This window comes from Paenibacillus sp. LX16 (genome assembly GCF_036252815.1).
In the GTDB taxonomy this organism is placed as follows: Bacteria; Bacillota; Bacilli; order Paenibacillales; family Paenibacillaceae; genus Paenibacillus; species Paenibacillus polymyxa_B.
Genome location: NZ_CP141152.1, coordinates 646373 through 704043 on the forward strand (window position 1 = coordinate 646373; position 57671 = coordinate 704043).

At 43.3% G+C, this 57671-nt stretch carries 42 protein-coding genes and 2 pseudogenes (1 of these 44 cut by a window edge); 30 read left to right on the forward strand and 14 right to left on the reverse strand.

The window, feature by feature from the left end; genetic code table 11:
• The 3 genes in view from T3H97_RS02920 to aiiA are tightly spaced (at most 45 nt apart) and all read right to left on the reverse strand, a layout consistent with a single transcriptional unit that may run on beyond the window.
• On the reverse strand, window positions 1–142 hold the beginning of the coding sequence (locus tag T3H97_RS02920) for an amidase (RefSeq protein WP_328801631.1). The gene continues 1247 nt to the left of window position 1, outside the view; the window shows 142 of its 1389 coding nt (coding positions 1–142); it begins with the start codon at window positions 140–142; the stop codon falls past the left edge of the window.
• A 45-nt stretch (window positions 143–187) separates the two neighbouring features.
• On the reverse strand, window positions 188–1510 hold the full coding sequence (locus T3H97_RS02925; RefSeq protein WP_029515915.1) for an MFS transporter: 1323 nt from the start codon (window positions 1508–1510) through the stop codon (window positions 188–190).
• Window positions 1511–1524: 14 nt separating this feature from the next.
• Entirely contained in the window at window positions 1525–2283 is a 759-nt protein-coding gene (gene aiiA, locus T3H97_RS02930; protein ID WP_165179822.1) for a quorum-quenching N-acyl homoserine lactonase AiiA, read from the reverse strand.
• A 1096-nt stretch (window positions 2284–3379) separates the two neighbouring features.
• Between aiiA and T3H97_RS02935 the strand changes: the two genes are divergently transcribed.
• The 3 genes from T3H97_RS02935 to T3H97_RS26370 all read left to right on the forward strand — a co-directional run bounded on the left by T3H97_RS02935 (window position 3380) and on the right by T3H97_RS26370 (window position 6875).
• Window positions 3380–4537, forward strand: coding sequence for a serine hydrolase domain-containing protein (locus tag T3H97_RS02935; RefSeq protein WP_328801632.1), 1158 nt, complete (start codon window positions 3380–3382; stop codon window positions 4535–4537).
• An 82-nt stretch (window positions 4538–4619) separates the two neighbouring features.
• Window positions 4620–5954: an erythromycin esterase family protein gene (locus T3H97_RS02940; RefSeq protein WP_328801633.1), complete on the forward strand. Its 1335-nt coding sequence runs from the start codon at window positions 4620–4622 to the stop codon at window positions 5952–5954.
• Window positions 5955–6701: 747 nt separating this feature from the next.
• On the forward strand, window positions 6702–6875 hold the full coding sequence (locus tag T3H97_RS26370) for a DUF3970 family protein (protein ID WP_080658577.1): 174 nt from the start codon (window positions 6702–6704) through the stop codon (window positions 6873–6875).
• 239 nt (window positions 6876–7114) lie between these two features.
• Here the strand turns inward: T3H97_RS26370 and T3H97_RS02945 are convergent, their stop codons facing one another.
• A complete protein-coding gene (locus T3H97_RS02945; protein ID WP_328801634.1) occupies window positions 7115–7687 on the reverse strand; it encodes a DinB family protein in 573 nt (190 codons plus the stop codon).
• 813 nt (window positions 7688–8500) lie between these two features.
• Here T3H97_RS02945 and T3H97_RS02950 point away from each other — a divergent pair.
• The 5 genes and pseudogenes from T3H97_RS02950 (at window position 8501) to T3H97_RS02975 (ending at window position 12555) form a co-directional block, all read left to right on the forward strand.
• The gene (locus tag T3H97_RS02950) at window positions 8501–9319 is read left to right on the forward strand and encodes an alpha/beta fold hydrolase (RefSeq protein ID WP_328801635.1); all 819 of its coding nucleotides are present in this window, start codon (window positions 8501–8503) and stop codon (window positions 9317–9319) included.
• Window positions 9320–9672: 353 nt separating this feature from the next.
• Window positions 9673–10719, forward strand: a complete 1047-nt coding sequence (locus T3H97_RS02955) for a hypothetical protein (protein WP_328801636.1) — start codon at window positions 9673–9675, stop codon at window positions 10717–10719.
• A 222-nt stretch (window positions 10720–10941) separates the two neighbouring features.
• Window positions 10942–11184 (forward strand): hypothetical protein, encoded by a 243-nt coding sequence (locus T3H97_RS02960; RefSeq protein ID WP_250243046.1) that lies wholly within the window; start codon window positions 10942–10944, stop codon window positions 11182–11184.
• Window positions 11180–11832: pseudogene (locus T3H97_RS26375) on the forward strand (DUF418 domain-containing protein); the annotation flags it as partial. The gene T3H97_RS02960 and the pseudogene T3H97_RS26375, both read left to right, overlap by 5 nt.
• Before the next feature lie 297 nt (window positions 11833–12129).
• Complete coding sequence (locus T3H97_RS02975) at window positions 12130–12555, forward strand: MarR family winged helix-turn-helix transcriptional regulator (protein WP_328801639.1); 426 nt, start codon at window positions 12130–12132, stop codon at window positions 12553–12555.
• Window positions 12556–12821: 266 nt separating this feature from the next.
• Here T3H97_RS02975 and T3H97_RS02980 read toward each other — a convergent pair whose 3' ends face one another.
• Window positions 12822–13796, reverse strand: coding sequence for a bile acid:sodium symporter family protein (locus tag T3H97_RS02980; protein WP_328801640.1), 975 nt, complete (start codon window positions 13794–13796; stop codon window positions 12822–12824).
• A gap of 115 nt (window positions 13797–13911) precedes the next feature.
• Window positions 13912–14793 (reverse strand): AraC family transcriptional regulator, encoded by an 882-nt coding sequence (locus T3H97_RS02985; RefSeq protein ID WP_328801641.1) that lies wholly within the window; start codon window positions 14791–14793, stop codon window positions 13912–13914.
• A gap of 136 nt (window positions 14794–14929) precedes the next feature.
• Between T3H97_RS02985 and T3H97_RS02990 the strand changes: the two genes are divergently transcribed.
• Genes T3H97_RS02990 through T3H97_RS03000 form a run of 3 tightly spaced genes read left to right on the forward strand, consistent with a single transcriptional unit; the run spans window position 14930 to window position 21944 of the window.
• Window positions 14930–18286, forward strand: a complete 3357-nt coding sequence (locus T3H97_RS02990; protein ID WP_328801642.1) for a DUF5107 domain-containing protein — start codon at window positions 14930–14932, stop codon at window positions 18284–18286.
• A complete protein-coding gene (locus T3H97_RS02995; RefSeq protein ID WP_328801643.1) occupies window positions 18279–19565 on the forward strand; it encodes a cellulase-like family protein in 1287 nt (428 codons plus the stop codon). The genes T3H97_RS02990 and T3H97_RS02995 overlap by 8 nt, the downstream gene beginning before the upstream one ends.
• 21 nt (window positions 19566–19586) lie before the next feature.
• Window positions 19587–21944, forward strand: coding sequence for a beta-galactosidase (locus T3H97_RS03000; protein ID WP_328801644.1), 2358 nt, complete (start codon window positions 19587–19589; stop codon window positions 21942–21944).
• A 13-nt stretch (window positions 21945–21957) separates the two neighbouring features.
• Here the strand turns inward: T3H97_RS03000 and T3H97_RS03005 are convergent.
• Window positions 21958–22122: pseudogene (locus tag T3H97_RS03005) on the reverse strand (glycoside hydrolase family 5 protein); the annotation flags it as partial.
• A gap of 255 nt (window positions 22123–22377) precedes the next feature.
• On the opposite strand from T3H97_RS03005, the gene T3H97_RS03010 reads away from it, so the two are divergent.
• The 5 genes from T3H97_RS03010 (at window position 22378) to T3H97_RS03030 (ending at window position 28276) form a co-directional block, all read left to right on the forward strand.
• A complete protein-coding gene (locus T3H97_RS03010; RefSeq protein ID WP_250243054.1) occupies window positions 22378–22947 on the forward strand; it encodes a 5' nucleotidase, NT5C type in 570 nt (189 codons plus the stop codon).
• A 63-nt stretch (window positions 22948–23010) separates the two neighbouring features.
• On the forward strand, window positions 23011–23805 hold the full coding sequence (locus T3H97_RS03015; RefSeq protein ID WP_328801645.1) for a Nif3-like dinuclear metal center hexameric protein: 795 nt from the start codon (window positions 23011–23013) through the stop codon (window positions 23803–23805).
• Window positions 23806–23884: 79 nt separating this feature from the next.
• Window positions 23885–26239 (forward strand): glycoside hydrolase family 2 TIM barrel-domain containing protein, encoded by a 2355-nt coding sequence (locus tag T3H97_RS03020; RefSeq protein WP_328802768.1) that lies wholly within the window; start codon window positions 23885–23887, stop codon window positions 26237–26239.
• 238 nt (window positions 26240–26477) lie between these two features.
• Window positions 26478–27686, forward strand: a complete 1209-nt coding sequence (locus T3H97_RS03025; RefSeq protein ID WP_442955630.1) for an MFS transporter — start codon at window positions 26478–26480, stop codon at window positions 27684–27686.
• A 20-nt stretch (window positions 27687–27706) separates the two neighbouring features.
• Complete coding sequence (locus T3H97_RS03030; protein WP_274483922.1) at window positions 27707–28276, forward strand: sugar O-acetyltransferase; 570 nt, start codon at window positions 27707–27709, stop codon at window positions 28274–28276.
• A 116-nt stretch (window positions 28277–28392) separates the two neighbouring features.
• Here the strand turns inward: T3H97_RS03030 and T3H97_RS03035 are convergent, their stop codons facing one another.
• Window positions 28393–28944 (reverse strand): helix-turn-helix domain-containing protein, encoded by a 552-nt coding sequence (locus tag T3H97_RS03035; RefSeq protein WP_328801646.1) that lies wholly within the window; start codon window positions 28942–28944, stop codon window positions 28393–28395.
• 114 nt (window positions 28945–29058) lie between these two features.
• Here T3H97_RS03035 and T3H97_RS03040 point away from each other — a divergent pair, with 114 nt between their 5' ends.
• The 9 genes from T3H97_RS03040 (at window position 29059) to T3H97_RS03080 (ending at window position 40229) form a co-directional block, all read left to right on the forward strand.
• On the forward strand, window positions 29059–29640 hold the full coding sequence (locus T3H97_RS03040; protein ID WP_328801647.1) for a LysE family transporter: 582 nt from the start codon (window positions 29059–29061) through the stop codon (window positions 29638–29640).
• 275 nt (window positions 29641–29915) lie between these two features.
• Entirely contained in the window at window positions 29916–31643 is a 1728-nt protein-coding gene (gene treC / locus T3H97_RS03045) for an alpha,alpha-phosphotrehalase (protein WP_328801648.1), read from the forward strand.
• 106 nt (window positions 31644–31749) lie between these two features.
• Window positions 31750–33714, forward strand: coding sequence for a PTS system trehalose-specific EIIBC component (treP, locus tag T3H97_RS03050; RefSeq protein WP_328801649.1), 1965 nt, complete (start codon window positions 31750–31752; stop codon window positions 33712–33714).
• Between the two features lie 75 nt (window positions 33715–33789).
• Window positions 33790–34548 carry a trehalose operon repressor gene (gene treR / locus T3H97_RS03055; RefSeq protein ID WP_328801650.1) on the forward strand — a complete coding sequence of 253 codons (759 nt, stop codon included), beginning with the start codon at window positions 33790–33792 and terminating at the stop codon, window positions 34546–34548.
• A gap of 101 nt (window positions 34549–34649) precedes the next feature.
• Window positions 34650–34964 (forward strand): helix-turn-helix domain-containing protein, encoded by a 315-nt coding sequence (locus T3H97_RS03060; RefSeq protein WP_025722639.1) that lies wholly within the window; start codon window positions 34650–34652, stop codon window positions 34962–34964.
• A complete protein-coding gene (locus tag T3H97_RS03065; RefSeq protein WP_134902449.1) occupies window positions 34919–35803 on the forward strand; it encodes an IS3 family transposase in 885 nt (294 codons plus the stop codon). The genes T3H97_RS03060 and T3H97_RS03065 overlap by 46 nt, the downstream gene beginning before the upstream one ends.
• Window positions 35804–36019: 216 nt before the next feature.
• Window positions 36020–36760, forward strand: a complete 741-nt coding sequence (locus T3H97_RS03070; protein WP_250243066.1) for a LytR/AlgR family response regulator transcription factor — start codon at window positions 36020–36022, stop codon at window positions 36758–36760.
• 1 nt (window position 36761) lies between these two features.
• A complete protein-coding gene (locus tag T3H97_RS03075; RefSeq protein ID WP_328801651.1) occupies window positions 36762–38063 on the forward strand; it encodes an ATP-binding protein in 1302 nt (433 codons plus the stop codon).
• 123 nt (window positions 38064–38186) lie between these two features.
• Entirely contained in the window at window positions 38187–40229 is a 2043-nt protein-coding gene (locus tag T3H97_RS03080; protein ID WP_328801652.1) for a serine hydrolase domain-containing protein, read from the forward strand.
• Window positions 40230–40342: 113 nt separating this feature from the next.
• Here T3H97_RS03080 and T3H97_RS03085 read toward each other — a convergent pair whose 3' ends face one another.
• The 3 genes from T3H97_RS03085 to T3H97_RS03095 are packed head-to-tail and all read right to left on the reverse strand — an operon-like array spanning window position 40343 to window position 44351.
• Window positions 40343–41542 (reverse strand): Ger(x)C family spore germination protein, encoded by a 1200-nt coding sequence (locus T3H97_RS03085; protein ID WP_328801653.1) that lies wholly within the window; start codon window positions 41540–41542, stop codon window positions 40343–40345.
• Window positions 41535–42638, reverse strand: coding sequence for a GerAB/ArcD/ProY family transporter (locus T3H97_RS03090; RefSeq protein ID WP_328801654.1), 1104 nt, complete (start codon window positions 42636–42638; stop codon window positions 41535–41537). Before T3H97_RS03090 ends, T3H97_RS03085 begins: the two co-directional genes overlap by 8 nt.
• Before the next feature lie 24 nt (window positions 42639–42662).
• Window positions 42663–44351 carry a spore germination protein gene (locus T3H97_RS03095; protein ID WP_328801655.1) on the reverse strand — a complete coding sequence of 563 codons (1689 nt, stop codon included), beginning with the start codon at window positions 44349–44351 and terminating at the stop codon, window positions 42663–42665.
• Window positions 44352–44694: 343 nt separating this feature from the next.
• On the opposite strand from T3H97_RS03095, the gene nirB reads away from it, so the two are divergent.
• Complete coding sequence (gene nirB, locus T3H97_RS03100; protein WP_328801656.1) at window positions 44695–47124, forward strand: nitrite reductase large subunit NirB; 2430 nt, start codon at window positions 44695–44697, stop codon at window positions 47122–47124.
• A 39-nt stretch (window positions 47125–47163) separates the two neighbouring features.
• The gene (gene nirD / locus T3H97_RS03105) at window positions 47164–47493 is read left to right on the forward strand and encodes a nitrite reductase small subunit NirD (RefSeq protein WP_328801657.1); all 330 of its coding nucleotides are present in this window, start codon (window positions 47164–47166) and stop codon (window positions 47491–47493) included.
• A gap of 72 nt (window positions 47494–47565) precedes the next feature.
• On the opposite strand, the gene T3H97_RS03110 is transcribed toward nirD, so the two are convergent.
• From T3H97_RS03110 to T3H97_RS03120, 3 genes are all read right to left on the reverse strand, one after another.
• Window positions 47566–48858: an exosporium glycoprotein BclB-related protein gene (locus tag T3H97_RS03110; RefSeq protein WP_328801658.1), complete on the reverse strand. Its 1293-nt coding sequence runs from the start codon at window positions 48856–48858 to the stop codon at window positions 47566–47568.
• A gap of 233 nt (window positions 48859–49091) precedes the next feature.
• A complete protein-coding gene (locus tag T3H97_RS03115) occupies window positions 49092–52982 on the reverse strand; it encodes an immunoglobulin-like domain-containing protein (RefSeq protein ID WP_328801659.1) in 3891 nt (1296 codons plus the stop codon).
• 48 nt (window positions 52983–53030) lie between these two features.
• Window positions 53031–53372 (reverse strand): phage tail protein, encoded by a 342-nt coding sequence (locus T3H97_RS03120; protein ID WP_328801660.1) that lies wholly within the window; start codon window positions 53370–53372, stop codon window positions 53031–53033.
• A gap of 246 nt (window positions 53373–53618) precedes the next feature.
• Here T3H97_RS03120 and T3H97_RS03125 point away from each other — a divergent pair, with 246 nt between their 5' ends.
• Genes T3H97_RS03125 through T3H97_RS03135 form a run of 3 tightly spaced genes read left to right on the forward strand, consistent with a single transcriptional unit; the run spans window position 53619 to window position 57632 of the window.
• A complete protein-coding gene (locus tag T3H97_RS03125) occupies window positions 53619–55319 on the forward strand; it encodes a spore germination protein (RefSeq protein ID WP_328801661.1) in 1701 nt (566 codons plus the stop codon).
• Window positions 55320–55341: 22 nt separating this feature from the next.
• Window positions 55342–56436, forward strand: coding sequence for a GerAB/ArcD/ProY family transporter (locus tag T3H97_RS03130; RefSeq protein WP_328801662.1), 1095 nt, complete (start codon window positions 55342–55344; stop codon window positions 56434–56436).
• Window positions 56433–57632 (forward strand): Ger(x)C family spore germination protein, encoded by a 1200-nt coding sequence (locus T3H97_RS03135; protein ID WP_328801663.1) that lies wholly within the window; start codon window positions 56433–56435, stop codon window positions 57630–57632. The genes T3H97_RS03130 and T3H97_RS03135 overlap by 4 nt, the downstream gene beginning before the upstream one ends.
• Window positions 57633–57671 lie beyond the last annotated feature (39 nt).

Sequence of the window (57671 nt, forward strand, 5' to 3'; positions counted from 1 at the left end):
AAACGTTCAGTTTCGGATTCAAACGTTCGATGCGGTGAAGCGCATGTTCTGTAATCTCTACCGGGGATATTTCCCTTGTTCGGATCCCCTCGGCCAGCTCATGAATAGCAGCAAAGGACAGTTGGGAATTTAATTTACTCATCTATTCATCCTCCGTATCTTTCGGACATGTCGTAAGTCTACCAAACTAATTACCATAGCTTCCGCTAGGATTTGCTTTTCTTGCGAATAAGTATGTCAGGATTGCCAACAGGGAAATGGTAAAATAAACAACAGAAAAAGGCATCTTTAGATCAATCAGTCGGCCGACCAGCGCAGGGCCGAATGCTCCGCCTAGGAGATAGGCCAGTGTGAAAATACCCATCCCCACACCCAGCTCAGCCGAACGGAGTGTCGTCGAAACTAAATTGCTGCTAGAGGTGAGGACACCGTTGAATCCAATCATAAGGATAATGATCAATAAAGCGTCGATCCATGGCGGCAAATGTACGGATACCCCCAGTAGTATAAATCCGCTGATGACGAGACTTTGCGATATGACAAGCACGCGGGAGCTTCCGAAACGATCTGTCCAACCTCCGATCCGGGATCCGAGCAAGGCTGCACAGGCGGCACCGGGAAGCATCAGCAGACCGATTTTACTAGTTGGTAAATGAAAGGAATTTTTCATCATGACAGGAAGAGTAAAGGTTAACCCCGTGTTGCATACGAAGGTAAGGAATCCAATCCCTAAAATTCGTCGGTAAGGAGCATTTTTCATGAAAGATGCATCGATAAATGGATGTTCTTTTTTCTGAATATGAGTACCGAACCATAGAAGAACTGCTGCTCCTGCAATGAGCATAAACCAATAGTTCGTAACCCCTAGCAATACCAACGCCAGTCCCGCGGAGAACAAAACAGCTCCGAGAAAATCGAATGAACCGCGGTCGTGTTTCTTGTCAGGAACATACTTGAATATCAAAGGGATAACAAATAGGCTCAGACTGGACACGATGAACAAAGCACGCCAGCCAAAGTATTGCTCCACGAAACCGCCGAACACAGGCCCGAAGCCGGAAGCAAAGGCAATTGTGGCGGATAAGGTTCCCAGCACCCGTCCCTTGACTGTAGGCTTAAAATACAGGGTTACTGCCGCATAAGACAGGGGAGAGATGGATGAGGCCCCTGCTGCCTGCAGCAGTCTTCCAATGATGACTTGCAAGTATGAAGCTGCAAAAAAGCCGATCATAGAGCCGAAAGCTAAAAGGATTAAACCAATGACATACAGCTGGCGAAAGGAAAAGGACTCCGTTAACTTGCCGTAAGTACCGGCGCCGATAGCCATCAAAATGCTGTAACCGACCATAACCCAGCTCACCTGCGAGGAGGTCAGGGCAAAGTCAGCGGAAATCGAAGGTATAGACAAATTAAACATAGTCATATTGATGTTTCCGAAAATAATGAGCAAGCAAAGTGTCCCCATTAATTTCCGCTCATTGCCGGATAAAGCCATTGATTGAGTATCCATAGCCTGTCCCTCCATTACAGGAAGTCAGGAAAGGTACGGCATTTTTGCGCCTGATCTCTATCGTGTCCCAAGAAAACATAGGACGGCCGAACATCCTGAATTAACTCCTGCATGCGAGTAATCGATTTGGCAGCCATCTCTTGATCGAATGTCAAGAACGGTACGCTATTCTCGAAGTTCTCTCGAGTATAAGCAACATCAATTGTCAGTAGCACTGGACCCGACTTTTCCGTTGTGACAAGGACTGATTGATGGCCAGGGGAATGACCCGGAGTGAATAAAATTTGAACCCCCGGAATCAATTCATGGTCACCCTCAATGATTTGATATTGTAAATCGGGCAGCCTGCACTCTAATGGAGAGTAATCCTCATTGTTTATGGCCGCATCATACTCTGCCCTTTGAATAAGGATCGGCGTATTGCGGAAATGCCCGTTTCCCCCAGAATGATCCAAGTGTAAATGGGAGCTAATGACCATTTGAATATCGTCAGGTCGATAACCGACACGCTTTAACACATTTACGATCGAGTCGCCGTCAGACATGTTGGGGACGACGCGCCCTTCACGTCTAGTCCCCTTGTAGTAATCGGGATTGTTGATAAAAGCGTCGGGCATTCCCGTATCGATGAGTATCGGCCCGCTGGTCGTTTCCAATAGAAAAGACCACACAGGCATTCCGACTAATTTCCCGGGGGCAAGGGTTCGATTAACTGCCGATTGATCTAGGAAACATTCACCTACAGGTAAAAAATACAACTTTTTGATATTCATCCCAGTTTCACCCTTCATATTATAAATTCGGACAGTTTGTCCGCTTTGTTTTGATTATATCGGACAGATTGTCCGATGTCAATTTGTCATCGGCGGTTGGGCTTCGGCAAAAGCCTTACACCTGCAACAATACGCCAAGCTAAAGAATGTCGCCTAGGTGGAGTGCAAAGAAACAACGGGGCTGCGTTTGTACCAAATGCTAACGAGAGCACGACAGAAGATTACTGTTGTAATCTATAAAAACAAGGATATGCTGAATGCCTGTTTGAAGATAATGGGCTTAAAATGATTGATTGTAGTCAGGAGATAACAATGTTTCGGTTCAGCCATCAATCCAGCGGTAGAGGAGAACATCCGGTTTGAAGTGTTGAGAAATGAATCGGGATTTGAAATTAAGGTTTTTGATCGATTGGTAAAGTTAGATAAAGAACCTTTTTCGACTGTAGATCAAGGGGACTGACCCCATAACGTGAGACAAATCAAAACACCTTCAAGAGAATCAAGCCATGTCGTAAGATATGGAGATAACCTTGGAGGTGTTTTTACGTTGGCAACGAGAGTGAGTTACCCCTTAGAAAAATGCAAGCGATTGAATTGAGATTGGCAAGAGTTCCGGTAAGAGAGGTTATGGAGCAACTGGGAATACGAATAAGACACAGCCAAATCACCAGCTTCACTGACAGCGACATCTGGATTGAGATATTCACTCCGAATAATATTAGGATTTTTAATAGTGTGACATTTTGACACTACCGTATGTGACAGAAAAATACTTAGAATCACAGAGGAAGTTTTAACACATTAACAATAAATGAGGAGGGGAGATTTTCATTGTGTATGATAAAAATTTAACGAGGCGTGAAAGGGGAAACAGGTATGACCTATTTATGAAAAACAAACCAGTAACAAGAGTGTTTTAAGGAAAATAAGTAATTTCTAGGGTTAACATACATGTGGAAAAAAGGAATTTACCGTTTGTTAGGACACAATAGCGTTTGTGAAAATAATAATGAGTAAAGATAATTGCAAATCCACTCTTGCCCTAAAACAGCAAATAACTACCGATACAATATGAATAGAGGAGAGGAATATCTTTATGAAAAAGCATTGTCAAATTGCATCTACAGGTTTAGTCCTTTTAATGGCTGGAAGTTCTCTGTTATACACAACACCAACCTCAATTGTAAAAGCGGAGTCCATTCAAAATGTATCTAGTCCGTTACAAACAAGCACTCAAAGTGAACGTAATTCCGTCAAAGAGGCAATGCGGGATACATTGCAACTTGGATATCCTGGGATACTTGCTAAAACTTCTGAGGGTGGAAAAACATGGAGTTATGCCGCTGGGTTAGCGGACCTGAGCACCAAGAAACCAATGAAAACAGATTTTCGCTTTCGCATTGGTAGTGTAACGAAGACATTCATTGCAACAGTTCTACTTCAATTATCTGAAGAGAACCGCTTGAATTTAGACGACCCCATTGAAAAATGGTTGCCTGGTGTCATTCAAGGAAACGGATATGATGGTAACCAAATTACTATCCGGCAGATATTGAATCATACAAGTGGTATCGCTGACTATGTAAATTCAAAAGACTTTGATTATACGGATACAAAAAAATCGTATACGGCTGAAGAATTCGTAAAGATGGGGATTTCTCTTCCCCCAGACTTTGCCCCAGGAAAGGGTTGGTCTTATTCAAACACAGGATACGTAATACTGGGGATCCTTATTGAAAAAGTAACTGGAAACAGCTATGCGGAAGAGGTTGAAAATCGGATTATTGAACCGCTTGATTTGTCAAATACATTCCTACCTGGCAATTCAAGCGTGATTCCAGGCACCAAGCATGCCCGTGGCTATTTCCAACTAGACGGAGCAAGTGAGCTAAAAGACGTTACTTATATTAACCCAGGTAGCTCGGATGGAGATATGATTTCTACTGCTGACGATTTAAACAAATTCTTCTCTTACTTACTCAGTGGTAAATTACTGAAGGAACAGCAACTAAAACAAATGCTTACTACAGTTCCTACAGATAGAGAAGGAACCGGATATGGTCTTGGGATCTTTGAAACTAAGCTTCCAAACGGTGTCTCGATATGGGGACACAAAGGTAGAGTTCTAGGGTTTACCACTTTTGCTGGTGGCACACTTGGAGGCAAGCATACATTGGTCGTCAATTTGAACAGCTTTAAAGCTGATAGTCCTGATCCATTTAAAAATATTTTACTTGCTGAATTTAGCAAGTAGGAAAAAAGGAAAACAATGGTTTAAACTGGGCTCCTTAGAGCATGTCAAAAAAACTAACAAGTAAGTATTTTAGGAGGGTATTATGAAAAAGAAAATGATTATTGCACTTGGTGTTTTTGCTATAATACTGACTAATTTTGTAGGAAGTACTTATGCAGACTCGAAAACAGGAGTTTCTGTTACAGCTCCCTACAATACAAATCAAATAACGGAATGGTTAGAAATGCATGCAAAGCCTTTAAAAACAACTAATCCAACTGCATCTTTTAATGATTTAAAACCACTTAAGAATATGGTAGGTTCAGCTTCAATTGTAGGTTTAGGTGAAGCTACGCATGGGGCTCATGAAGTTTTTACAATGAAACAACGCATTGTTAATTATTTAGTATCTGAAAAGGGATTCATCAACTTAGTTTTAGAAGAGGGATGGGACAGAGCTTTGGAGCTTGATCGATATGTTCTTACTGGTAAGGGAAACCCAAGCCAACATCTATCACCTGTATTTAACACAAAAGAAATGTTAGATCTACTTAGTTGGATTCGACAATATAATGCTAATCCAGAACATAAATCTAAAGTGCGTATCATTGGGATGGACATTCAATCAGTAAACGAGAATGTTTATAATAATATAATAGAATATATAAAAAGAAACAATTCAGATCTTGTGCCTAGAGTAGAAGAGAAGATAAAAGGTCTCATTCCTGTAACAAAGGATATGACTACTTTTGAGAGCCTTACAAAAGAAGAAAAAGAAAAGTATATTTCAGATGCTAAACAAATCAGTGCTTTATTAGAACAAAATAAAAGTTATCTGAACGGAAAATCCAAAGAGTTCGCATGGATAAAACAAAATGCTCGTATTATTGAACAGTTTACTACAATGTTAGGAGGAACATCCCCTGATAAACCATCGGATTTTTATTTGAAACATGATATTGCAATGTATGAAAATGCGAAGTGGACTGAAGAACATTTAGGGAAAACCATAGTTTGGGGACATAATGGACACGTTTCGAAAACAAATATGATTCCATTTATATACCCTAAAGTAGCTGGGCAGCATTTAGCAGAATATTATGGAAAACGGTATGTATCTATTGGAACATCAGTTTATAAAGGACAATATAATGTTTATAATAATGATGGTGAATTTGGCCCATATGGAATATTAAAATTAGATGATCCAAACAGTTATAATTACATTTTTGGACAGGTCAAAAAAGATCAATTTTTTATTGATTTACGTAAGGCGAACGGAGTGACAAAAACTTGGTTAAACGAACAACATCAAATTTTCGCTGGAATAACTAAAGAAGGCCCTGCTATACCAAAAACTGTTGATATATCATTAGGTAAAACGTTTGATATACTTGTTCAAATTCAAAAAGTGAGTCCATCTCAACTACATCAATAAATTTGTAATAATGTGGTTTAACGAAGTGTTGTATTGATGATAGTGTTAAGTGTCAATAGAGGTGTTTAAAAATGTCAGCTAGGTTATTCCATTAAAAGATCATTAGATGGAATAAATTTTTTCGAATTAGAGACGATGTTGGGTAGAAGCACATTATCATCAAGTTAACAAAATAAATCCGAATTGAAACAGCCTCTATCCTGCAGGTTCAATCTGACTGAGCACAACTTGCACGAGTCTGTTCATTTGTATCGGGTCTGCCCAAGGGCAGACTCTTTTTTGTACAAGAAAAAGTCCATCTTATAATCGTCAGCTTGGTTTTTTTGTGAAAATAAGAGAAACAACTAGCAACAATACAAAAAGCTCGAACTGTTCAGTTGGCCAAGCGAATATGTAAACGATGTGAAGTAACTGTTCCAAAACAGGAATTATTAAGACAAGGTTTATGCGAATTTTGCCGAAAACAGGTGTATCTTGACCAGTGTAGTGATACGGCCTTCACATTGTTCAACAGCTGGATCGAAAGAAAATCAGAATTATCATTTTAGATGTGGAAACCACCGGTTTAGATGGCGACTCTGAGATCGTAGAGATTACAATTATTGATCTTGACGAAAATCCTCTTTTTGAAACGTTAATCAAACCGGTATCCCTCATTCCAGAAGAAGCACCGCCATCCACGGAATCACAAACGAAATGGTTGAAAATGCTCCAAGCTCATCGCTAAAAGAAGAGTTGTAAAAGAGGATGCTAAAAATACGGGTTGAAGGAATACCTGAAGAGATTGATCAGTTTTTGGAGCACTTCGAGGACTACTACAGAGTGCTGAAGCGTTCAAAGGCTTATCAGAACAGAAACAGTGAATATGTTCGTGTTTATGTTGATGTAAGCAGTCCAAACGATCAGCCTCTAAAAGCTTAGAGGAAACAAATTGCGGTTTGTATCAAATTCGCTGGTATTACCCCATTTTAACGTACATATTTTTATATATTGATAAAAGAATCAAAATTACAAATATTGGATTTCAGTCTAAAACTTTATTGCCCGAAGAAAATAAAGTTTTAGACTGATCCGACAAATGCAACAGCGGCAGATAAGGACGCGAAAATAAAATCCTAGACTGGCCGCTGTTGTGGTCAACATTCAACTATCGTGTTCTGTTAGCCTAATAACTCTGCAGTTTGTAAGAAAGCGTCCAGCCGCTCCTTTTGAAGAAGATGATGACGGTAATGCATCTCCACCATCGTGAACCATTCGACCGCGTTTAACGCGCCGAAGGCTACGGCCGGATGAGTCGCCTTTCGCTGCAGCCGCTCTGGGTCTATGTTCTGCAGCGACGCCCCAATCTCATGCATGCGGCGCCTTGCTTCCTCCAGCTTGGCGACAAGCTGCTCCTTGCTCTCTGGCTGAGGAGGCGTATATAGCAAGTCGGCCGGTACCTGAATGCGAACCGGTGGGAAGCTCCCTTGCTCAAACACGGCATGGCCGGCCTCCGTCTTCCCGCCGCCCTCCTCGCTGCCGCCACCGAGCGCCATGCACTGCTCCGCAAGAAGGAGCTGCAAGTTCAGCGTGGAATGAGGCAGATGCAGGTACATTTGCCCAAGCGACCATTCGTTCTCGCTTGGCTTGCGACACAGTTCCGCCAGACTATACTTGTCCAGCTCCCGAACATAATGCTTCGAAATCTCGTCGAACCTTACCAAAATATCCTTAATCCCTATGTTCTTGTTCATCAAGATCATCTCCTCGAATACTGAATTACTCTCATCATATGAGAGGGCTCAAGAAAAAAGCATATTCGTAGTTTATATCTTTAATACTTTATTTTCCAGTCTAAGACTATATTTTCTAATTACACCGGCCGCCGTCGCTAGCGCGCCGATTGCAAAGCTGGACTTCATTCCGGAAGAGCCGGGAGAGCAAGCTGCAGTTGCGCATGCGGGCCACGCGTCGCCAGTCTATAACTTTATTATCTCAGTCTAGTTCTTTATTGTTTAGTCTAAAACAGTATTATTCGCTAACAATTGACAATGAAGAAGTAGTACAACTTCTTACTGATTGTATAAATACGCCTTTTTAGAGTTGCGTATATTCTCATAAAATTTTGAAAAATTAGGGTGGACCGAATAAATTCGAGTCAATGAGTTCTCACTAATTATGAAAATGATCGTTGAATTATCATATATTCAACTTGTTGTTTTCTCATTAATTATGACACCACACATGTGAGTAACCATTATAGTTGAGACAAAGGTAATTAATAGATGAGATTTTTTGCATACATGTTTGAGACAGAGTGAGGACCTTGATTCGTCAGAAACACTGATGAATCAAGGTTTTTCTACTTTATATGGTGATGAATAATAAAACAGGCAGGTTAGTTTGACTCCGGAAATAAGAATGGCGAACAAGTGTTCTTTACATATATTATATATGCGTATATAATCAAAACGAAACGGAAACGGAGATCTGGTGTGCTAGATAAAGCAATGTAGATTTTTTTTTAGTATAAGCACATTATAAATAAATCAATTGGAGGAGTCTGTATGCCATATTGTAAACTCAAGAATGCCAATATATATTACGAGGAAATTGGTAAAGGCAAACCGATTATAATGATCCATGGTTTTACACCAGACCATCGGTTAATGAGTGGGTGTATGGAACCGATATTTGAAGATATCCCCGGTTGGCGTCGTATCTATCTTGATCTACCTGGAATGGGACAAACAAAGGATTACGATCAAATATGTAATTCAGATGATATGCTAGAAGCAGTTATAAATTTTATTGAAACTCTTGTCCCAAACCAAGATTATCTCATAGCAGGCGAATCATACGGTGGTTATATTACAAGAGGAATAATTAATAGACATAAGGATCGTATTGGTGGAGCTGCACTGATTTGTCCATTAATTATTCCTGAACACAAAAGAAGAATACTTCCCGAGCATTTTGTTGTTCATTGTGATCGCGAGTTTATGGACACCTTAAGTGAAGAGCAAATAAGTGATTTTAGCGCAAATCAAGTTGTTCTCAATGAATATAATTGGAAAAGGTATTCTGAAGAGATCGTGGCAGGTTGTAAGATCGCTGACTACGATTTTCTTAGCAAGATTCAAAGAAACTATGGATTTTCCACCAATATAGATGAATTAGTTTTCGATAAACCAACAGTATTTACTCTTGGGCGACAAGATGCAGTTGTTGGTTACATAGATGCTTTTAGAATTTTAGACAATTATCCTAGAGCAACCTTTGCCGTTCTAGATCGAGCAGGCCATAATCTTCAGATTGAACAGGCTCTATTATTTGAGTCACTTATGCGTGAGTGGCTTGAAAGAGTAACAGAGTTTGGATTTTAGTTGTATATGAATCCATTGAACTAACGGGCAGTGTAGTTTAATTCACATGGTTTAAAAGCATAGGGTATTATTGAATAGGTATTAAAAAAAGTACAATTTTCTTCGTATGTTCAAAGGAAGAGTGAATTCATGAGTGATTTAGATAAAATTAAGCTCGTGAAGCCGCCATTTCCCAAGCTACGATGTTTTTCTTCCAACCTATTATGATCTAGGAGAGGATTTCTTTGAAGAAAAACATCGGAAACAAAAAGCCAAGCTTATTATTACTGATTGTTTGAGTAGGCTTCCCACAAATTAGTGAAACGATCTTTAGCCCCTCATTACCTTCTATCGCTGTGACGTTCGGAACTTCAATGAGTAAAGCAGCTGCTGGCAAGACCTACCCTGCAGGTTCATTTATCATAAATATGCACCAGGCAAAACACGGCATTGCAAACATGGTTTTATATGATGGTATTAACGTCTCAGATTATGCTTCCGTAGCTGGCGGGATTGTGCAGGATTTTCCAGTCCTACGAGGATTTGAATGTGATGTGGTTAGAGAAGCTGAAGTGTTTGAGGGCCAAACCTCTCCGGTGACTTCCGTATCGATTCCGGCAACACAAATGCCGAATCATTCTGCCTATGTTTTAATTCGAAACACCAATAACGATGCCATCAAAACCGTTAATGAATTGCTTAAATCCGGCAAAGTGGTCACGATGCTATCAAAAAGCGGAACAGGATATGAAGCGGGTGACTTTGCAGTCGCCTATGACGATCTGCACCCGCTGGCCTCAAAATACGATCTTGATGTAACGGCATTAGGCAATAACCAACCCGTTGGCAAAGTTCTTAAACCTTCTACGGTAGCTGCTCTCGGCGAACCGGCTTATGCGCTCAAAAATCTCGGTTTTAAAGTGACCGATGATCAGCAGCATGCCGATGTGCTTGTGAATACATTCGATTCCGATAAACTTGTCGAGAAAGGGAAGCCTTACACTGCTTATGGAAATATGGGGATGGTTAATGTAAAAAACTGGATTCCTCAATTTGCGTTTGCTGGACCAACATGGAAAAGATACGAAGGGGTCTTCCTGGCGAATGTCAAACAGGATAATGCGATTACAGCCCCTTACGATAACGAAGAGTACTTCTACACCGTTACAGGTTCTTACATTACGAAACTACCTAAAGCCGCAAAAGTTCTTGCAACCATTAGTAATAAAGAAAACTTCTTCAAAGCGGGCTGGTGGTCAGGTCACGATGCTGCAAAAGGAAAGATCATGGCCTTCACCTATAAGGAAAACAAAAAGGATCTTACTGTTTTTTCTAATGATCTAACCAATGGCGCTCATTCGCAGCAGCAATTCCGTTTGCTGGCCAATTCAATTTTTAATACCGTCCCTGGCAAATCGTGAGTGAATTTTAATGATATTGAAAACAACCTTATTCCAGTGATCAACTGCGAATAAGGTTGTTTTTTTGTGATAAACCAGTTTCGTCCGTTGTGACATTTTGTTTGCAACTTGATCAAACTTTAGCGACATCTGCAGGCTATATTGGACTACAGCGTAACATCAATCCTGAACATGCGGGTTGATGAAAAATGCGAGTTCAGGATTTTCAGGGAGGAATGCAAGTTGCTAAGCAGTATTAAACTGATGAGCAGATCCGTCAGAGAGTATGAGGAAGAGACAAAGATTAAAAACCGAGCTTTTTCCGTAAACAGCCAGTTGAATGAAAATCAAGTAAATGAAAAGACGGTTGCTAATAAATTGGATGAAAAAGCAGTAGATACAGCAGGTATATCCAATTCAACCTACGACGGTACACAAACCGATATTCCTTCTCGAAGCTCTGTAGAAGAGTCGAAGAGAAGGTGATATCGCGGGAGGTCCGATGTCTGCTCTCGCCTTGACTCCTGCGTTTGTTGCTGGTATGGCCATTGGCCGATTTGATCTCACCAGATTACGCACAGCTCTCTTACTCGCAGGCAGTGGTATCGTTATGCTTGTTATTGGCAAAGCGCTGGCCGCTTTTGTACTTCCGAATGGAATCTTCACTTTGAACAATGGCTGATAAGTGTGCAAGGAGTTGTTCCTGTACAACCGACGGATGAGTACGCAATTTGGCCTCTTAATACGGAGGCACCGATGTGGCAGCTCCTTTTGGGAACGGCTCCGCACACCGCTTCGACATTCCAGACGATGATAGGATTAGGGGCTTCATTTCTGGTAATGGGAGTTGCGTGCCTCGTATCCAAAAAGGCTTCCGCTGTATTAATGCCTTTCGCAGCAGTCGGACGTGTGGCCTTGACCATGTATGCCTTTCAGTTTGTAGTGGTGTGGATTCTCGATCTGACAAAGATTGGGCATAGTCTGGAGGGAGTGCCGTTCGGCGACGTAATGATCGCAGTTGCAACACTGCTGCTGGGGTTATTGATTGCTCAGCGTCCTGTTGGTCCGCTTGAAGGATTGATGCTCCGCTTTGACCGATTGTTCAGCCCTCCCCAACCAGGCTCACAAAAGTAAACGGACTGATCAAAAAAGATACCAGATAAGAGCTATAAGATGATCATTGAACAGAATTGAAAAAGAGAAACTAATAATGAAAATAATAGAAGAAAATATTAATACTTAATTTCTCCGAAAGGGTGGGTTCGATTGTGAACCCGCCCATTTTCCATTGAACACAGTTATGGTTCTTTCCGTAAACAGAATTACTTTCATATTGTTATTATTGTATGGGTTTTGACCATTCTAATTAAGCTTGATACAATAGGTTAAACTAAGTGGAGATACTTCAATATAGAATGGTGTGGTCTAAACTTGCAACATGAAAACGAACTTTTGGATGTATGGTTGTCTTTGTCTCACATCCATTCCACTTTAAATGATAAATTAGAACAAGCTCTGCTACAAAATTATGATCTATCCTTGAAGGAGTTTTATGTTTTGGGTTTTATATTCAATTCTGAGGAAAAAAAATTACGATTGCAGCAACTTCAAGAATTGGTGGGATTAAGTCAAAGTGCGACATCGAGACTCGTAGTGAGAATGGAAGCCAAAAACTGCGGGGCCTTACAAAGACATACATGCGAAGATGATCGACGAGGTGTGTATACTCGGATTACGGAATTAGGTGAAAATAAATTCCAGCGTGCACTTCAAACCTTTAATCAGGTTTTACAATCAGAACTTCAGAAAGATGGAGTGAAGTCACAATTTCAAAATCTTACGCAAAAGCTGTTTTAGACTTTGCGACCTGTGTATATCGTTCTTAGTTTCCTTAGGGTAATATGTGGCTTGAACGTTGTGCCACGAAAGGCTCTTTACAGGGGCTTAGTTTATTACCCTACACGATTCAATAGAAATGTTATAATTGAAAAGTAACCATTTGCATGATTGCGCATGCATGTTTTCATCAGGCTTCCAACCATGTACGTATAGAAACGCCCTTCCGAAACTCCTCCTCATAAGGAGGAGTTTTATCCTCTGGAACCACCGCGAGCCCTCTTTGCTTAAGAAACAGAGGCCGTATTGCGTTTTTCCTTGGCATTGCCGCGGTCGCGACGACTCAGCAGAAATCCGACCAGAGATGCCGTGGATTGCTGGAAAATCATCCCGAGTACAACAGGCAGTGCTACCGGGGCCGGGAAATAGGTGATGGCAAGCACGGCTCCTGCGCTAATATTGCGCATGCCGCCGTTAAAGACAAGCGCCGTACGATCTGCATTATTCCACCGCATCAGTCCTGATATCAGATAGCCGATCGCATATCCAGTGGAAGCAAGGACGATTATGGATAGGCATACCCCGACAAGCTTAAGATTAAAATCGACCAGATAAGGCGCGATGACAGATCCGTTAATCATTACGACAAGAGCCATAGCCAGCTTGGAGAATGGGCCCAGCCGAGGTCCCCATACCTGCTTGATCTTCCCTTTGGTCCACTCGTTCAACACCATGCCGATTAGCGAAGGGACGACAATCATCCAGAACAGGCTCTGCATCATCGCCCAGGTATCAAGCTGCACATCCGCTCCGATCAGTAGGGACATGATGCCCGGAACGGCAAATGGGGCCAAAATCGTATCAATTAAAATAATCGCCAATGTCAGCGCCGTATTGCCTTTATAGATGTTGACCCACACGAAGCTGGAAATGCCCGTAGGGATAGCTGCACCAAGAATAAGTCCAGTGATCGTATAAGGATCATCATTGAAGGCCAGATGCCCCAGCATCATAGCGAGAAGCGGCATGGCCAGATGAAGAATAAACAGACAGGCGATCAGCGGACCAGGATGCTTTATCACATGGACAAAATCCTTAAACCCCATACTGATGCTGCCCGCGAAGGTCATGAATGCAAACAGCCAGGGAGAGAGTTCGGTATATTCTGACAACGGCGTACCGATTAGGACGCCAATTAGAATGCTGATTGGTGTAATTAGCGGCATAGCTGCATTTAGTCTTCGATTCAACGTGAGGAGCATACAAAACTTCCTTTTTTAACCTTAAGTATAGACCTTGCACCCCCAATTCGTAAATGATCTGTGACCTTGCGGTAGCCCGATAGAAGCAAATTTGAACGCTCCTGATGAACATAGATTAACCCTTCAAATTATTTCGATATTCCAAAGGAGAGCAGCCCATTATTTTTTTGAATAGTCTGGAGAAGTAGTAAGGGTCCCTAAAACCGAGTTGTATGCTAATTTCTTTAATAGAAGCATTCGTCAAATCCAAAAGCTGACTGGCCCTCTGTATCTTCATTCTTAAATAGTAATCGACAGGAGAGTAGCCGGTGGATTGCTTGAATATCAAGTTCAGATGCTGCTTGGATACCTGAACATGCCGACTAAGCTCCTCAAGCGAAAGGGTGGATTCCAATTGTTCACTCATATAGCGTGTTGCCTTATCCACATGACTCTGGTACGTACTGTCTTCCTTGCGAAATGCAACCGATACAACAAAACTCAGCAGATAACGGAAAGTTTGCGATACTTGAACTAAATGTATGATGGAGTATGATTTGTTCAGTAAAAGGTCGTAACACTGATGAAATAGCTCCAGTAGTTTGACTTCATCACTAGCGGCCATCGAAATATACGTTTTAAAAGGCTCAAATAATGCTATAAAATCATCAGCTTGGTCCCCTTTAAGATGAAACCAGTAAATCGTCCAAGGATCTCCATCGTCAGCCCCATAAGCATGCGGCATGTCCCTGGGAATGTACACAAAGCTTCGCTCCGTCATGTCAATCGTTAGGTTATCCTTTGTTCGTATCCAACCTTTTCCGCTGGTACAGTAGATGAATATATGAGAGTCACATCCGTGCATTCTTTCACGAAAATGATGGCGGGCATGGCTGAAGCAGCCTATATCCGTAATATATAGATTTTTCGTAAGCGGATTCATATTTAATTTATCCAGCATATAGGGTGGAAGGACATATAACTTTTCACCCTCAAATCCATCAGCTTTCTTATTCATAATCTATCCATCTCCTAGCCTTAGGCGGCTCTAATGATGAAATACGTATATAGTCCATCATAAACAGTGGATTGTCAATTGTCTGTACTGTCGCTTACTTGTAAGCTCTGAATATAAGAGCGACTATGAGGGAGTGATGGAATTGAGCATCTTCGACGCTAAGGCACGCGTGTGGGAGGAAACCGTGCAGATCCCCACGTATGGAATTGGCAAACCCGACAAAAATCCAATATTTCTGGAGAAACGTGTCTACCAGGGAAGCTCCGGTCGAGTGTACCCGCATCCAATCATTGATAAAATTGAGGATGAGAAGAAACTTGAAAATTACCAGTTGATTTTTCTGGAAAATAAATACTTGCGCATTGAGATCATGCCAGAGCTGGGAGGACGCATTTATCGTGCGGTCGACAAGACCAACGGTTACGATTTTGTTTATTATAACAGGGTCATCAAACCAGCGCTTGTGGGCTTATTGGGGCCGTGGATATCTGGAGGGATTGAGTTCAACTGGCCGCAGCATCACCGTCCCAACACTTACGGACCCGTCGAATACAAGTTGGAAGAACATGAGGACGGAAGTGCAACGGTATGGGTGAGCGAAATTGATCGTATGTTCGGCACGAAAGTAACAGCTGGTTTTACACTTCAACCGGATAAAGCATACCTTAAAGTTGGGGCACAGCTATACAACCGGACTGCCGAGCCTCAAACGTTTCTATGGTGGGCCAATCCAGCCGTAGCGGTACATGAGCACACACAATCTGTTTTTCCTCCAGACGTATCAGCCGTGTTCGACCATGGAAAGCGAGATGTATCCCGTTTCCCGATTGCTACAGGCACTTATTATAAAATGGATTATTCTGAAGGCGTAGATATCTCCCGATATAAAAATATTCCTGTCCCCACTTCATATATGGCCTATAAATCGGATTACAATTTCATAGGTGGTTACGACCATATGAAACAAGCCGGGCTTTTGCATGTGGCTAACCATCACATCTCTCCCGGAAAAAAGCAATGGACATGGGGAAATGGCGAATTCGGCCAAGCATGGGACCGGAATCTAACAGACGAAGACGGCCCCTACATCGAGTTGATGACGGGGGTATATACCGATAACCAACCAGATTTCACTTGGCTTCAGCCGTATGAAGAAAAATCGTTCTCGCAGTATTTTATGCCTTACAAACATATTGGTATGGTCAAAAATGCTTCAATTGACGCAACCGTTAATTTGGAATTAAATCGCAACGAAGGGACAGCACAGATTGGAGTCTATGTAACTTCGTCATTTCGTGAGGCTGTTGTGGAATTAAGTAGTCAGCGGAAAGTTTATATCCAAGAAACCTTAGATCTGACACCTAATAAGGCCTTTATACAGAAGACAGTTATTTTGGCTGAGGATGAGGATTATGAACTATGCTTAACCGTCAAAGACGCGACCGGAAGGGAGCTGATTAGCTACCAGCCGAAAAAAAAGGAAGTTGAACAGATGCCGGCTGCCGCCGCCCCCCTACCGGAACCGGAGGAATTAAGAACGAGCGAAGAATTGTATTTAGCAGGACAACACTTGGAGCAATACCGTCATGCTACCTTTGAACCAGAGGCGTACTATCTTGAGGGCCTGAAAAGAGATAAAAATGATAGCCGCATAAATGTGGCATATGGTACGTTGCTTCTTCGTAGAGGATTGTATTCAGAAAGTGAAGAGTGCTTTCGTAAAGCTATCTCGCGGGTAACCTGGCGTAACTCTAATCCCTATGATGGTGAGGCCTACTACCAGCTTGGTTTGTCGCTAAAACACCAAGAGCGGATGGATGAGGCGTTCGCTGCATTTTATAAATCAGTATGGAGTGCGGCATGGCAAGACAGCGGGTATTTTTCACTGGCACAGATTGCGACAGAACAAGGGAACTATGAAGAAGCATTGGAACTCGTGGAGCGCTCGACAATCCGAAATGCTCGCAACTACAAAGCACGCAACCTGAAGTCGGCTATTCTTCGTAAGCTTGGCAGCTACGAAGCAGCAATAGCCTTTTCCAAGGAAACGATGAAGCTCGATATCGCCGATTTTGGAGCTTACCGTGAGCAGGCATTATCTTTAGAGGCTCTCGGGTTACGAGATGATGCTAAAACGGTCCTCGAAGAGCTGGAAAAATGGATGCGTGGAGATGTGCATAATTATATAGCGGTAGCATCGGACTATGCGGCGGCGGGACTTTATGAGGATGCAGCATGTGTGCTGGAAGAAGCTCCAGAGCAGGCGAAAACATACCCTATGCTGTATTACGTTCAGGCCTTCTGCTATGCTAAAATCGGCAAGCATAAGCAGGTGAATAATGCTCTCGCGCAGGCCGCAGTTGCAGTTCCCGACTACTGCTTTCCTAACAGTCTGTTGGAGTTGGATGTGTTACAATTTGCAATTCGAACAAGACCGGAGGATGACAAGGCGCATTATTACTTAGGTAATTTACTCTATGATAAGAAACGGCATCGGGATGCTATTTCCAGCTGGGAAACGTCTCGTTCCATTGACGATACTTACCCCGTTGTTCACCGTAATCTTGCTCTTGGATATTTTAACAAACAAGGTCAAGTAGAGAAGGCTCGCCATTCGTTAGAGCAGGCCTTTGCGTGCAATACTTCAGACGCACGTGTTCTTTATGAGCTTGACCAGCTGTATAAGAAGCTGAACATCAGGCCCAACGACAGATTGAACCTAATGGAGAGTTATCCGGGAATCATAAAGCTTCGCGATGATTTGTTTTTGGAATATGTAACCGTTCACAATATGATGAAGCAGCATAAGATAGCGTTGACCTTGCTGACAGGAAGAATATTTCATCCATGGGAAGGCGGAGAGGGGAAGGTAACTGGACAGTATAGGCTGGCCAAGGTAGAGCTTGCCAAGTCCGACATGAGGTCTGGACGGATTGAACAGGCTGTAAAAGGGCTGCGGGAGGCATTAGTGTATCCAGAGAATCTTGGCGAAGGCAAACTAGAGGGTTCCCAAGATAACGATATCTATTATTATTTGGGCTGCGCGTATGAGCTATTGAATTTAACAGATGAGGCAAGACAGGCCTTTTCCACGGCCTCTCAAGGATTGGGGGAACCCATTAACGCCATGTATTATAACGATCAACAGCCAGATATGATATTTTACCAAGGATTGGCTTGGCAGAAACTTGGTTATGCGAAGGAAGGCATGCGTCGGTTCAACAAGCTCATTGATTACGCCGAAAGACACTTATTTGAACCCGTGAAAATGGATTATTTCGCGGTCTCGTTACCCGACTTTCTCATCTTTGAAGATGACCTGAATATTCGTAATCAGGTTCATTGTACTTATATGAAAGCACTTGGTTTGCTTGGATTAGGACGACAGGACGAAGCTATCTTACATTTTGAATTGGTGCTTAAGCTGGAAGCTAACCATCAAGGAGCATTGAACCATATGGACTGGAGCTGGGAGGGGAAGTCAAATGAATAAAATTATGAGAAATGTACCGCGCAAATTGACGATCACCATGTGGGACTTTTCTTGGTATACCATGACACAGGAAGGTGAGCCCTACAGCGATCTGGAAGCCCGTTTTAAAGAAGCGGTCGAAAGAGGTTACAATACGATCCGAATATGTGCTATGCCATTCATGTTGTTTACAGCGGATGGCAAACGCCCCGGACCCTTGGAGTTTGCGAACCTTGGGAAAGTAGGCCAGCGTACGCGTTGGTATAACTGTCGTGGCCGCGCAGTGCTGGACGGGCATGCTCATTTACTTGAACTGTTTAAACAAGCAAAGGCTCATAACTGTTACATTATGTTATCCTCTTGGGAATATCAGCAGAGTCCCAGCTTTCTGGCTCATGCTGAGCTTAGAGATGAATTAGCTGCAATTCCTCCTGAGGAGAGATTCATGGCCATTGCAAAATCAATGAATCAGTTGATCCGTTTCGTCACAGCAGAAGGCTATAGGAACCAGATTATCTATACAGAGCTGCATAACGAAGTGGAATTTGGGCAGTTAAACGCCGTCGGAACGTCTGAAGGCATAGCGGAAACGAATGTACCAGCGCTTATTGAAGCCATGCAGCCCTACGTAGAAGAAGCGATAGAATATCTTCGCCAATGTCATCCTGATATGATGATGACGGCCAGTTATACGTTAAATGAAGCCTACCCCAAGGCTTACGTCGCGCGCAATATGCAGGTGGCCCATTTTCACCTCTATATTAAAGGGGTACTCAATGAGCTTATGGAAGCGGCAGGGCTTGATGATGAGTTGTCGTCGTTCCCCAATCCATTCGTCCAATCCCTATTAAGAGAAGACGCTCCTCCATTTGCAGAGTGGACCCTGCCTCCAGAGCAGAATTGGCGGATGGAAGGCAATCCAGTCGGTATGAGGCTTATTTATTTGCACGACTGGGTAGATCCCGATCAATGGGATTTATTTTTGTACGATCGGTATGGTGATCATAAAATGGCCATGTTGCAGAAGGCTGACACCCGATTGGAAGAGATTCATGAATGGACTCGTCATTCCGGTATTCCAATTGTCATAGGAGAAGGTTATGTAGGCTACACGCCGCTGTATGCCCAATTTGAAGAAGGCCCAGTTGGTAAATTTATCGCTGAATATGTGTTGCGAAAAGGAATGGCACTTGGGTTCTGGGGAATGACCCTCTGCTCTAACTGTGCTCCCCATCATCCATTCTGGAATGATATCGCTTGGCAGCGCAAGTGGAATCAATTTATTCTGAATTCAGATTAACGAGTGAGGGGAGTGAACTCCATGAGAAACTATCGAGTTACAGTCAAAGATGATCAAAAGCATATTGTTAAAGGACATATCAAACTTGGCGGCACCAATCCAAAAGGAGAGGAAATCGGATTCACCAACTATTTTATGGAGAAGGACGGAGAGCCCTTTTTCGGTATTTGTGGTGAATTCCATTATGCCCGTTATGATGAACGCTATTGGGAAGACGAAATCATTAAAATAAAAATGGGCGGCGTAAATATCATTTCCACTTATATTTTTTGGAATCTACATGAAGAAGTTGAAGGTATTTTTAATTGGAGTGGGAACAAGGATCTTCGTCGTTTCATCGAGTTGTGCGGCAAACATCAGGTATACTCCATCATTCGGATTGGACCGTTCAATCATGGGGAAATCCGAAACGGCGGTATGCCAGATTGGTTATTTGGTCGACCATTTGAGGTTCGTTCTAATGATGAGGGATATCTGTTCTATACGAGAAGATTATATAACGAGATCGGTGCCCAGGTTAAAGGGCTGCTATATAAGGAGGGAGGGCCGATTATCGGCACCCAAATCGAAAACGAGCATCATCATTCATCTGCCCAGTGGGCATTGACTGTAGGAATTAATGACATGTGGCTAAACAGCGGAAGTGACGGTAACTCGCATATGTTAAAACTTAAAGGAATAGCTCTGGAAGCGGGGATTGATACCCCGATCTATACGTGCACAGGATGGGGAGGAGCAACAACTCCTGTCCCTGATATGCTGCCATTATGGGGCGGGTATGCCTATTGGCCATGGATCTACTACGAAGAGGGACGTTTGGAGGGGATGAACGAGCATCCAGCGACACCGGAATACATTTTCCGAGACAAGCATAATAACAAGATTCCAAAGAGCTACAATTTCGAGCCTCAATACGCCCCTGAAGACTATCCGTACGCTTGCTGTGAAATGGGTGGCGGCATGGTTCAGTTTTATAAATATCGGTTCGCCTTTCCCTACCGCAGTGTTCCAGCGATGACTGTCATGAAGGTTGCAGAGGGCTGTAACCTGATCGGATACTACATGTATCATGGGGGGTCCAATCCTCAAGGTAAGGTTAACCCGTTCACCAATGATCTAGCCACCCCTAAAATCTCCTATGATTTCAACGCCATGATCGGCGAATTCGGTCAAGTAAGGGAATCATACCAAAGAACAAAGCTGCAGCATTACTTTTTTTCAACGTTCCAAAAGCAATTCTCACTAACAAAGACTATTCTGCCAGGGGATACGTCCCAGATGGACCCTTATGATGTGGACACGTTACGATATGCAGTGCGATCCAGTGCCGGATCGGGTTACCTGTTTCTAAATAATTTCCAAGACCATGTCGAAAATGACGACCTGTGCGATTTTAATGTGAGCATTGAGCTGCCTGAGGAAACGATTGTAATCCCTAGTCAAGGTGAACTGACGTTAGGACGTAATAGTTTCGCCATATTGCCATTTAACTTCAATTTAGATGGAATGAAGCTCAAATATGCTACGGCACAGCTGATAACAAGGATAGAAGAAGATGGAGAAGTATATTATTTTTTCTTTGTACCAGAGGGCATGAAAGGAACGTATGCAATGGAGTCACAAGATATGATCAGTGCCACAATCGACAAAGGTTCGATAGAGCAATTCGATGGAAACACGATCATTAAGGTTGCTGAAAAGGAGGATAGTCTCATCCGTCTGGTTTCTGAAAGTGGCCAAAAAGTTGCCATCTACACGATGACTGATGAGCAAAGTCTTACATTTTGGAAGGTAAACATGCAAGGCCGGGACAGAGTCATTTTGACAAATGCCAATCTACTTGTATCTGAGGGCGATCTAAGGCTGGAATCGACGGGCCAAGAAATGGTAACCCTGAGTGTATTCCCGGATTTTGACGCCTCATTCACATTTATTTCCGGTGGAGAGCTGCTTGAAATAACAGAAAGTGAATTATTCAAAACGTATCTTTTAAAGGCTCCTAAGAAAGAAATCCAGTTCAATTTGAAAAGGGTAAATAAAGATAAATTTACTATTGATTTCGAAACAGATGCGTTTCATGGAATCAAGGAAGCTCTGCTGCGTATCGATTATACTGGAGATATCGGTTATGCTTTTATGGATGGCGAACTGATCAATGATAATTTCTGCAACCATACGACCTGGGAAATAGGCTTGAAAGCATTTGAACATCGGCTCATCGAGCAAGAGTTGTACGTATATGTTTCCCCCATTCGAAAAGGTAAGGTTCTCAACAGCAATACAACCATGGCTGGCTGGAAAGAGTCTACGGAGGAACGAATCGCGGATATTGGCGCAGTCAGCATCGTGCCTGTGTATGAAATCCGAATCACCGTATAACCCAGGAAGTGTAACCTGTCTGGGCAATTGCCGGGATAGCTGTATAAAGATCGTTTTTGTACCAAGTGTGAGCATGATTGACGCCTCTCATAACAAACGGCTTGCCTGCAGAATCATACAATTTGGTACCGCTTACATAAAATCCTGAAGCAGCTTGTGCCTTGGAGAAGAATCCCCCAAACATTTTTTGCTTTTGAAATGGAGACACATAGTTTACTTATTTCTGTGTGATTTTTCTATGATTTTATTGTGCTTATTGTTTCTATTAAGGTGTATACCTTCGACATTTAGATGAACCTAACGTTCTACTTGGCTGATTATCTTGAACAAAGGTGAGATCTATCGTACAGCAATACCTAAGCTTCACCGCGATATTAAATTATAGTATGATATTCTTATGAAAAATTTTACCAGAGTGAATAGGGGCAAGCTGATGAGAAAACCAATCATTGCAGTCGATATGGACGATACCATCTGTCATCTCGTCAAACGAGCCATATACCATAACAATAGTGAATTTCCCACTCATCCGCTTCGGTATGAAGAAATGTTAGATTGGAACACCGATCATCTACGTCATCCAAAGAGCACGCTTGATGTATTTTATGGACGACCGGGTTTGTTTGAGGAACTTGAACTATTTGACGAGTATGTTGTAGAAGAAATGGAGAAGCTTTGCAATGCTTTTGATGTCATTATTGTGACAGCGGCAGAACCCAAGACCGTCGTGGAGAAATGGAACTGGCTTCAAAGACATATGCCATTCATTCCGATTGAGAACTTTTTCCCATGTAAACGAAAGAACCTGATTAACTACGATCTCCTGATTGATGATGGTCCTCATAATTTAGTGCCTGCGCTAGAGGAGGGGAAAAAGGTGCTTTGCATTCCTCATCCATGGAATCTGAGAGCAAGAGAGCAATATGAGTTCCCCGTCATGACATCCTGGCAAGGCGCAAAAGAACGAATCGACTCCATTTTAGGAGTTCTGTATAAAGAATAGAACCATTCATAAAACAGCTGACTCCTACAATTGATATGACTTATCCATGAGGAGGGAACGTGTATGACCATGACTATGGGTCAGATTGTGAATTATCTGACCAAGGGAATAAGCATACCCAACACCACCGTAGATCTGCTGGACCCAGGATCTATAGATACTGAGGTACACGGAATTGTAACCGCTTTCTCTGCTTCGCAGTATGTGATAGAACAAGCTATTTCTCTAGGTGCAAATTTTATCATTACGCATGAAGGCATCTTTTATAGTCATCAGAGGATGCATGAATGTTTACTACATGATCCTGTTTTTTTGCAAAAATCTCGCTTAATAGCCGATGCAGGTATAGGCATTTATCGGTTTCATGACGCCATACATCGTTATCAACCGGATGGAGTGATGGTTGGGCTTCTTCAGGCGCTTGACTGGCACAACTACATTGTGAAACAGCAGTCGACGGCCGCCATTTTGGCTATTCCGGCTATGGAAGTTAAGGAGATCGCTGAATATATCAAAGCCAAACTACATATTCGTTATGTACGGGTGGCTGGCGAAGTTTCCATGCCATGTGAACGAGTGGGAATCTCAGTAGGATACAGGGGAGGCGGTGATCTAGCCATTCCATTATTTCTAAATGAAAATGTAGATTTAGTCATTGCCGGTGAAGGCCCAGAATGGGAAACACCAGAATATGTGAAAGATGCTGTCTATCAAGGGCAAAGTAAAGCACTGATCATGCTGGGACATGCTGAAAGTGAAGCACCTGGGATGAAATATCTCGCAGATGTACTTTCCGCCCAATTTCCAATGCTCCCCGTACACTTTATTGAAGATCGCCCGGTGTTTCAAATATTGTAATGAGAACACGTCTTTTGTGATGATCATCCAGCACTGCTGTTATATCCGTTCATCCACTTTATGAAATGGAGGCAAGATGATGGGAAGCAGAGTGATTTTGCCGTTCAAAACGGACTGGAAATTTGTAGAAGGTAATTATGCAGGTGCTGAGAAAATGGACTACAACGATGAGCACTGGCGGCTCCTTCAAGTCCCTCATGATTGGAGCATTGAGAAGTCCTTTGATCCACATATGCTGTATGGTGGCAATCAAGCTTATTTGCCGAGATGGTCTGTCGGATGGTACAGAAAGCATTTTAATGTGAAGCCCTCCTCACCAAAACAGCGCGTATACATACAATTTGATGGCATTCACAGTAACAGTGAGGTTTGGATCAATGGACATTTTGTGGGCAAGCGGCCCTATGGATATGTTAGCTTTCAATATGATTTGACTCCATATATTCAGTGGGATGAGGAGAATGTGATTGCCGTCAAAGTGGATAATACGATTCTTTCACCTGACAGATGGTATTCGGGGGCCGGTATTTATCGTAATGTCTGGCTGATTTGTACGGATTATATTCATATAACCGAATGGGGGACTTACATTACCACACCTGAAATTTCGCCAGATGAAGCCAAGGTCACTGCCAGAATCCAGGTCATTAATCATCACGCGCATGTCGTAGAGTGTACAATTATGACTGAAATGCTCGACCCACAGGGACAGATCAAAGGAAAAGTGGAAAACCGAGTAACTCTTTCGGGCTGTGAAACGGGGGAAATAGAGCAAAAAACGCGAGTTTTAGACCCAGAACTATGGTCACCGGACAACCCAGTGCTCTACGAAGCCCAGACGACGATCTATTGTGACAATACAGAGATGGATCGTTATTGTACCCCTTTTGGCATAAGAGAAGTGAAGCTGGACACTCAAAAAGGTTTATTTCTGAATGGGGACAGCTTAAAGCTAAAGGGAGTGTGCATTCACCATGATTTAGGCTGTCTGGGGGCTGCTTACCATGATACAGCCATGAAAAGAAGACTGCAAAAGCTGAAGGAAATGGGCTGTAACTCCATCCGTTTTGCTCATAACCCGATGGCGCCCGAATTATTAGATCTTTGTGATCAGATGGGGTTCTTGGTGGTTGATGAGGCTTTTGACAAATGGAAATCTCTTTCCTATGAGCATTTATATGATGAGTGGTGGGAAAAGGACTTGGAAGCAATGCTGCTCAGAGACAGGAACCATCCCAGTGTTTTCATGTGGAGCGTTGGGAATGAAGTGGAAAACCAAGGTCAGCCATCCATGCTCAAAATGTTGGAGCAGCTCGTGGGTTTCTGCCACGAAAAAGACCCAACCCGACCGGTTACGTGTGCGCTTGAGCCGCATAATACACCGATCAGCTTGCGTGAGGGTTCAATTGAGGCCAAAGTGGAGCATACCAAACAGCTGGCACAACGAGTGGATGTTCTGGGGTTAAACTATCAGGAGCAGTGGTATGAGCACTATAGAGCGGCCATGCCGGATACGCTTATCCTTGGAACCGAGACGTTCCCGTACTATCGGGGTAAGGATAACCGTGTTAAAGGTTATTTGCCCCTAAATCCCTGGTTTGATGTCGCTAATCATGATTATGTGATCGGTCAATTTGTGTGGAGTGGAATTGACTATTTGGGAGAAACGAGCTATCCCTCCAAAGGGTGGTCTTCGGGCCTGATTGATACTTGCGGATTCCGCAAACCGGTATCTTATCTCCAACAAAGTTTATGGTCTAATCAGCCTGTTGTGCACATAGCCGCATTTAACGAACATATGAAATCGGAATTTAATCCGACATGGACGATGCACTGGAAATCTCCGGCCATGGAAGATCACTGGACATTTCCTGAATACGGTGGAAAATTGATACGGTTGGTTACCTTCACCAATTGTGAGGGCGTGGAATTGATCGTAAATGATGAATCATACGGTGAGAGGAAGTTAGTGGACTATCCTAATCATTTAATCCTATGGGAGCTTCCCTATACACCGGGCAAAATCCGGGCTGTGGGTCGTAATGGAAACGAGAAGGTTTGTGAGCATGAGTTAACCACTGCCGGGCTCCCTTATGCTCTAAAGTTGGAGGCTGATCGGGTAATTCTACCTGCTGATGGGCATGAGATATCACATGTGGAAGTAACCATCATAGACCCAAACGGGATCATTGTACCTAACCAGGATTTTGATTTAACCTTTAAACTACAGGGTGATGGTCGTATCCTTGGAATAGACAATGGGGATCTCACCAGCGATGAATCCTTCAAGGGGAATGAGAGACGAACACACAGAGGAAGGTGTCTCGTTGTTGTACAATCCGGTTATGTGGCTGGTGAGTTGTTGCTTCAAGCGTCAGGAGATGGAGGGTTGCTGGGAGAAACCAGACTGAAAATAGAACAAGAACACAAATGACAATTCAGGGTTGATTGAGTATAGAGCTTGTAGGGTTTAATTAAAAAGGTCTGAATAGGTGGTGAATGCTTATGCTCTACCTGCTCAGGCCTTTTTTAATATGTTGACAACTGACGGTCAATAACGGTCTATGACTATAATTCTCTTTTTGACAAATAGTTTGGATACGAATAGAATGACTAATTATAATATAACTTATTAAAAGGTTGATAAAAAGTGATGATGAGGAGATAAGTAAATGCTATTAGAACCCTCCATGAATCCTCGGGTAATTCGTAATATTTTGTTTTTGTTATTCGCTTTACCAGGTGTAGCTTTTGCTTCCTGGGTGTCTCGAACGCCTATTATACGGGATATTTTGCATGTCTCGACTGCCGAAATGGGAATCATTATTTTTGGATTAGCTGCAGGTTCTTTAGTGGGACTACTCAGTGCAGGCAATATGATTTCTCGTATAGGTGGACGGGCGGTCATTCTGGGAAGTGCGATTTTGATTGTAAGCGGTTTTGTCATTGTAGGGTTGGGAACTGCATCTTCGCTCGCGAGCATCGTGTTTGCTGGTTTGATCATCTTTGGAGGTGGCTATGGGACAGCAGAAGTAGCTCTTAATGTCGAAGGTTCTGCGGTAGAAAATCAATTGCAAAAAACGCTTTTGCCGGCTTTCCACGGTTCATTTAGTATGGGGACACTTGTAGGTGCAGTCATCGGTTCTGGAGCAGCAGCACTACATATACCTGTTGTGGTCCATTTTGGAGCTATGGCTGCCATGATTGCAGGGGTAACTTTCTATTTTTATCGTTTTCTGCCCCACGATACAGGTATAGAGAAAGAAGTTCCTACTCAAAAGGTTGGATCTAATCTCAGGGCGCAGCTTGCTGTATGGAAAGAAAGACGAATTTTATTGATCGGTATCATCGTGTTAGGTATGGCGTTTGCAGAAGGGTCTGCGAATGACTGGCTACCGCTAACGATGGTAGATGGTTATGGCGTGGATTCTTTAACAGGTTCCTATATGTATGGACTATTTGTGGCAGCGATGACCATTGGACGTTTTACTGGCGGATTTATACTGGATAAATACGGCCGTGTCCCTGTGTTGAAAGGAAGTGCTGTCCTGGCTGCTATCGGTATCATTCTAGTGATCTGGGGACAGCATTACCTCATAGCCGGATTGGGCGTCGTATTATGGGGGCTTGGAGCCTCACTTGGTTTTCCTGTGGGCTTATCTGCTGCCGGAGATGACCCTCGTGGTGCAGCTATCCGGGTTGGAGCCGTAGCCACGATCGGTTACATTGCCTTTTTAGTAGGTCCCCCAGGATTAGGGTTTTTAGGTGAACATATTGGACTTCTGCATGCCTTGATTGTAGTGCTTGTTGGCGTTATTGTTGCTGGTTTGATATCCGGTGCAGCCCAACCTATTGAGGTGAAAGAAAAGAAATCAGATTAAAATATAAAGGGGATTGTTCAATGACTATGAAAACGGAAAAACAAAAGATGATGGATGGGGAACTGTATGTAGCTGCTGATCCTCAATTAACGCAAGAAAGAGAGTATGCGAGAAAATGTGTACGTCTCTTTAATCAGACGGCAGAGACGGATCGTGAGTACCGTGAAAAGTTACTTAAGGAGCTTTTCGGATCAACTGGTGAAAATATAGGCATGGAACCCAACATACGTTGTGACTACGGATACAACATCCATGTTGGAAATAACTTCTATGCCAACTTTGACTGTACCATTTTGGATGTTTGCGAAGTGCGCATTGGAGATAATTGTTTCCTGGCTCCAGGAGTCCATATTTACACAGCAACTCACCCCATAGATCCGTTTGAACGAATCGCTGGCCCAGAGTATGGAAAGCCTGTTAAGATTGGCAACAATGTATGGATCGGCGGGAGAGCAGTGATCAATCCTGGTGTTACGATAGGTAATAATGTCGTAGTGGCATCAGGAGCAGTAGTAACCAAGGATGTTCCAGATAATGTGGTTGTAGCTGGAAATCCAGCGCGAATAATTAAACAAATTGAAATCTCCTAAACAGCATACAGGCTAATCATTTAATATTTGTACCGATGATCCTATTAAAAGAGCTCCTAATTTTAATAGGATCATTTAATTTAAAGACTTGTACACTTATGGTCTTCAATATTGAATTATACAGGGTAATAAATGATCATGTTCATCCGTACTAGTGTTTCTCCTAGATTATAGTAAATATGTGGGCGGTCTGCTTTAAAGCGGATTGAATCTCCAGCTTTAACCGTGTACATTTCTTCGCTGATTTTTACCACCATCTCACCCTCAAATACCGTAATAAATTCTTCTGTACCTTCACGGTGCGGCGCTGAACTTAGTTCCCCGCCTGCTTCAATCTCTACGGTGTAGACCTCGAAATTTCTGTTTCCTTCATAGGGGAAAAACGGATACAAGCGATAGTGATTGCTTTCTTCAAGCACGTGTACTTTGCTTTTAGGAACGACTACCGCATCTGCAGGTGGTTCGTTAATCAGAGCAGTGAAAGAGATTTTCAAGCCGTTCGCAATTTTCCATACGGTTGTAATCGAGGGATTAGATTCTCCCCGCTCAATCTGACCGAGCATCGTTTTACTGATCCCCGTCAGATCAGCTAATTTATCTAAACTCAATTTTCTTTCATTTCTTAGATGTTTTAGATTTTTACTTAAAATTAGATTAATATTCTCCATAATTCTTCGCTCCCTATTGTGCTATATAAAGAACATAACGTACAATCATGAAGTACAAACGTGCGTTTCAACGTACATTTTATTCGATTATAACACACTGGAGTTGATTATTGTATGCCGTTTATTCCGTTTCTTTCTTATGCACTCGTTACCAGCTTTACGCCAGGTCCCAACAATATTATGTCTTTAGACAGTGCCAGGCGGTTAGGTTTGAAAAAAGCATTCCCATTCTTGCTGGGAGTAACGGCTGGCTGTTTCGCTATTATGCTGTTAGCCTGCTATTTTAATCTTGCTTTGTATCATTTTTTGCCACGGGTTAAAATCTGGATGAATGTACTGGGTAGTCTGTACATGCTTTATCTGGCAGTAAAAATAGCTAAGAGCAAACCTTCTGCGAAAAATAATGATCACAATGAAGGATATACCTTCAAGTCAGGATTGCTGCTGCAATTTATCAATTTAAAAGTCATTTTGTATGGTATTACGGTCATTTCAACGTTTGTTATGCCTTATGATGTATCGTATATAGAGCTTATTACGATTTCATTACTCCTGACCTGTATTGGTTTTGTAGCTGTAGTGTGCTGGGCGGTTTTTGGGGCTATGTTTCAGCGTTTCTTGAACAAGTATGAGCGCTCCTTCAATATTATAATGGCCTTATTACTGATTTATAGTGCACTATCGATATGGATGTAAATGAATACCGGATCCATCATAGAAAAGGGAGGTTCCTGACTGTAGGCAGGAGCCTTTTTTTCTCGTGTGAATTGAGCTTATTCTACGAGTCATAACATACAATCGGACAGAATGGATGAGTCTCCTGATCATTTAGCTGCAAAACGGGTATTACCTTAATAAATAAAGCTGTTGACAACTTGTATATACATGACTTAATCTTGTATATACAAGATATTGAAAGCGTTATATTATTTTTTACGCTACTTCATTTCGCAAGAAAGGAATGAGCATGAATGCAAGCAATGAACAAGACTTTAATTCCTCAAGATAAGGACTGGTGGCGCAAATCAGTAGTCTATCAGGTTTATCCCAAAAGTTTTAACGATACGACGGGCAAAGGAACCGGTGATATAAGAGGACTGACGCAAAAACTGGATTATTTAAAGAAACTGGGTGTCGATATTGTCTGGTTGCAGCCTGTATATGTCTCACCACAACGCGATAACGGGTATGATGTAGCCGATTATTGCCAGATTAATCCTGATTATGGAACAATGCAGGATTTTGATGAATTAAGCGAGGGAATCCGGGCACGTGGGATGTACTTAATGATCGACATCGTGGTTAACCATTCTTCCACAGAACATGCTTGGTTTCAGGAAGCACGGCTTTCTAAGGATAGTGAGTATAGGGACTACTATATCTGGCGTGATCCAGCCCCCGATGGTGGACCACCAAACAATTGGGTTTCCAAATTTGGTGGACCAGCTTGGCAATATGACGAGGCAACAGGTCAATATTTCCTGACACTATTTGATAAGACTCAGGCGGATCTAAACTGGGAAAATCCCAAAGTCCGTCAGGAAGTTGTCAACCTGCTGGAATTTTGGGCTGAGAAGGGAGTTAGTGGCTTCCGACTCGACGTCATTAATTTGATCTCCAAAGATCAGCAATTCTCGAACGACGATGGAAGCACGTCTCCTGGGGATGGGCGTAGGTACTATACGGACGGTCCGCATGTGCATGAATACATTCATGAGTTACATGAGAAAGTATTCTCAGCGTATAACAGTGTCACTGTAGGGGAGATGTCCTCCACCTCACTGGATCACTGTATCCGTTATTCCAATCCAGAGAGAAAAGAATTATCCATGACCTTTAATTTTCATCATCTGAAGGTGGATTATCCAAATGGACAAAAGTGGGAATTGATGCCATTTGATTTTGAAATGCTGAAAAAGCTATTCTCGGATTGGCAAACGGGCATGCAACAGGGTGGCGGCTGGAGTGCATTGTTTTTTAATAATCATGATCAGCCAAGAGCGATCTCTCGCTTTTTGGATGATGGTGAATACCATGAGGAAAGCGCCAAGCTACTGGCAACCACGCTACATGGCCTTCAAGGAACACCTTATATATTTCAAGGTGAAGAAATTGGGATGGCCAACCCGCAGTGGGCAGATATTGAAGAGTTTCGGGATGTTGAATCTCTGAATATGTATCGTATCTTGCAGGAGCAAGGCAAAAGTGCAGAAGAAGCATTGAATATCATTCGAGAGCGGTCTCGCGATAATTCGAGAACACCGATGCAGTGGGATGGCACTCGCAATGCGGGCTTCACTACAGGCACTCCTTGGATTAAGGTAGATGAACGATATCCACAGATTAATGTTCAGGCTCAGTTAGAAGACCCGAACTCTATCTACCACCATTACCGTAAGCTAATTCATCTGCGTAAGACGGTGCAGGTCCTTACCGATGGGATGTATCAACGCTTGGACGAAGCCCATCCTCAGGTCTACGCCTATCAACGCAGCAATGAACAGGAGACTCTGATCGTCATCTCTAATTTTAGCGAACAGGATACGCAATTCCGTATACCGGATTCATTTTATTCACGATTAAAAAATCAAGCGTTGGATGCGGCTGAGCTCTTAATTGGTAATACCCAGCACGCCCCAGAGCTAAAACAAGTGATCTCTTTAACCCCATATGCTTCATATATGTGGATTGTTCGTTAACCTTAGTGAATAGTATGGAAACATCTAGTAGTACCCCGGTCGTACATTTATTTTTAAGCCGGGGGTGCTACTTTAAAAATGAGCAAACGTCGAGGGAGTGGACTAGATGGCGATTGAAAGAGCACAGGTGGAAGACATTATAAAAGCCGTTGGTGGCAAAGACAACATAGAGGCCTCTACGCATTGCGTAACTCGTCTGCGATTTGCCCTTTATGATGATAAGCTGGTAGATAAAGATGCACTTGAACAAAATGATTTGGTCAAAGGCCAATTTTCTTCGCAAGGACAGTATCAGGTCGTGATTGGTCCAGGCCTGGTGGATAAGGTATATAGCGAAATGATCTCCATTACAGGAGGTAGTCGGGCTTCTAAAGACGATGTCAAAAATGCAGCAAGCAAAAAACAAAATCCAATTCAGCGTGCCATCAAGACGCTGGCAGATATTTTTATCCCCATCTTGCCCGCAATCGTGACTGCAGGTTTATTACTTGGAATAAATAATATTTTGACAGGCAAGGGGATTTTCTTCGAAGGTATGGCTCTGGTTCAGGTCTATCCTCAATGGACTGACTTTGCTGGTATCATTAACACCATTGCCAGCACCGCTTTTGCATTCCTACCTGCCTTAATTGGATGGTCGGCCGTTGTCCGGTTTGGCGGCAGTCCTTTACTCGGGATTGTACTGGGTCTGATTCTGGTTCATCCAGATCTATTAAGTGCATACGGTTATGCGGATGCCGTTACCAAAGGAACCGTTCCGGTTTGGAATTTGTTTGGGTGGGAAGTGAACAAGATTGGTTATCAAGGACAGGTTTTACCTGTTTTAGTATCCGCTTACGTACTTGCACAAATTGAGAAATTCCTAAATAAAAAGATAGCGGATTCATTTAAGCTGTTACTCGTGGCACCGATTACATTATTAATAACGGGATTTCTGGCTTTTACAGTGATCGGTCCGGTTACTTTTATGATTGGTAATGCTATTACGTCTGGTCTTGTATACGTTTTCGATTGGGCTCCTGCGGTGGGAGGCTTGATCTATGGAGGCTTGTACTCCTTGCTCGTGATTACGGGAATGCACCATACTTTCCTGGCGGTGGACGTGCAATTAATTGGTACGCAGGGTGGAACGTTCCTATGGCCGATGCTGGCGCTGTCCAATATCGCTCAGGGTGCCGGAGCACTGGCAATGATGCTGGTATTGAAGGAGCAAAAGGGAAAAGGATTGGCTCTTACCTCTTCCGTGTCTGCTTTTCTGGGTGTAACCGAGCCTGCCATATTCGGGGTGAACATCCGATATAAATATCCGTTTGTATTCGGAATGATCGGTTCCGGTATTGCAGGTATACTGCTCACCGTAAATCATGTGATGGCTTCTTCCATTGGTGTGGGCGGGATTCCAGGCTTCTTGTCTATTTTCCCAAACAACTGGGGTGTATTCTTCATCGGGATGGCGATCGTATTGATTGTGCCGTTCGCTTTAACCTTCATGTATGGGAAACTGCTAAATAAGCGCCGTCAGACTCCAGCTGCACCAGCTAACGACTCCGTACGAAAAGATTCGGGTCGCCAGGATTCTGCACTGGATGTGCTTGAAGTAAAGACTCCGGTACTGGGCCATGTTGTGCCATTGGAACAGGTCCCTGACCCGGCTTTTGCCGAACGGCAGATGGGGCAAGGTATTGCAGTGGAACCGAAGGATGGTCGGATTCTTGCCCCATTCAGGGGAAAAGTTATTCATATCATGATGAAAAGCAAGCATGCTTTGATTTTGGAGCATCCGACAGGTGTGCAGATTCTGGTACATGTGGGAGTCAATACGGTGTCACTGAAGGGTGAAGGATTCACCATGCATGTGGAGACAGATCAAACTGTGGAGCAAGGGCAACTATTGATGGAATTTGACCGTGATCTGATTCAGAAATCCGGATATCCCATCATTACACCAGTCATTGTTCCGGATGGTCAGAGTATGATTAAATCGGTTGAGGAACTGCCAGGGGAGGCAGACGATTTGCAGTATACCTTAATGAGAATTCATTTGAATTCTTCATCAGACCATACGAATTAAGTCAAATTCATTCGCACAGCCTATTTTAGTGAACAGGCAAGTGAAAGAATGCTACAATGAACGTGGTGATGAAAATTGACAAAGAATATATTTTTGCAAATTTATCAGGAGTACTCGGGACGAATCCAGACAGGCGAATTGGCTCCAGGCACGAAAATGCCATCTGAAAATGAACTGGCCCGAGAGTATAACACTTCTCGCGAAACCGTACGTAAAGCACTTCACTTGCTTGCACAAAATGGGTATATCCATAAAATAAAAGCTAAAGGATCTTTTGTTCTGGATATTGGACGGATGGATTTTCCTATAGGAGGACTGGTCAGTTTCAAGGAAATGTCTGAACGAATTGGGCGTACATCACGAACAATTGTACATGAAAATCAACTAATTCCAGTTCCAGATGACATCGCCAAGCATCTTGAGATTGACAAAGACAAGTATTTGGTCTGGAAAGTTATTCGTGCGCGTGAGATTGAAGGTGAATGCGTCATACTGGATAAAGATTACTTTCGATCAGACATTGTACCTGTGCTTACCGAGGAAATTAGTCGGGGGTCCATCTACGAATATTTGGAGGGAGAGCTCCATCTTCAAATCAGTTATGCCAAAAAGGTCGTTTCCGTAGAAAATGCAGACGAAGAAGATCATAGGCTGATGGACCTTCAGAACTACACTCATGTGGTCGTAGTACGTAACTATGTTTATCTGGAGGACACCACGTTGTTCCAGTATACCGAGTCAAGGCATCGGCTAGACAAATTCCAATTTATCGACTTTGCCAGACGTTCCCACGGTGGAGACAAGAGAGCAGATTTTTTAAATAACCATCAATAAAACAGTTAAGAAACCCCGTCTTTTGATGAAGTGCACCCCTTAGAATAGACATTGGAATAAACCCCTGGTTTATCCGATGAAATCTAAGGGGTGCATTTTTTATGCCGGCGAAAAAGGGAACAAAGTTTAACGAGTATACGTTTGAAACCAAGGTAGAGGCCATACGACTCCATATTGAAGAAGGTTGGACGTATCGTAGACTCATGGAGAAGTTTGGGATCGCAGATCGACATCGATTAAAAGAATGGATGCGCAAATACAAGCAACTCGGTGAATTCGGGCTCATGGACCAGCGAGGACGGCGTAAGGAGTATATCGATCAGGATAGGTATGTACAGAAGCTGAGACGGGAAAATGATATGCTAAAAAAGTGTTTGGAAATCTGGATACAGGAGATGAAGCACACAAATATATAACCATTGAGAAAGCTGCGAAAGACTATCCTATTAGCAAACTGTGTACGCTTTTCAAAGTCTCCAGAAGTGGATATTACGCCTTCTTAAAGCGTAGAGGAGCAGATCGAGATCGGGACGCGAAAGCACTTGTGAAGAAAGTGTATGAGCAGTATAACGGGGTCTACGGCTATCGCCAAATTCAACTATTTTTGCAGCACGATCATGGAGTCTGGATGAACCATAAAAAGGTACTCCGGCTCATGCAGGTCTTGGGAATCCGCTCACAAATTCGCCGGAAACATCGCTGCAACTATGCTTCCTCTACGAAAGGTCGTGTGGCGAAAAATCTGCTAAAACAGGATTTCAAGGCGGACAAACCTAATCAAAAATGGGTCACAGATATCACGCAATATCGTGTGGGGGATTGCTGGCTATATCTGTCTGCGATTAAAGACTTGTTCAATAACGAAATTATCGCGTACCAGATGAGCCATAGAAATGATAACGAACTGGTTTTACAGACGTTTCGACAAGCCTTTAAACAGCAAAAAGACGTGACTGGCCTCATCGTTCACAGCGACCAGGGATTCCAGTACACGTCCCATGCGTACCATGACATGTTGCCAAAGGTTGGCGCCCGGATCAGCATGTCTCGCCGAGGCAATTGTTATGATAATGCCTCGATGGAGAGCTTCTTCTCGCATCTCAAAACGGAAGGGCTCTACCCATATGATATCCGAAATATGGACGGGGCACAAAGGAGAATAGAAGAATATATTCGATTTTACAACCAATGTCGACCACAACGAAAGTTAAATAAGCTGCCTCCGAAAGAGTATCGGAAGCAGCTTATAGCCTAGGGTCTTTTTTCAGTGTCTATAAAATGGGGTCTTGACCATTGAAGACGAGGGTTTCTTTTTTACCTTGGATGCAACTGCTGAGCAGCTTGTATACTGGCATTTGAGGGATTTGAATTTGCGTTTTATCCAAAAGCTGTTTATAGAATATTAAAAGGTTATATACTATTTAGAATACAATTCCATGTCAATGCAATGGGAATGAGGTGTATGTTATTTATGTATAGAGTGGCTATCTGCGATGATGAGCACAAGCAGAGAGAACTTGTTAAAAATATGCTGATTACTTTGTCGATAAAGACCAATATAGAATTTAAAGTTGAATTATTCGACTCAGGAGAACAGCTGGTATCTCATTATCAAAACCATGAATCTCCATTCCATATCTTAATATTGGATGTTGAAATGAATGGCATAAACGGAATTCAAACCGCTCAAAAAATAAGGAGTTTAAATCACCTGGATGAACAGATTGTTTTTTTAACGAGCTACCCTGAATATATGGTGGAAAGTTTTGACGTAGTCACATTTCAGTATTTAATAAAACCGATTGCTCCCCATATCTTTGAGGAAAAGATGATAAAGCTGTGCCAATATTTTCAATCTCTCGATAAAAAATTCGTTATCATCAAGTCAGCTTATGAAGAGGTGCTTTTAAAATATGATGATATCATTAGTATTGAAGTGGCCAAAAGCTTAACCATAAAAAACAAACTGCATTTTGTAACCTCTACTCAAACCTATGATAGCAAAGGGATTCTTTCGGACTATGCTTCAGCATTAAAAGAACATAATTTTCTACAAATTCATCGTTCGATTATTATAAACTTAATTCATGTGAAAAAATTTGCTGGCGGTGATGTTTTGATGTCAAATGATGTGAAGTTACCTATTGGGCGTTCTAAAATAAAAGAAGTTAAAGATCTATATACCAAATTTATGATCATGAAGATGCATTAATATGATGGAATATAACTCCCTGCTTCTTAATCTTTGCGTTGTCCTTGTGATGTGCTTCCAAGTGAATTTTTACTTTAACTCGGTTTTTGATAAGTCCAATCGAAAGCCGAACAGATTCGTGTACTTCATTATTTTTGGCTTGCTGGATTCCTTATATTTAAATGTTTATTTGACTCCTACGATATCTTCGATTTTAGCATTACTTGTCATATTTAGTTTAGCGCAATCGTATACAGTGGAAGTAAAGACAAAGATCATTTTTTCGATCCTTTATGCTGTATTGATAACCATCGTTAATTTTGTATCTCTTTATATTTTATATGCTGTAGGCTCCGTTAAAATCAGTAACTTTATCCATTTGAGTGGACAAGATCACTTGATATACTCTAAGGTTATGCTACTCAGCTGCATTATCATGTTTGCTGTCATTCAGATTATACGGCTATTTGCTAAACGCAGAACCTTCCCTTTGCAGCATCGTTACTATATTTTATTTTTAATCGTTCCCATCATAAGTATATACCAGGTCAATGTTTTATCTGTTTATAGTGAAAAAAATATGTATTATTTTGGTTCTATTATTAGCTTTATTTTCTTAAATGTTTTTATCATATATATTTTCGATAATATCATTGAAAAATTTCAATTAATGCATGAAAATGCTCAATTACAACATCAGATGGACTACCAAGATGCTAACTACGAAAAAACGGTTCACAGCTTCAAAAATATAAAAAGAATCATTCATGATACACACCAACAGTTTTTGTATATTGAAGAATGTATCAAGAGAAATGAATTGGCTGAGGCGAGTGAACATATTAAGGTTACATTAAATAAAATCGAAGGAGCATATCAAAGAGTGAATACCGGTAATCTGGTTATAGATGCCCTTGTCACGAACAGCCTTAATATTGCTCTGGCCAATGGCATCAAGGTAGATACCCAGCTTAACTTGTATTCACAGAAAGTAAATATTGAACGTTATGACTTATGTGTCGCTCTGGGCAATATGCTGGATAATGCCATAGAAGCATCTAAAAGGGTCAGGATTGCGGATGATAGGTACATTCTTATTAAAATACATTCCAATGAGTCCGCGCTGTTCATTCACATCCTTAATCATGTGGAGAATGAAGTTGCCCATTTGCATAGTCAAAAATCAAACCCGGATGTTCATGGCATTGGCTTAACCAATATATCTAGAATATGTGATAAATACGGTGGGAATATGACCATTGAAACGAAAAATAAAGTATTCGATAATATGGTTTTATTGCCATTTTATAAGGACATTCCTTAGACATCATGTTGTTTAGGGATTGTTTTTTTCGTTTAAGGGTGTTTTTTTATATAGAATCCTCGTTCATTGTATGATCAGGTCAGTAATAAAATCTGGTGAAGCTATAAGAGGAGGATATATAGAATGAAGAAAATAATAGCAGGGGTCGTTTCTGCTATACTTTTTGTACTGCCGATGACGAATACTTTTGCTCAAGGTACTCCTGAACCCATCAAGGAAAAGGCTCGCAGTCTGGCCTCGGAGCTGGTATCCAAATACGGTGCTAGCGGTGTGCAGTATGCCATTATGGACCATGGAAACATCGTATTATCGGATAGCGTGGGTGTAAAGAATAAAGCAACCAACGAGCCGATCACCAAAGATACGATGTTCGGTATAGGCTCTACAAGCAAAATGTATGTATCGGCTGCAACGATGATGCTGGTGGATGCCCATAAGGTAGATATTGATCAGCCGCTAACAACATACATTAAGGACTTTAAAATGTCTGATGAAAGATACAAACAAATTACACCGCGTATGCTGTTAAATCATTCGTCAGGTCTTTACGGTGCTCACTATAAAAATAGTATGTTATTTAATGACAATGATACAGAAAATCATGATGAACTCTTGCTAAGGTTGCAATCAGAAACCTTAAAATCAAACCCTGGTGAATATTCCGTATATACCAATGATGGATTTCAATTGCTTGAAATATTGGTTGAGCGGGTGAGCGGTCTAAGTTACACCGATTTTCTGGCAAAGCATATGAATACCCCTTTGGGTTTGAAATCTACCAAAACACCTCTCGACCGATTTGATAGACAAAAGCTGTCCAAAACTTATTTTCCTGGGATTGAGGGGGCCTTACCGGTTGAAAATGCCAATGTCATCGGGACAGGAGGCTTATACTCCACCGCAGAAGAGGTGGCTAAGTTTTCAGAAGTATTAACGGGGAACAGACCCGATGTTTTATCTGCACAATCAGCAAAGTCCATGCAAAGTCATGAATATCGAAATGGAGTATGGGTACCTGAAGAGACAAACAGCTTTAATTATGGGCTTGGTTGGGATGCGGTTCAGTTGGCACCGTTTAGTGATTACGGAATAACTGCGTTATCCAAGGGTGGGGATACTGTTTTGTATCACTCTGTCTTGATCACCATACCAGAGCATCAGCTTTCTATGACTGTGCTTTCATCTGGGGGATCTTCCATCTTAGATAGTATTTTTGCTTCTAACGTTTTATTAGAAGTTTTAAAAGATAAGGGCATCATTAAAGACATCCTACCGGATAAAACATTTGAGCCTCCTGTAAAAGTAGAAATGCCGTCTGATTTACTTGCTTATTCGGGATTATACGGTTCGGTGGGTACAACCATCAATGTAGAGATTAAAAACGGAGAGTTTGAGTTACCAGCTTTTCTGGATGGATTCGTCCCGGCGCAAAAATATGTGTATACAGGCAATGGACAATTCAAAAGCAGTGATGGCAGTGTAGCCATAAGCTTTGACAAACAAAAAAACGGGAAAACGTATATTAAGGCTAACTTCTATTTAAACTTTCCGGGATTAGGTCAAATGGTTATGGTGACTTATGAATATCAAAAGCTAGATGCCAATCCTGTAAATCCTACAGTTAAAAAGGCATGGGAAAACAGAAACGGGAAAAATTATTATGCTTTGGATGAAAAGATATCTTCCATATTTTATCTGGCCCCCTCATTTATAACGAAAAAAATATCCGTTGATCATGATGGATATGCAAGTGGTACTAAAATTGTGGATGAGAATAAAGCAGTAAATGCCGTTGAGATTCCTGTTATGAGTGGAAGAGATGCATTTGATCTGAATTTTTATGCCAAGGATGGTTCGGAGTATTTAACCATAGATGGACAATCCTATATCAGCGAAGATGCTGTTAAACCTATCTTGGGAGGAAAATCAGTGTACACTATACCATCTAATGGCCAAGCCACATGGTATAAAATAGATAAAAACTCAGCCAATAAAACGATGACCGTTGATTTTCCAAAAAGCGGAGGTTTCGCTGTCTATGATGAAAACGGAGCGGTTGTACAATTTTCAACTGCTAGCAATAACAATTCGGTTGTACTGCCCAAAGGTGGCTTGATCGTTTTGGGTGGCAATGCAGGGGATGTATTTAAAATCAATTTGAATTAAGCATGTAGCCGCTTCTGGAAATTCAGGAGCGACCGTTGCAGCGTTGGAAGGTTATGAGGACAACCGCGAATCTTAAGTCGAATTGGCTTTTATATAAGGCCAATTCGACTTTTTCATTCAGCAGATGAGCCTAAATCCGTAATGGATAATTTTATATCGAAGGTTACGGGTATTTTGCTGAATTTATAATCCCAATCCTCCTTTACTTTTTTCCACACCTGCGGTTTCTCAATATGCAAATGGTCACCAAAACCGGCAACATCGACTTTATATTCTGACTGTAATTTGTGCATAAGAGACTTAATCCTGCGAGTCACTTGTTTTTCAAACTCTTTCTCAGCCTCCTTCATGTTTTGTGTCTCAGTCGGGTCCGCTTTATCATCCCAGTTTTCGATTAAACGTCCTTTGGATTCAATTTTTACGTGAAACGAGATATCGTTGCTCTCGGTCACCTTCGTTATTATCTTGCTTTTTACCGATTTGATTTCGTAAGTGATAGCTTCATTCCGCTTGTCATATGTTTTTACAGCTCCGCCCTTAACATCACCTGTAATCCATCCAATACTCTCCACGTCTTGTTGGTCCAAACTGCCTATCCAGTGACCGGTATCTCCTTTAATAATACCAGCACCTGAAAATTCCAATTCCCCATCGGATTCAGTGATGTTTTGCAATATATAGCTTTTTTTGGAATGCATCATCCCATCCAATTCAGACAAATTGACCCCCCTCATTACCTTGCTGGTTCTGAAATGGTTACGAAGCATATACAGAATATGAATGGATGGGACTTCTTCCTTATATTTGGTAACTAAAGTACTAGCTGCTCGTCCCTTGCTTAAAAAGACCAAACAACTCGGGCGAATATCATTATCACGAAGCACAAAATCCATTAATTGCTGCATCGTCTGTTCTTTTGCCAAATCGGTGGAAACCACCATGACCTTTAGATGGTGACCAATAACGGGGCGATCCAAACGGAGAGAGAGTTGGCGGAAGATTTCAAGCAAAGAATCTCCTGTGCCAGTTATGTTGTTATAGTTTGGCTCTTGTCCCCCTCCTCCGCCTTGTTGGTTTGGGCTTCCAGATGATTTTTTGGGGACGATTTGTACGCTGGCCGTAATTTTATTTTTCTTGAAGTAACGGCTGCCTTTCTTCTCCAGATCCTGTTCCAATGGAGTGAGCTCCCCCTTATCCAGAGAAATTCCTGTATATATGCTAAGTTCCTCTACTTCTTTGCTGCTCCAACAACCGACTTGAGTCACCAGAAGAATAAAGGCAAGCAGTACAGATAGGATAGGTCGTCTACACATTTTGCTTCATTCCCTTCTTCCTGATCATGAACACAATGGAGAGAAATACCGGAATCAAAATAAATAATAGGATTCCCATATATCCGATCGCATCGCCCAGGCTAAACACTTCCATCATACGAACAGGAGTCATTGTGGAGATAAAGATTAGCGGGATTAAACCGAAAACCGCATAACGATATTTAAAACCAAACACCTGTGAAACACCTAAGGATGCATTGAAGAAAAAACTGCAGGAATTACAAAACATTTGCATCATCCAGATCACTAGCAGTGGAAACTCTAGACGTTCAAAAAGAAATCCGGGGATTTCAAAACTGCGCATCAAATTAATGGTAGGCCAAGTACTTGTCACAGTGGAATCTACCGATAGCCCGCCGATCACCATAACTACGGTCAAAAAGTACAAAATTAAAGGGATACTGATCCCCACTACCATGGCCTTAAATGCTTTCTCGGGGTGCTGCATAAAAGCGACCAGTGTCATGACGACTTCACATCCACTGAAAACAAGGATAGTTGATTTCAGCCCCTTGATGACGGGTAAAACCCCTTCACTCAATACGGGACGAAGATGATCAATTTCAAAAATCCTTAAGCTAAAGAGAAAACAAAAAAGCAGAAAGAAAAGACTGATTGGAAGTACAATCTGGTACAGTCGCGCGATGGGATTAATGCCTCCAAAAACTAAATAACTCCCTACCCAGATAAATGGAATCACAATCGCCCAGATGGGTGTGCCTTCGAGCAGAAAAAACATGGTCACTTCAGCTAACACACGTATTTCAAAGCCGGCGATGATTATAAAGTATATAATTAATAGCACGCTTAAGATTCCTCCCGGAACAGTGCCTACAATTCTTCTGGAGTATTGGTATATGGTGTTTCCGGGAAACTGTTGACTTAATTTCACCATGACCCAGACGACGAATATGACAATACCTCCACCGATGAGGACAGAAAGCCATGCATCAGGAGTCTGTACTTGTTCAGTTACACCCCTCGGCAGTGTCAAAATTCCTGCGCCCAATACGGTATTGGTCAGGAATACAGCCGCCTGCTTAGTTGTGATCTTATCATCAGAGCGTCTAAACACAGTGGCTCCTCCTTCGTCTTGGCATCATGGTCTGCGCCTTTTTTGCTGCGTTTTCATCATAACAGGTCTTCGTTTCATTAGAGATATAGGAGCTCGGATGTACAAATCTTTCAAGTCGCTTAGACGCATGGGGGAAAAGGGAGTCACATATGGGACGCCGAAGCTTTTCAATTTCGTCAGATGGATACAAATCAACAGAAAGAACAATATGGTTCCGAGCATCCCCAGGATTGCTGCAAAGAGCATGCCGACGAAACGCAGTAGGCGCAAGGTAATACCTGCACTGTATGTCGGTATCGAAAATGAAGAAATGGCAGTTACCGCAACCACAATCACCAGGAAGGGGCTAACGATACCCGCATTTACAGCAGCGTCGCCGATAACCAAGCCTCCCACAATGCCCATCGCAGGACCAATGGGTTTGGGCAAGCGAATGCCGGCTTCCCGCAGGATTTCGATCGAAATTTCCAGAATCATAACTTCAATGACGGATGGAAAAGGGACGCCTTGACGAGTCTGAATGATGCTAATGACCAGCTTGGTTGGAATCAAACCGGGATGAAACGATATAAAAGAGATATACAAAGCAGGACCCATCAGCGCTATGAAAGCTCCAAAAAATCGCAGAAGACGTAAAAGTGAACCTGGAATCCAGCGCTCATAATAGTCTTCGGGAGATTGAAGCAGCATACTGAAGGTCACCGGGACAATAAGTGCAAAGGGAGTCCCGTCCAGCAAAATGGCTATTCTTCCTTCCAACAATGCATTAATGACACGGTCGGGTCGCTCTGTGTTGTGAACCTGCTGGAACGGACTTAAATAATTGTCTTCAATGAGTTGCTCCACATAACCGGATTCAGCCAAAAAATCCATGTCTATCTTTGAAATTCTGCGGTTTACTTCTTCGAGGAGATCTGGATTCACAATATCCTTTATATACGCGACAATCAGATCTTTTTTGATTCGGCTTCCCACTTGGAATTTCTTCATCTCCAAACTTTTGTTTAAGCCCTGGCGTCGAAGCATCGAAGTATTTTCACTTAATACCTCCGTAAAACCGATTCGGGGCCCCCGAAGCAATGCTTCAGAGGTTGGTTCATTGACGGAGCGAATGGCGCCATTGGGCGAGCCCACCAGCAGTGCTCCCTTCATTCCTTCAATTAATAAGGCAGTATGGCCTAAAAGTATAGACTCCTGCAGGTCCTCCATATCAGCAACTTCACTAATTTGCGTAAGTGGCATCAAGTTTTCTTTTATAAAGGTGTTACTTATACTTTCCTGCTGTTCCTGTGGGCGCTGTGGGTCCTGCTGGCCCTCGTACATCAAGACCTCCAATACCTGCTTGCTCATAAGCTTTTCATCCTGCATACCTTCTATGAAGACTAACACGGACCGAACATGATATTTCTTTACTACAAACTCACGAAAATGCACATCACTATTTTCGCCTATAGCCTCTCGGATCGACTTTAAATCGGAATCAAAATTCCCTGTAATTTTGGAGCTTGGTGCATGCTGCTGATCAGCGTGGCCTTCGTTTTGTTCGTCGGAAAGCGGACGATCAGAAGAATGTTTGGATTGTGCCCCCTTACTGCCAACAAACGAATAAATCGAGGTGTTTATATAATAAATCCCTAAAGGAATAATCAACGCGAGGCCTGCTTGAAAGAGCGTACTCCAGCTTGGAATATAAGAAATTATTTTAGACCACATGACGACCACCTCCAAACGATTCAATTCATTTCCCCTTCAGAAGCAACTTGTCCATAAAGTATTCCTTATAAAGGCTGTATTTACACATGAATTGGAAAGATTCGTTCGATGAATAGGGCAAGTGATGTATTTAATATTATGAAATTTGATTTCTTGCTCATACCGTTATCCCTTGAAACGGAATAGGGAAATCCCTAAACATTCTTAATTTTAACTACATTGTGATTCTAGTCACATATAGCTCTATCTGCTGTATTAGAATAGAAGCATAAGCAGTATTCATAGGAACGTAGGAGATGTCGTCGGATAGGAAGTATCGTCGAATGAATGGAGGAACCGGTATATGATAAACAGTAAACAGAAACTTGTGGTTATAGGGAACGGGATGGCTGGTATCAATACGGTCGAACAAATTTTAAAATTAACGGATAAGTATGAAATTACAGTCTTGGGAAATGAGCCGCATCCGAACTATAACAGGATCATGCTCTCTTATGTATTGGAAGGTAGTAAAACGATTGATGATATCATACTGAACGATTTGCAATGGTACGCGGATCAAGGGATTACTTTATATACAGGAAAAATGGTGAAAAGCATCGACGGTGAGAACAAGAAGATTCACACCGAAGACGGACTGGAAATTGATTATGATGTGGCTTTGGTGGCTACTGGCTCACAATCGTTTATTCTGCCTATTCCGGGTAAAGAATTACCGGGTGTCATTGGTTTCCGAGATATCGCCGATTGCTCGACAATGCTTGAGGCGGCGAAGACCTTTAAAAAGGCAGCTGTAATTGGTGGAGGTCTGTTAGGGCTGGAAGCAGCTAAAGGCTTGGTCAACCTGGGTATGGATGTTACGGTCGTTCATTTAATGGAGGATTTGATGGAACGTCAGCTGGACCGGGAAGCCTCTGCGATGCTAAAAGCAGAACTAGAACGCCAGGGAATCAAGTTTGCTATGCAAATGCAAACTTTGGAGGTGTACGGTCAAGATCGGGTACAAGGATTGCGGTTTTCAAACGGAAGCGAGCTGGAAGCGGATTTGGTCGTTATGGCAGTTGGGATCAAGCCTAATATTCAGGTAGCTGTGCAAAGTGGTATGGAAACGAACCGTGGTATTGTAGTCGATGATTTGATGAGAACCTCTGTGCCGGATGTATATGCTGTAGGGGAATGTGTTGAACACCGCGGAATCTGTTATGGTCTGGTAGCTCCGCTGTTTGAGCAGGGAAGTGTCATTGCCAAACATTTGGCAGGCGCGGAAACTGAAGGTTATATGGGATCGGTGGTTTCCACCAAGCTCAAAATTTCAGGGGTGGATGTTTTCTCAGCTGGCGAATTCATAACCCAGCCTGAACATACGGTGATTGTTGCAAAGGATGAGTGGAAGCGCACCTACAAAAAAGTGCTGCTTCGTGAAAATAAGATTGTTGGAACTGTACTGTTTGGCGATGTGAGCGAATCTGCTAGTCTTCAAAAATATGTGCGTCAGCAAACATTGATGACAGATGAAATATATGGACAGCTCATGGGTACTGGATGCAGCAATCACGGGTCGAAAACATCATCCGCTGAAACGATGGCCGATGATGAAATTGTGTGTGGCTGTAACGGTGTAACTAAAAAGGCCATTGTTGATGCAATTAATGAAAATGGACTGACTACAGTCGATGAAATTAAAGCATGTACCGGAGCAACGCGCTCCTGTGGAGGATGTAAGCCGGTCGTGGAGCAGATTCTACAATATGTTCTTGGAGACAGCTTCAAGACGTCAGCCAAACAAGGAATATGTGGCTGCACAACATTGAGCCGGGACGAGATTGTGGAAGCGATCAAAACCAAAGGGCTGACAACAACACGTGAAGTTATGAATGTACTGGGTTGGCATAATGATGAAGGTTGCTCCAAATGCCGGCCGGCGCTGAATTACTATCTGGGAATGATTAACCCGGATACCTATGAAAATGAGGGGGATTCCCGTTTTGTAAATGAGCGATTGCACGCAAACATTCAAAAGGATGGAACGTTTACAGTTGTTCCTAGAATGTACGGCGGTGTAACGACCCCAGAAGATTTGAAGAAGATAGCAGATGTTTCTCTTAAATACAACGTTAAGGTCGTTAAAGTAACAGGAGGACAGCGGCTTGATTTGATCGGTGTCCGTAAAGAGGATCTGCCTAAAGTATGGGAAGAACTCGATATGCCGTCGGGGTATGCCTACGCGAAGTCACTTCGTACGGTTAAAACCTGTGTTGGATCGCAATTCTGCCGGTTTGGCACACAAGACTCGATGGGAATGGGAGAAGTGTTGGAACGAAAATTCGAACGACTGGATTTCCCAGCAAAATTCAAATTAGCGGTTAATGGATGTCCACGCAACTGTGCGGAATCATGTACCAAAGATATCGGAATCGTAGGTAATGATGGGGGCTGGGAGATCTTTATCGGTGGTAATGGCGGTATTAAAGCACGGTTGGCTGATTCACTCTGTAAAGTGAAAACCGACGCCGAGTTGATTGATATTGTAGGCAGCGTAATGCAACTTTACCGGGAAACAGGACAATACCTGGAGCGTACGTCGGAGTGGGTGGAACGGATCGGTCTGGAAGAGATTCAGAAGGCTGTCGTTCAGGATACAGATAATCGACAAGCTTTAGTAGAACGAATCGAATTTGCACTACAACAGGTCGAAGACCCGTGGAAAAAGATTATCAATGATGAGGATACACGCAAAAATCTATTTGAGGTTGTCACTCCGTCTATTGTGTAATTGTATCTAAAATGCCTGAGGAAGGGAGCGATCAAGCAAATGATCAAAAATGCCGAATGGCTTGTCGTCGGTCACAGTAAGGATTTTCCGATCAGAATAGGACGTACCATCCATATCAAAGGTGCCGAAATTGCTGTTTTCCGCACTTCGGAGAATGAGCTTTATGCCGTTGAAAATGTCAGTCCTCATCCCAAAAGAGGTCCTCTTACAGAGGCGATAGTATCTGGTCATTATATCTATGATCCTTTATATGACTGGAAAATTGATCTGCAGACGGGCATCGTTCAAGAGCCTGATCACGGACAAATTAAAACGTTCGCCGTTTGTGAAGAGGGAGAAAAAGTGAAAATTTCGCTCGAAACGGTTTAGTTCGTCTGATGGAATACAAATAAAAAAGGGCTCGACAGGAACAATCCTGTGGGGCCCTTTTTTCGTCTTGGATCAGGTAATGGTAACGCCTGCACTTGCATAACCTACGATAGTGTTTACGAGGGAAAGTCCCGTAGCAGTTGCAGAGAAGACAAGGAGCAGACGAGTCTGTGCGGTTACCGGTATAGCCAACCCGGTAGTAATACCACTAGAGATCGTTCCTAGAGCAATGATGCCAGCCAGCGGGGGAGCCAATGTAACGGTAGCTCCGGGAACCGCTGTAAAGATGTTATTAGGTGTGGGGGAACTAAACAACTGGGCAGTAATGCTAACGGATGATGCTAAAAGGGTCAGTGCAGCCGTTGTACTGAAGTAACCAGAAATAGATGTAATTACGCCATCCCGTGGTATGGAAAAAGCAAAGTTAATCAGAGGTCCTACAAGTGTGCCTGTGAGGTCAATGGTATCGCCTACGAGGCTAATACCTGTTGCTGAGCTTCCAAAGCCGATTAAACTTGTAGTCCCTACCAATCCGCCAAGAACGGTTGTCAGTATAGCAGGTCCGCCCGAAGCAAACGGGATGATTGCCCCCGAGCCGGTGGCTCCCGTAACTCCTGTAACGCCCGTAACGCCCGTAACACCCGTGGCCCCGGCAGGTCCGACAGCACCTGTAGCGCCGACAGGTCCGGCAGGGCCTTCCGGTCCGGCGGCCCCGATAGGCCCAGCGGCGCCGACAGGTCCAGCCGCCCCAACTGGCCCCGCAGGACCGGCAGGGCCAACAGGTCCAGCCGCCCCGATAGGTCCGGGAGGCCCTTGTGGCCCTGGTCCACCTGCTGGCCCAGGCGCACCACCGGGTCCCACAGGTCCTGGAAGCCCTGGATGCCCTGGGGGTCCTTGTGCACCGGGCTCCCCTGACAAGTATGTTTCACCTAATACGTTGCTAACCGTCGTTCCAGCGATTCTGATCGCGCTGATTAAGCTGTCTTTAAGAGCAGGATCGAGGGATTCTTGTAAAACGATGGACAATAGGGCATCCAGCAATTGTTGCAGTGTAGTACCTACGCCGATCGGAGAGAAGGGTGTAGCTTCTAACGCAACAATAGCAAGCTCCAGCGCTGCCAGTAAGTCTGCCTTAACCCCACCTCTAAGTCTTAAGCTTTTCGCCAGAGACAACAAACGTCTTAAAACCTGTTGCAAGGAAGATACATTAGCCGCAGAGGGGTTTGCGAACACGATGGGGATGATTGCAGTCAATTCATTAATCTGTCTGAGAAGATCTTCTATACTTCTATTTGTTCTTGTTGGTTTACAATCTTCGTCTTTTTTTGAAGCACCACTGAACCTGAACGGTTTTTTATGTTTCATGCTCAAATATCTCCTCCTCATCAATCTTCCTACTGTAGAGGTGACAGTGGTTCATCGCCCCGCTTCGCAGATATTCATAATATATTTACTGAAGCGAAAAGGGTGAATAAACAAGCAAAAATGATTGTTGAAGGCTTGTACATAAAATATACATAAAAAAATACGGCCCCCGAAAAGCTTGGAGGCCGTGTTGTATTGGCTATACTCATCTGATCTATGAAGCTTGAAAAGTCTTATTTAAGCATACGTACCAGCAGTTCAGCCATCTCACCTCTGCTGATGGCCGCTTTTGGCTTGAGTGTTCCATCTGGATAACCGCTGATCCAGCCGGAGGATACCGCATTTTGGAATGCTGCGGAGGCCCATGCTGAAATCTGCTGCTCATCCTTGTAGGATTGCAGTGCAGTAGTGCTGGAAATGGATGTCTGATTCTGCATCGCGTGTGACAGGATCTCCATCGCCTGTTCACGGGTAAGGCTCTCATCAGGTCCGAAAGTTTGAGCGGTTAGCCCTTGAATCCATCCCTGACGGTGAGCAGAATCCACAGCTGATCCAGCCCAGTGTCCCTTCATATCTGTAAATGAGGCAGAACGGCTCTCATCTCCAGCAGTTCCCAATGCTCTGGTCAGTATGGCTACAAATTCTGCACGGCTTACAGCGCGCTCAGGGCGTATGTTGCCGTCTTTATAGCCTTGTATCCAGCCTTTGTCTGCAAGAGATTGCAGGGACTTCGCTGCCCAATGGCCTTGTACATCCGGCCATACCTGAGCTAGCTCTTGCGAATCTGACGAATTGATTTGGTCATTTTGCACACTGGTATGATCGGTTTGAGACTTTGCGTCTGTGGCGACGGCAAAGGTACCTAGCTCGGTCGTATTCAGACTCACACCCGACAAAATCCCTTTTGAATCCATTACAGCATTACCTTTTAGAATCTCACGCTCGCCATTCTCATGAATAACAAGAATGGAGAACTGGGGCTCTGCATTGTGTAAATCACCTAGGGATTCGTTATCCAGCGGTAGAATGATCGACGAGGTCCCTGTCACATTGGCTTTGATGTCTGTAACCGGACCCATCAGCGTCAGGCTGGATTGTTGCTCGGCCCAATCGCGGATCTGCTGTGCACGTTGTACATCTACCTGCTGGAATGACAATGTAACGTCCTGCTGGCCTGAGGCCATGCTGGTTAAGGTGTCACTGGATATCAACAGTGTTCCATATCGGGATATTACCGATGCACCAATCTTATCCCATTTATTCAGTAAAGAATGAGAAAGGATAACACGACTCAGTTGCTTCTCCTGCTCCAAACGAATGTCTGCGTATGCTTTGCCTTCGCGAAGTGCTTGTTGGATCTGCTCATCCAGGAATGCCGGCGAAGGAACAAAGAGGGAGAACTCTTTCCCTTGTTCGGAAAATCCGATCTGTGGTACGAAAGCAGATAGCTCCTCATTCTTATCTTTGTTAGATTTGCCTGTGTTCGCAATTACTTTGGCAGGGACGGTGACTTCTATGGCTTGCGTCAAAGCATGAGAACCATCGCTTACCCTCATAACATCCAGCATGATAGTTACAACGGAAGGAGTATCTGCTTGAACAATAGTTCCGTCTGTACGCACGATGTCTGGCTGGCTACTGCTGCTGATGGTCACACGGAAACCATCAGGTACGATAGGCAACCTGAGCAGTGTATCACTTGTTGTAGGAGTTGCTATGCTTGTGATGGAATCCGCAACACGCTGCGCGGTTAACCCTTGCGGATACACTAGCCCTGACGGAGCGCTTTTCATACCATTTACGTTCTGCAGCACATAGTAGCTGGCTCCTTCAGGAACAGGTGTAAATGTATATCTTCCCTCTCCCGAAGCAATTCCTTCCGCTATAAGCTCCTGCTGGGCATTGTACAGCTCAAGCCTTGCGCTCGGCAACGCGCCTGTAACGATCAATGAGGCTATATCCTCATTGCCTGCTGCAGCTGTAACAGCACGAGGCAGCACGTTTATACGGCGTTCTGCCGGTTCTGCCGTCCAGCCCCCATTGTCGCTATAAGCATAGTTCAATACGTATACGCCAGGTACATTTGTATCAACATTCCCACTACCTGAAAGCTCAGGGATCAGGATATTGCCGTATACGCTGTCCAGTACGCTGGCTCCTGGATCAGTGAAGCTATCGCCGGTTTCCAGAACAATTGGATTACTGCCGTTCAATCGTACGTAAGGTGTATTCGGTAATGCCTTCAGCACTGTGATCGTGAATGTTCTTTGTACAGAAGCTGCACCTTTAGAAATAATGGCAATTAATTGTACATTCACATCACCGTCTGTATATTTAGGCCGATTTACCTGACCACTGTTGCTGAGGATATCTGGTTGATCCGAAGACCAGTCGATCTGGGTGTCAAATGCTCCTGTAAGAGGCAGAGCGATGGAATCCTTAATCCCTTGCGGATAATCCAGATTCAGTGTATTTGCTGCCAAATTTACGGCTTCATCAGCGCTTACAGGCAGTGCGGGCACGAGCAGGCTGAATGTTTTTCGTAGCTCAATCGCGCCTCGTGATACAACTGCTTCCAGCGTGATGGTCTGATCGCCCTGTACATAGCTTGGGAATGTTACATGCCCAGTATGATCCAAGAACTGGGGTTGATTCGATGACCATGACACCTGAACACCATTCAGAGCATCTTTTGGCAAATATACGTCTCCCGTTACTGTCGTCATCGGCAGTTCAAGTGCTTTGTATGCTGCGTCTACGGCTTCAGTGTCGCTCATCGGCAGACGGAGTACGTGTGCAGTAAAATCCTTTGTTTTCGTTAATCCTGCAAGTTGCAGGGTAGCCGTTAGGGTAACATCCGTATCTCCACTGTTATAGGAGGGTCTGGTGAGTGTTCCATCTGCTGCAATGACAAGAGGTTTGGACGAGGACCATTCGATCTGCGCTCCACCATTACCGGATAAAGGGAGAGAAATATTTTCTGTTAGCGCAGACAAATCGCCAAGCGAGAGGGTGTCTGCTGCTTGATTCAATGTATCTTGAGCAGTGATCTTCGATACGGTAACCTCAAAAGTTTGGGTATCTGAGGCGCTTCCCTTCGCAATCGTTGCAGTCAGTTTTACTTTTCGGTCACCCAGATCATACTGCGGGCGTGTGACAGCCCCCTCGTTCGTAATGATGTTAGGAGTATCCGAACTCCAGCTCACCGTCGTATCATTCAACCCAGCGAGTGGCAGCGTCAGCTTTTGGGATACCGAATCAGCTGTATCTCCAGGTGCGAAGCCTAATGCAAGAGCAGCTTTTGCCTGTGCAACTCTCTCGGCATCGGTAAGTATGTTCACTTTAACCTCTGAGGGAGTGCTCTCCCCCTTAGCATTTACGGCCTGAACCGTGTAAAGGGCTTCACCTGGTGGCAATGCTGAAGTGTCTATGAATTGAGTTAAGCTGCCTGTGTAGAGCGTTATACCATCTCGTATGACTTTGTATGAAGTTGCATAAGGAACAGCATCCCAGCTTAATTCCACTGTGTTTCCATTTTTGGTTCCTGTAAAATGACCCGGAGCCTGTGGAACGGGCAATCGCTCGCCATAAGCTGCGAATTCCATGATGGAAGCCCATTGATTGTTTCTCGCATTTCCTTGATCAATAGTTAATCTCAAGTATCGTGTAGTTACAGGAGTAATGCTCTTTTCAACATTAGAGCTCTCATTATTCTGGACGGTATCAACAGTCACCCAATTACTTCCGTTGCTGCTTGTTTGCAATCGGAAACTGTATGGATCACGTTGATCGTTCCATCCATAATGGACACCCATACCTGTAACAACGTATCGATCTACGATATACCAATCTCTCAAGTCTACCTGAATCCATTTCTCACCGTCGCTGGCTTGATACCAGCGGCTTGTCGGCCCGATTGACCCATCCACAGCTCTGGAGGGATCATAGGGCTGGCTATAGCCACTGGATGTGGTTGGTTTATTAAGTACCACATTTTCCCAACCGGCAGCATGGGCCTCATTCGTCCCTATGAGCAGGAACGCACCGCCGATGAATGGCAGCAGTGGAATCAGCACACGGTAGGGTTTTAATTTGTTGCGTGTGAAGTTATTTCCTTCGAGCACGCTATCACCTCTTCTTTATTAAATAGCACACTATTGAGCGTATTCATATTATGGGCGGGACGGGTATGCCCCTTCGGTTGCGATGTAGTAGTTTACATTTGGCAACGGGGAAGCCCCACGCAAGTCAGGCAATGCAAATGTGTTCATTCCATCGCCGCCAAAATTAGCGCCCAGCAGACTGAATAATGTAGTATTCTGAGAAATGCTCAAAATCTGGCCCTCGCATTTTAGCCATCCCTTAGGAGCGAACATGTAAGGATACATCGTAATTTCCCCTATATAAGGCTCGGGCGATGCTTGAGCCTGTTTAGGGCTGATTGCCGTTCCTCCTAACAAAATGACCGCCAGCAGACTCAATACGGCGGCTTTCTTCCAAAAATGATTCTTCATACCTACAACTCCTTTTTAGATTCGAATAATGGCCCACGAATTCAACAAATTTGTGACATTAGTCATAGAATGAATAGATATTATCATGGATTTCCACTTTTGCAATACAGTTCATCTATCAAATTCACCTTTTTATTCCTTTTGTGAGTAAAGAAATTTATTCCATCTGGTCCATCTTTCATGCATCTTTTTTCTAATCCAGGTAAATCTATATACAAATCCTATTGAAGTGAGGGAGGAAAGAATGTGTGGCAGGTCATCGGAACTCATGTGCCCAAATGGACCGTGTGGATAGAAGCCTTCTCTTTGTTCATCATCCCTTTGATTATTTTCCTGACAGTACGACAACTTAAAGCGCTGGATGGTCGAGAGAGCAGACGTATGGAACGATTAAAGCTTTTAGAAGAAGAAGATCGTTCGGAGCAGGCAGATCGTAATCCGTCTGTAAGTGAGGCAGAGAAGGCAAAGGGGACCTTTACTGAAGATTATGAAGCCAATGTAGCGAAAATCAGACAAGCCGTCGCGGATATGTCGGATGTGAACGAACGATCTATTTTTCTGGGAAAACTGAACGCTGTAGGTACACTTTTTTTTGTGGATGGATTAACGGACAAGGTTGGCATGGATCAGAACATTTTAAAGCCACTGATGGATTGGGGTAACTCAGGACAAGGCGGGGAGGATCTTCCGAGAGGAAAAGAGCTTCGGGATATGTTTTTTCGTCAGGTCATGCTGGTATCGGAGACAGAGTATACGTTAGAGGTGCAGTTCTCCTTGCAAAAGGTGCTGTTCGGTTCTGTCATACTCATAATTCAGGGTATACCCGGCGCTTTTGTGCTGGGTACACCCAGAGGGAATACACGAGGGGTGGAAGATCCTATATCGGAATCGGTGCTGCGAGGACCGCGAGTGGGTTTTACCGAGACCCTCAGCGATAATACGGCAATGCTGCGCAGACATGGAGAAAGTACAGAACTGGCCATGTCGTCCTTCAAAGTTGGAAAAAGAGTGGAAAAACAGCTAATGGTGGTGTATTTCAGAGACATTGCCGACCCGGAGCTTGTGGATGAGGTGAAGCGGCGGGTCAAAACCATCGATATGGATGAGGTATTAGAGTCGGGCTATGTGGAGCAGCTTATTGAGGATAATTTTCTTAGCCCCTTTCTGCAAATTCAAAATACGGAGAGACCGGATCGGGTCATGGCTGCATTGCTGGAGGGACGTGTGGCGATTCTGCTGGACGGTACACCTTTTGCGCTTCTTATGCCTGTAACGTACGGGATGATGCTCCAGTCCCCCGAAGATTATTATGAACGATGGATACCGGGTTCGCTTATTCGATTCCTTCGTTTTATGGCAACTTTCATATCGCTGTTCGCCCCGGCGCTCTATATCTCCTTTATCTCTTTTCATCCCGGATTGATTCCAACCAAGCTGGTCATTTCCATTATCAGTGCAAGACAGGGGGTTCCGTTTTCGACGCTGGTTGAGGCCCTGATTATGGAGATTTCTATCGAAATTTTACGTGAGGCGGGACTTCGGCTCCCCAAACCCATCGGTCCAGCGATGGGCATCGTCGGCGGTTTGATTATCGGACAGGCCGCTGTTGACGCTGGGATTGTAAGCCCGATTCTCGTTATTGTGGTGGCTGTTACGGCGATTTCTTCCTTTTCAGCCCCTGTATACAGCGCTGGGATTTCCATGCGTGTCATGCGCTTTGGGGCCATGTTCACGGCGGCCACCTTCGGGTTGTATGGCGTGATCATGTTTTTCCTGATGTTGAGCATTCATATGGTTAAATTACACAGCTTCGGTGTGCCGTTCCTGAGTCTGACGACCCCCCGTTCGTTGAAAGACTGGAAAGATTACTTCATACGAGCACCGATACAATTTATGAAAAACAGACCCATTCTATTGAAGCATAAAGATCCTAAGCGACAAGGATGAGCTCGACACAGGAGGGAGCAAGATGGCCCGTGGGAAAAAAGCGGATAAAATTACAACGTTGCAGACAACGGCAATTGTGGTTTCCTTTATGCTGGCTGCCGGGTTGCTTACCCTTCCCAGAGTAGCAACTGAAGTTGCAAAAACACCGGATGCGTGGATATCTGTCATTTTAGCAGGGGCGGGCACTTTCCTGTTCGGATGGATTATGATCAAACTAAGTTCAAGGTTTCCAGAAAGTACCTTTTATCAGTATGTTCAGCGGATAACAGGCAAAGTCATTGGCAAAGGGATTGGTATGCTGATTGTTATTTATTTTGTTTGTATAGCCGCATTTGAAATCCGATCTGTGGAGGAAGTAACGTCGTTCTTTCTGCTTGAAGGCACTCCGGCGTGGGCGATTTCAGCACCTTTTATGTGGCTCTCTCTGTACCTATGCATGGGAGGGGTGGGCTCATTGGGGAAAATATGCCAATTAATATTCCCCATTACGGCAGCTATCTTTTTGTTGATATGCTTGCTGAGTTTAAATATTTTCGAATTGAATAATTTGCGTCCTGTCTTGTCGGAGGGGATGATGCCCGTGGTTAGAACGCTCAAGACTACAATCCTGACATTAACGGGGACAGAGTCCTTGCTGATTATTCTTTGTCGGATGGAAAAACCCGAGAAAGCAACCAAGGCAATCGGACTGGCGATCGGGATCGCGGTCTGTTTTTATACAGCTACGCTGATCCTGTGCATTGGCGCTTTTTCGTTCGAAGGAGTATTGAGCAGAACCTGGCCATTTTTAGATTTGGCTCGCAGTTTTGAAGTGGAGTACCTGTTATTGGAACGGTTCGAATCCTTATTGTTGACCATTTGGATCATGCAAATTTTTTCCACATTTAGTATTGCTTTTTATTGCGCTTCGCTCGGAGTTTCTCAAATTTTGAATAGCTCTTATTCCAAGACGCTGTTCATTTTGCTTCCGATCATCTACTTCCTGTCCCAAATTCCGAAAAACCTGAATGAGCTATTTTCTTTTGGATCGGTCATCGGGAATGCAGCTTTTGTTTTGTTCGCTCTGCTTCCACTGCCACTGCTGCTTATTTCTCGCTGGAGGAAGGTGCGGTCATGATAAAGGCTCGGTCAGGGTTACTCGGAATGACGGCACTCCTATTATGCTGTACACTTTCAGGCTGCTGGAGCAGTTCACCGGTGGAGGATCTGAATCTGGAGACAGGCATTGCTATGGATATAGCGGAAGAATCTTTGCAAGAAGAACAAATTAATCGAAAAGGAGGAGATTATCCAAAGAAGGAGTTAATTACAGGAACCTTTCAATTTATCATTCCAGAAGAAAGCGGTGGCTCCAACACTTCTTCTCCACAAGCTAAAAAATTTTTTAATATTACGGAAACGGGAGATTCCATTTTTGAAATGATCAGAGAAATTTCATTACGGACCAATCGTCCTCCCATCGGGCAACATTTGAAAACCATTATTATCAGCTCCAGTCTGCTTCAAAAGATTCCTTTGTATGAGTTGCTGGACTTTTCCTTGGGGGATAATGATATTCGGCTCAGCGTACAGTTGCTGATTAGTACAGACAAGGCGGGGAATACGCTTCAGGAGAAAATTCCTGGTCAGATTCCTGCTTATATTTTAAAGGATATATTCCAAAACCGTAAACGGAACGCACGGTTGATAAAGCCCGTGGCTTTGGCTAAAGTGATCGGACCCATGAAGGGTGAAAGAAGCTTTATATTACCTAATGTCATTACGGCGGAGAATGAAATCAAGCTCGCAGGTGCGGGAATCATCAAGGGAAAGACACAAACCTACGGTGGTTATCTGAAGGAGTCAGAGGTTGAGGGTCTCATGTGGATCAAAGGCCAACTGGCTGGAGGCGTGCTGAAAAGTAGTGATCCCCAAACCGGTAAAAATATAGCTTATGAGATCAAAGCGGTGAAAAGCAGGATCAAGGCCAACGTTCAGGGGGACGACATTTCCTTCCAAGTAAAAATGACCTCAGAGGGACGTGTTTCCGAGGTTTTTAACAAGAAAGAAAATTTGCGTAGCAATGATGTGCTCGGACAAGAAGAGAGTATCTTTCAGGAGAGAGTGAATTCATTAGCTGAACAAACTGTAGCCAAAATGCAAAAGCTGCAGGCTGATGTTGGAGGTTTCGGAGAAGCGTTGAGGATTCAACATCCTAAAGTTTGGCGTAAGGTTAAAGAGGATTGGGATACCACTTTTAGCACCATTCCTGTACGTTTTAGCACAGATATCCATATTGAAGATTATGGCTCTTCGATTACGACGGCAGACTAGTTTGCACCTATTTAGAAAAACCTTCAATACCACGAATCT

Excerpts from the sequence above, each read along its gene's own strand:
- T3H97_RS02995 (WP_328801643.1), top strand. The coding sequence starts at position 18,279 with ATGAATAAAATTATGAGAAATGTACCGCGCAAATTGACGATCACCATG.
- T3H97_RS03085 (WP_328801653.1), bottom strand. The coding sequence starts at position 41,542 with ATGTGTAGACGACCTATCCTATCTGTACTGCTTGCCTTTATTCTTCTG.
- T3H97_RS03060 (WP_025722639.1), top strand. The coding sequence starts at position 34,650 with ATGCCGGCGAAAAAGGGAACAAAGTTTAACGAGTATACGTTTGAAACC.
- T3H97_RS03080 (WP_328801652.1), top strand. The coding sequence starts at position 38,187 with ATGAAGAAAATAATAGCAGGGGTCGTTTCTGCTATACTTTTTGTACTG.
- nirB (WP_328801656.1), top strand. The coding sequence starts at position 44,695 with ATGATAAACAGTAAACAGAAACTTGTGGTTATAGGGAACGGGATGGCT.
- T3H97_RS03130 (WP_328801662.1), top strand. The coding sequence starts at position 55,342 with ATGGCCCGTGGGAAAAAAGCGGATAAAATTACAACGTTGCAGACAACG.
- treP (WP_328801649.1), top strand. The coding sequence starts at position 31,750 with ATGGCGATTGAAAGAGCACAGGTGGAAGACATTATAAAAGCCGTTGGT.
- T3H97_RS03030 (WP_274483922.1), top strand. The coding sequence starts at position 27,707 with ATGACTATGAAAACGGAAAAACAAAAGATGATGGATGGGGAACTGTAT.
- T3H97_RS03135 (WP_328801663.1), top strand. The coding sequence starts at position 56,433 with ATGATAAAGGCTCGGTCAGGGTTACTCGGAATGACGGCACTCCTATTA.
- T3H97_RS03075 (WP_328801651.1), top strand. The coding sequence starts at position 36,762 with ATGATGGAATATAACTCCCTGCTTCTTAATCTTTGCGTTGTCCTTGTG.
- T3H97_RS02985 (WP_328801641.1), bottom strand. The coding sequence starts at position 14,793 with ATGAATAAGAAAGCTGATGGATTTGAGGGTGAAAAGTTATATGTCCTT.
- T3H97_RS03010 (WP_250243054.1), top strand. The coding sequence starts at position 22,378 with ATGAGAAAACCAATCATTGCAGTCGATATGGACGATACCATCTGTCAT.
- T3H97_RS02945 (WP_328801634.1), bottom strand. The coding sequence starts at position 7,687 with ATGAACAAGAACATAGGGATTAAGGATATTTTGGTAAGGTTCGACGAG.
- T3H97_RS03120 (WP_328801660.1), bottom strand. The coding sequence starts at position 53,372 with ATGAAGAATCATTTTTGGAAGAAAGCCGCCGTATTGAGTCTGCTGGCG.
- T3H97_RS03070 (WP_250243066.1), top strand. The coding sequence starts at position 36,020 with ATGTATAGAGTGGCTATCTGCGATGATGAGCACAAGCAGAGAGAACTT.
- T3H97_RS02980 (WP_328801640.1), bottom strand. The coding sequence starts at position 13,796 with ATGCTCCTCACGTTGAATCGAAGACTAAATGCAGCTATGCCGCTAATT.
- T3H97_RS02955 (WP_328801636.1), top strand. The coding sequence starts at position 9,673 with ATGAGTAAAGCAGCTGCTGGCAAGACCTACCCTGCAGGTTCATTTATC.
- T3H97_RS02925 (WP_029515915.1), bottom strand. The coding sequence starts at position 1,510 with ATGGATACTCAATCAATGGCTTTATCCGGCAATGAGCGGAAATTAATG.
- T3H97_RS02935 (WP_328801632.1), top strand. The coding sequence starts at position 3,380 with ATGAAAAAGCATTGTCAAATTGCATCTACAGGTTTAGTCCTTTTAATG.
- T3H97_RS02990 (WP_328801642.1), top strand. The coding sequence starts at position 14,930 with ATGGAATTGAGCATCTTCGACGCTAAGGCACGCGTGTGGGAGGAAACC.
- T3H97_RS03015 (WP_328801645.1), top strand. The coding sequence starts at position 23,011 with ATGACCATGACTATGGGTCAGATTGTGAATTATCTGACCAAGGGAATA.
- T3H97_RS03020 (WP_328802768.1), top strand. The coding sequence starts at position 23,885 with ATGGGAAGCAGAGTGATTTTGCCGTTCAAAACGGACTGGAAATTTGTA.
- T3H97_RS26370 (WP_080658577.1), top strand. The coding sequence starts at position 6,702 with ATGCTAAAAATACGGGTTGAAGGAATACCTGAAGAGATTGATCAGTTT.
- T3H97_RS03110 (WP_328801658.1), bottom strand. The coding sequence starts at position 48,858 with ATGAAACATAAAAAACCGTTCAGGTTCAGTGGTGCTTCAAAAAAAGAC.
- aiiA (WP_165179822.1), bottom strand. The coding sequence starts at position 2,283 with ATGAATATCAAAAAGTTGTATTTTTTACCTGTAGGTGAATGTTTCCTA.
- T3H97_RS03035 (WP_328801646.1), bottom strand. The coding sequence starts at position 28,944 with ATGGAGAATATTAATCTAATTTTAAGTAAAAATCTAAAACATCTAAGA.
- T3H97_RS03095 (WP_328801655.1), bottom strand. The coding sequence starts at position 44,351 with ATGTGGTCTAAAATAATTTCTTATATTCCAAGCTGGAGTACGCTCTTT.
- T3H97_RS02950 (WP_328801635.1), top strand. The coding sequence starts at position 8,501 with ATGCCATATTGTAAACTCAAGAATGCCAATATATATTACGAGGAAATT.
- T3H97_RS03040 (WP_328801647.1), top strand. The coding sequence starts at position 29,059 with ATGCCGTTTATTCCGTTTCTTTCTTATGCACTCGTTACCAGCTTTACG.
- T3H97_RS03000 (WP_328801644.1), top strand. The coding sequence starts at position 19,587 with ATGAGAAACTATCGAGTTACAGTCAAAGATGATCAAAAGCATATTGTT.
- T3H97_RS02940 (WP_328801633.1), top strand. The coding sequence starts at position 4,620 with ATGAAAAAGAAAATGATTATTGCACTTGGTGTTTTTGCTATAATACTG.
- treC (WP_328801648.1), top strand. The coding sequence starts at position 29,916 with ATGCAAGCAATGAACAAGACTTTAATTCCTCAAGATAAGGACTGGTGG.
- nirD (WP_328801657.1), top strand. The coding sequence starts at position 47,164 with ATGATCAAAAATGCCGAATGGCTTGTCGTCGGTCACAGTAAGGATTTT.
- T3H97_RS03025 (WP_442955630.1), top strand. The coding sequence starts at position 26,478 with ATGCTATTAGAACCCTCCATGAATCCTCGGGTAATTCGTAATATTTTG.